The sequence below is a fragment of the Pseudomonas sp. UBT genome (assembly GCF_050915955.1).
Taxonomy (GTDB): Bacteria; Pseudomonadota; Gammaproteobacteria; order Pseudomonadales; family Pseudomonadaceae; genus Aquipseudomonas; species Aquipseudomonas antarctica_A.
On record NZ_CP168079.1, the window covers coordinates 2,839,752 to 2,897,422 of the forward strand.

The window sequence follows — 57,671 nt, forward strand, 5'->3', positions numbered from 1 at the left end:
GGCTCGGTATGCCCGCACTCCGGCTTGAATCCGTGGGCCGCCGCAATGGGCCATCCCTGGCCCAGTGCGGCTAACCCGGCGTCCTGCCGGGTTACCCACGGATTCAAGCCTGCGTTCGGCCATCGTGGTTAACGGGGCCTGTGAGATCAAGGTCAACAGCAGATCAAAAGCAGAGCACGGCGGCCTGAAAGCCGACCTGAGTGGTAGAAGCGAAAGCAGGGCAAAAACAGGGCTGCTTTTCTGTGGGAGCTGGCTTGCCTGCGATGGCATCAACTGTGTGTCACTGACAGACCGAGATGTCTGCATTGCAGGCAAGCCAGTCCCCACATTTGAATGCGTTCAGCGTCCAGGTTCAGGTCAGCTGCTAGTCCGCCGAACTCCGCTTTTGAGCTTTTTGATCTTAGGCGACCTACTTAGGAATGCCGGAGTACGGGCACACCGAGCCTGGGCGAGGTGCCGAGTGGTGGGGTACTTTTGGTCGAACCGGCATTTCGGGCCCTTTTCCAAAAGCGACCTGCCGTAAAGGCGGAACCCTAAGCTGCCGTCACCGCAGCAACGGCTATGTACATCAACCAAACAACCCCATCATTGACCATCCCCCACGCACTGCGTAGCCTTGCACCTTCGAGGTTCTTCGGCCCAGGTCGAAGCTAAGAAGGGAACGCGGTTCAAGCCGCGGCTGCCCCCGCAACTGTGAAGGGTTCATCTGACTGCCACGCCACTGCCAATACGGCGGGAAGGCGCAGCCAGCGCCGGTCGCAAGACCCGCATGCCCCAAGCCAGGAGACCTGCCTCGTCACCGATTTTCTACTTCAACCGGGCGGGGTGATCCGGTGACGAAATCAGCTTCTGCGCATTGCCGCAGGGCCTGTCGTCCCGTATGCCCGCCCCAAAGGGCATCCGATGAAAACACTGGCCAAACTCCCCGTCACCATCGTTACCGGCTTCCTCGGCTCGGGCAAAACCACCTTGCTGCGCCATATGCTCGACAACGCCCAGGGCCGTCGCATCGCCGTGATCGTCAACGAGTTCGGCGAGTTGGGCATCGACGGTGAAATCCTCAAGCAGTGCTCCATCGGTTGCACCGAGGAAGAAGCCAACGGCCGCGTGTACGAACTGGCCAACGGCTGCCTGTGCTGCACCGTGCAGGAAGAATTCTTCCCGGTGATGCGCGAATTGGTCGCCCGTCGCGGTGACCTCGACCATATCCTGATCGAAACCTCGGGCCTGGCCCTGCCAAAACCCTTGGTCCAGGCCTTCCAGTGGCCGGAAATCCGCAGCGCCTGCACGGTTGACGCGGTGATTACCGTGGTCGACAGCCCGGCTGTCGCCGCAGGCACCTTTGCCGCGTTCCCGGATCAGGTTGATGCCCAGCGCAAACTCGACCCGAACCTGGACCACGAATCGCCCCTGCACGAGCTGTTCGCCGACCAACTGGCCAGCGCCGACCTGGTGATCCTCAACAAAGCCGACCTGATCAGCCCTGAAGACCTGGCACGCGTGCGCCTTGAAGTCGCCGAAGAGCTGCCGCCGGCCGTGAAAATCATCGAGGCCAGCAGCGGTCGCGTGCCGCTGGACGTGTTGATTGGCCTGGGCGCCGGCTCCGAAGAACACATCGACGGTCGCCACAGCCACCACGATCATCACCACGAAGGTGAAGACGACCACGACCACGATGCGTTTGATTCCATCTCCATCGACTTGCCGCAAGCTGATGAAGCGCTGCTGCTCGACGCCCTGAATCAACTGGTGGTGCAACACGGCATCCTGCGTGTCAAAGGTTTCGCGGCGATCCCGAACAAGCCGATGCGCCTGCTGATCCAGGGTGTGGGCACGCGTTTCGACAAGCATTTCGACCGTGCCTGGGGTGCTGATGAAGCCCGCATCACGCGTCTGGTGCTGATCGGCCAGGAGCTGGACGCGGCGGGCCTCGAAGCGCAACTGCGCGCTGCGCTCAGCGTTTAACCCATGCACCTGCTCAGGACCCAGCCCGGCGGTTTCGTCTCGGAAGACAACATTGCCGACTTAGGCCAAACCCCCGCCGAGCTGGTGATTCTGTGCAGCGGCGATTCCAGCCTGGCACTGCTGGCCGAAGCGGCCCAGCAGTTGCCCGACGATTACCCCAGCTTTCGCCTGGCCAACCCGATGCAGGTGCAAAACCATGCCTCGGTCGACCTGTACGTCGATGAGGTGCTGCGCCACGCCAAGGTCATCCTGATTTCGCTGCACGGCGGCATCGGTTATTGGCGCTACGGCATTGAGCGCCTGGTGGAATTGGCCGAGCGCGGCGTGCAGCTGATCCTGGTGCCGGGTGATGATCGCCCGGACCCGGAACTCAGCGGCTTGAGCTCCGTAGGCGCAGAAGCGCGCGACCGCCTGTGGCACTTCCTGCGCCAGGGCGGCCTGGGCAACGCGCTGGATTTCTATCGCTGCCTGGCAAGCAGCTACCTGGGCCGCGACTATGCCTGGGCCGAACCGCAAAGCCTGCCGCGCACCGCGATTTATCACCCGCACAAAGCCAACCCGCGCTTGAATGACTGGCAGTCGGATTGGCAGGCAGATTGGCCGGTAGCCGCAGTGCTGTTCTATCGCTCGCATTTGCAGGCGGCCAATACCGGTTTTATCGACGTGTTCTGCCAACGCTTGCAGGCGGCGGGCCTTAATCCGTTGCCGATAGCGGTGGCCAGTTTGAAAGAGCCCGGCTGCCTCACGGTGGTCGAAGACTGGCTGGATGACGTGCAGGCGGCGGTGATTCTGAACACCACCGGCTTTGCCCAGTCCAGCCCGGAAGCCCCGCATTTACGCCCGTTTCGCCGCAATATTCCGGTGATCCAGGCGATTTGCGCCCAGGACAACCAGCCCGGCTGGGAGGCCAGCGAGCAAGGCCTCGGCCCGCGCGACCTGGCGATGCATATCGCCTTGCCGGAGCTGGATGGGCGCATTATCAGCCGTCCCATCAGCTTCAAAGACCTGGCCTGGCGCAGTGAGCGCAGCCAGTCCGACGTGGTGTGCTACCGCGCTGCGCCCGAGCGCATGGATTTCGTCGCCGAGCTGGCGCGGCGTTGGGTCGAACTGGCACGGGTGCCGAATGCACAAAAGCGCATCGCACTGATCCTCGCCAACTACCCGACCCGTGACGGCCGCATTGGCAATGGCGTGGGCCTGGACACCCCGGCGGCGGCGCTGAATATCCTGCGCGCGCTGCAAGCCGAAGGTTATCCCGTGCCCAGTGAGTTGCCGCACAGCGGCACGGCCCTGATTCATGATCTGCTCGGCGGCATCACCAACGATCTGGACAGCCTCGACCTGCGCCCGTGCCACCAAAGCCTGGGCCTGGACGACTACGAGGCGATGTTCAAGCGCCTGCCTGAAGCCAATCGCCAGGCGGTATTGGCGCGCTGGGGCGCACCGCATAACGATCCGATGTGCCGCGACGGCCGCATGATGATCGCCGGCCTGCGCCTGGGCCTGACTTTTGTCGGCATCCAGCCGGCGCGGGGTTATCAGGTTGACCACAGCGCGGTGTACCACGACCCGGACCTGGTGCCGCCCCACGGTTATTTGGCGTTTTACTTTTGGTTGCGCCATACCTACGGCGCCCATGGCGTGATCCATGTGGGCAAGCACGGCAACCTCGAATGGCTGCCGGGCAAGGGTGTGGGGCTGTCGGAGAACTGCTGGCCCGACGCGCTGCTGGGGCCGTTGCCGAATATCTACCCATTTATCGTCAATGACCCGGGCGAGGGTGCCCAGGCCAAGCGTCGCACTCAAGCGGTGATCATCGACCACCTCATGCCGCCGCTGACGCGTGCCGAGACCTACGGCCCGCTGCGTAACCTGGAGCTGTTGGCCGACGAGTATTACGAGGCGCAATTGCTGGACCCGCGCCGCGCCCTTGAATTGCAAAAAGACATTCTCAAGCTGGTGCGCGAAACCCATATCGATCAGGAGCTGGAGCTGGATAACGACGCCGACGCCACGGTCTGGTTGCCGCGCCTGGACACCTACCTGTGCGATTTGAAGGAGTCGCAGATCCGCGACGGCCTGCATATTTTTGGCGAGTCGCCCGAAGGCCGTTTGCGCATCGACACCCTGCTGGCCTTGCTGCGCATCCCGCGCGGCGATGGGCGTGGCCCGCAATCGAGCTTGCTGCGGGTGCTGGCCAAGGCGTTTGAGCTGGGCTTTGACCCACTCGATTGTGCCCTGGCCGAGCCCTGGACCGGGCGTCGCCCCGAGGTTTTGCAAAACATTGATCAGCAGCTCTGGCGCACCGCCGGTGATACCCGCGAGCGCCTGGAGTTATATGCCGCGCGTTTGATCGAGCAAGCGCTGGAAGGGCCGATTGAGCAGTTGGAGGAACCTGGCTGGGAGGATGTGAAGTCGGTCATCGAGAGCCTGCGCGTCGTCGTGGCACCGCGTCTGGACGCGTGCGGGCCTGCGGAAATGCAGGGTTTGCTGGAGGCGTTGAGTGGCCGCTTTGTACCCGCAGGCCCCAGCGGCGCACCCAGTCGTGGGCGCCTGGATGTACTGCCCACCGGGCGTAATTTCTTCACCGTGGATGTGCGCAACCTGCCCACCACCACGGCCTGGCGCATTGGCTTCCAATCCGCCAACCTGATTCTTGAGCGGCACCTGCAAGACCATGGCGACCACCTGCGCCAGCTCGGCCTGTCGGTCTGGGGCACCGCCACTATGCGTACCGGCGGTGATGATATTGCCCAGGCCATGGCGCTGATGGGCGTGCGCCCGGTATGGGCCACGGGCAGCCAGCGCGTGGATGACTTCGAGATTCTGCCGATCAGCCTGTTGGACCGCCCGCGCGTTGACGTAACGCTGCGCGTGTCCGGGTTCTTCCGTGATGCCTTTGCCAACCTGATCCGGCTGTTTGATGCAGCCGTGCAGGCAGTGGCGGCCCTGGATGAACCGGATGACATGAACCCGCTGGCGGCCAAGGTGCGCAGCGAACGCGAGGCGCTGCTCAGCGCGGGCCTGGATGAAGAAGCGGCCGCGAAACAGGCTGGCTGGCGCATCTTCGGCGCCAAGCCTGGCGCCTATGGCGCGGGCGTACAGGGTGCGATTGACGGTCGCCTGTGGCAGAGCCGCGAGGATTTGGCCGAGGTCTACCTGAACTGGGGCGGCTATGCGTATGGCGGTTCCGATGAGGGCACTGCCGCCCGCGAACAGTTCGCCCAGCGCCTGAGCCAGGTGCAGGCAGTGTTGCAGAACCAGGATAACCGCGAGCACGACCTGCTCGACTCCAACGACTACTACCAATTCCAGGGCGGCATGCTCGCGGCCGTGGAAACCCTGAGCGGCGATAAGGCCGCCAGCTATCATGGCGACCATAGCCAGCCGGACCTGCCCAAGGTCCGCACCCTGAAGGAAGAGCTGAACCGGGTCATCCGTTCCCGTGCCGCCAATCCCAAATGGATCGACGGCGTGAAGCGCCATGGCTATAAAGGCGCGTTCGAAATGGCCGCGACGGTAGACAACCTGTTCGCGTTCGACGCCACCACCGCGCTGATTGATGATCACCAATACGCCTTGCTCGCCGACGCTTACTTGCTCGACCCTGACACCCGGGCCTTTGTGCAGCAGCACAACCCTGATGCTTTGCGCGATATGACCGAGCGTATGCTCGAAGCCCAGCAGCGCGGCATGTGGCAAGAGCCCGGAGCGTATCGCGAGGCGTTGGAAAACCTGTTGCTGGATATAGAAGAAGACAGCTGATGACTGATATTCCGCATTTCCCGCTGTCCGCCGTGGTCGGCGCCGACGACTTGAAACTGGCCCTGTGCCTCACCGCCATCGACCCGAAAATCGGCGGTGTGCTGATCGAAGGCCCGCGCGGCATGGCCAAGTCCACGCTGGCACGAGGCCTGGCAGATTTGTTGGCCAGCGGTCAGTTTGTCACCTTGCCGTTGGGCGCTACCGAAGAGCGGCTGGTGGGCACGTTGGATCTGGACGCTGCGCTGGGCGAAGGCCGCGCGCAATTCTCCCCCGGTGTCCTGGCCAAGGCTGACGGCGGCGTGCTGTATGTCGATGAAGTCAACTTGCTGCCCGATCACCTGGTGGACCTGCTGCTGGATGTGGCCGCCAGCGGCACCAACCTGATCGAGCGCGACGGGATTTCCCATCGGCATTCGGCGCGCTTTGTATTGATCGGCACCATGAACCCGGAAGAGGGCGAATTGCGCCCGCAACTGCTCGACCGCTTTGGCTTCAATGTGGCATTGAGCGGGCAAACCCTGCCCACCGAGCGCGGGCAAATTATCCGCCGCCGCCTGGATTTCGACAGCGATCCGGCAGCGTTTTGCAGCCAATGGGCCACGCAGCAAGCCGCCTTGCGCGATCGCTGCACCCAGGCGCGGGCGCGGCTCGACAGCATTGCGTTGGATGATCAGGCGTTGGCGCAGATCACCGAGCGCTGTTTTGCCGCCGGTGTCGATGGCTTGCGCGCAGACCTCGTGTGGTTGCGCGGCGCGCGCGCCCATGCGGCCTGGCGTGGCGCTGGCGCCATCGCCGAGGAAGATATCGAAGCCGTGGCCGAATTCGCCTTGCGCCATCGCCGTCAGGCGCAAACCCCTCCGGCGAGCCCGCCCGATAAAGGCCAGGCGCCACAACCCTCGGACTCCTCGCCTGGCCAAGGCCAGTGGGGCGATATGCCCGCACCGGCCTTGCCCACGGGCGCACGCCGGGATGTGCCCACCTGGCCAAAAAAGCCCTAGGCATTCGCCCTCGACCTGACGCGGGGGCGGATGCCCGGCCCAAGGCGGGGCGACTGGAAAAAGGCAGGCACGGCAAAGCGCGTCGTGCAACGTTGGGTTCGATCAACTGGCCGGGCACCTTGCTCGGTGGTCGGCCGCAAACCCGTGAGGATGTGGTCTACCACCTGCGCAGCCGCTCAGCCCATGAGTTGTGGCTGGTGATTGTCGATGCCTCGGCGTCCACTCGGCGCCATGGCGCGTTGAGCGACGCCAAAGGCTTGCTGGCCCAGTTGTTTGATGACGCATATCGGCAGCGGGCGCGCATGGCGTTACTGACGGCCAGCGGGCAAGCGCCCAAATGGCAGGTGCAGGGGTTGAAGGCCGCCAAAGGCTTGGCCGGGTGGCTGGCTCAGCTCGGCGCCGGCGGCGGCACGCCGTTGCTGGCGGCGTTGTCCGAAGCCGCGCATTGGCTGCGCGCGCGGCGTAAGCGTTACCCGGCCGAGCAGCAGCGTTTGCTGGTGATTACCGATGGGCGGCTCAAAGACATCGCCGGATTAGCGGCGCTCGATTGCCCGGGGCTGCTGGTGGATATCGAGCGCGGCCCGATCCAGCTCGGGCGCGCCAAACAGCTGGCGCTTGAGCTGCAGCTGGACTATCGACATATCGACAGCGTGTCGCTGCAATAAAAGTGAACGTTCCCTGATTCCCGCTTGTCCCCGCTTCCCATGTCACCCCCTGCCTGCCAAATCCCTTAATTTTCCAAGCCTGCCGGAAGCCTCTCCAGGCCCCCGGCTGCGCCCGCGATTTTTTTCAGGGCGCCCAGCACACCCGATCCAAGCGGCAGCTGAAAACGGACTTTCTCCTCAACCGTGACTTATCAGGCAGGTTACCCCCATGCAGTTCAGCGAATTATTGGCAGCGATTTCCACCCATGCGATCCGTCTGCAACTGGAAGAGGGCGACCTGATCATCCTGGGCGACGACGAAGCGCTGGATGACGCGCTGTGGGACCAACTGATTGCCCACAAACCCCGCCTGCTTGAGTGGGTGGCCGAGCATGGCGGTGACTGGCTGAGCCCGGCCTACCGCATTACCCCGGACATGCTGCCCCTGGTCAGCCTCGACCAACCGGCCATCGACCGTATCGTCGCCGCCATCCCCGGCGGTGCGGCGAATGTGCAGGACATCTACCCCTTGGCGCCGCTCCAGGAGGGCATGCTTTATCACCATCTCTCGGCGGAGCAGGGCGATCCCTACGTGCTGCACGCGCAGTTTGTATTCGACAACCGCGCGCGTTTGGATGCGTTTGCGCAAGCGCTGCAATGGGTCATTGACCGCCACGATATCCTGCGCACGTCGATGGCCTGGGAGCGCCTCGACGAGCCGCTGCAAGTGGTGTGGCGCAAGGCAACCCTGGCCTGCGAAGAAGCGCACATGAACGGCGGTGATGCTTTGGCCCAGTTGCTGGCGCGCTACGATGCACGCACTTACCGCATGGACCTGGGCCAGGCGCCGTTGCTGCGCCTGGTGTTTGCCGACGACCCGGCCAACCAGCGTGTGGTGGCGATGCTGCTGTTTCACCACACCATCCTCGACCACACTGCGCTCGACGTGGTGCGCCATGAAATCCAGTTGTACCTGGCCGGTCAGCAAGCCCACGCCGCCGAGCCGGTGGCGTTTCGCAGCTACATCGCCCAAGTGCGCCACGGCGTCAGCGAGCAGGCGCATGAGGCGTTCTTCCGCGAGATGCTGGCGGATATCGATGCGCCGACCTTGCCGTTCGGGCTGCAGGATGTGCGGGGCGACGGGCAGGGTATTGATGAGGTGCGCCTTCTCGTCGACAGCGCCGTGAGCCGTCGCCTGCGCACCTTGGCGCGACCGCTTGGCGTGAGCGTGGCTAGCATGATGCACGTGGCCCTGGCGCGCGTATTGGGTGTGGTCTCAGGTCGCGAGTCGGTGGTGTTCGGCACGGTGATGCTCGGTCGCATGGGCGCGGGCGAGGGCGGTGAGCGGGCCTTGGGCATGTTCATCAACACCTTGCCACTGCGCGTGGATGTGGGCGCGCACGCTGTGCGCGCCGAGGTCAAGGCCACCCACGCGCGCCTCACCGCCTTGCTCAATCACGAACATGCCTCCCTGGCACTGGCCCAGCGTTGCAGTGGTGTGGCGGCTCCGACGCCGCTGTTCAGCGCAATGCTCAACTACCGCCACAGCGCCGCCACCGATATGGCCGCGGTGATCGAGGTTGCCGAAGGCATTCAGGTGCTGGGCGCCGAAGAGCGCACCAACTACCCGCTGACGGTCAACGTGGATGACCTGGGTGAAGATGTTGCGTTAACGGTAATGGTGGATGCGTCCATCGGTGCGCAACGCGTTGCCGGTTACCTGCATACCGCGCTGGAAAGCCTGGCCGATGCCCTGGAGCAGCGACCGGATCAACTGCTGAGCGGCCTGAATATCCTGCCCGATGCCGAGCGTCACCACCTGCTGCACAGCCTCAACCAAAGCCCCGCGCACTACACCGACACCGCGCTGATCCACCACCAGGTCGAAACCCACGCCGCCGCCCAGCCCGACGCCATTGCCTTGCGCTTCGAACACCTGCGCCTCACCTACCGCCAACTCAATGAACGCGCCAACCAGGTCGCCCACCGCCTGCTGGCCCAAGGCATTCGCCCGGATGGCCGTGTGGCGATCTGCGTGGAGCGCGGCCCGGAAATGATCATCGGCCTGCTGGGCATCCTCAAGGCGGGCGCCGGTTATGTCCCGATCGACCCGGCTTACCCGCTGGAGCGCATCGCCTACACCCTGGCTGACAGCGAACCCTTGGCGGTGCTGGTGCAAGCCAACACTCGCCATTTGGTCGGCGACCGGCTGTCGATTGACCTCGACAGCGTGCGCGGTGAGTCCATCGTCAACCCGCGGGTCAACCTCAGCCCGGCCAACCTGGCCTATGTGATCTACACCTCAGGTTCCACCGGTTTGCCCAAAGGCGTGATGATCGAGCACCGCCAGGTGGCGCGGTTGTTCACGGCCACCGAGCAGTGGTTCGGCTTCAACCCTAACGATGTGTGGGCGCTGTTCCATTCCTTCGCGTTCGACTTCTCCGTGTGGGAAATCTGGGGCGCGCTGATGCACGGCGGCCAGTTGCTGATTGTGCCGCAACTGGTCAGCCGCTCGCCGGATGAGTGCTACACGCTGCTCTGCGAAGCGGGCGTGAGCATCCTCAACCAGACGCCCAGCGCCTTCCGGCAACTGATCGCCGCGCAGGGCAACAGCCCGCAGTCGCATTCCTTTCGCCAGGTGATTTTCGGCGGCGAAGCGCTGGAACCTGGCATGCTCAAGCCGTGGTACAGCCGCTCGATCAACGCCGGAACGCAACTGGTCAACATGTACGGCATCACTGAAACCACCGTGCACGTCACTTATCGCGCGCTGGAGGCGGCGGATGCGCAGTTGGTCGGCGTGAGCCCGATTGGCGTGCGTATTCCCGACCTGCAGCTCTACGTGCTGGACGAGCATCGCGAGCCGCTGCCGTTTGGCGTGGTCGGCGAGTTGTACGTCGGCGGCGCTGGTGTGGCGCGCGGTTACCTCAACCGTGATGCGCTTAACGCCGAGCGCTTCCTGGCCGACCCGGCCACCGGCCTGCGCATGTACAAGACCGGCGACCTCGGCCGCCTGTTGGCCGATGGCAGCGTCGACTACCTGGGCCGTAACGATGACCAGGTAAAGATCCGCGGTTTCCGTATCGAACTGGGTGAAATCGAAGCACGCCTGGCCACCGCCAACGGCGTGCGTGACGCTGTGGTGATCGCCCGTGAGGACGAGCCGGGTAACAAGCGCCTGGTAGCCTATGTGATTGCCGAGCACGAAGTCAGCGCCGCCGAACTGCGCGACCACCTGCTGCTGAGCCTGGCCGAATACATGGTGCCCAGCGCCTTCGTGCTGCTGGATAAGTTCCCGCTGACCACCAACGGCAAGCTCGACCGCAAGGCCTTGCCCGCACCGGATGCCGATGCATTGGCGCGGCGTGACTATGCCGCCCCGCAAGGTGCGATTGAAACCGCCATCGCCGGTATCTGGCAGGAGCTGTTGAAGCTCGACAAGGTGGGCCGCGACGACAACTTCTTTGAGCTCGGCGGCCACTCGCTGCTGGCGGTCAAGTTGATCGAGCGCATGCGCCAGATGGACTTGAGCGCTGATGTGCGCGTGCTGTTCGGTCAACCCACGCTGTCTGCACTGGCGGGCGCGGTGGGCGGGCAGCGGGACGTACAGGTGCCGGTCAATCTGATCGCGCCAACGAGCGCACACATCACCCCTGACATGCTGCCGTTAGTGGCGCTGGACCAGGCCGCTATCGACCATATCCTGCGCACCGTGCCCGGTGGCATCGCCAACGTGCAGGACATCTACGGCCTGGCGCCGTTGCAGGCCGGTATTCTTTATCACCACCTGGCAACCACCGAGGGCGACCCCTACGTGTTGCAGGTGCAATTCAGCTTTGCCGACCAAACAGCGCTGGATGCGTTTGTCCGTGCGTTGCACAGCGTCATAGAACGCAACGACATCCTGCGCACCGGCATTCTCTGGGAAGGCCTGGATGAACCGGTACAAGTGGTCTTGCGCCAGGCGCCGCTGGCGGTTGAGCGCATCGACGTACAGGGTGTTGATGCCCTGGCGCAGCTGCAACAGCGCTTCGACCCACGCCACTATCGCCTCGACCTGTCCCGCGCCTCGCTGATGCATTTTGGTTACGCCCAGCAGCAGGATGGCTTCGTCGGCATTCTGCTGCTGCACCATATCCTGATCGATCACACCGCCTTGCACGTGCTGGTGGAAGAAATGAGCGCAAGCCTGGCCGGTCGCAGCGCGCAACTGCCGGACGCGGTGCAGTACCGTAACTACGTGGCCCAGGCGCGACTGGGTACTACGCAGGCGCAACATGAAGCCTTCTTCAGCGACATGCTCGGCGATATCGACGAGCCGACGCTGGCGTTCGGTTTGCAGGATGTCAATGGCGATGGCAGCGGTATCGTCGACGCTCACCTGCCGCTGGACCCGGCCCTCAGCCAAGGCCTGCGCGAACAGGCGCGGCAACTGGGCGTCAGTACCGCCAGCCTGGTGCACCTGGCCTGGGCCCAGGTGTTGGCGCAAGTTTCCGGCCAGCAAGACGTGGTGTTCGGCACCGTGCTGCTCGGCCGTATGCAAGGCGGCGAGGGCGCCGACCGTGCGCTGGGAATGTTCATCAACACCTTGCCGCTGCGGGTCAGCCTCGGCGCGACCAGTGTACAAGCCGGCGTACGCGCCACCCACGCACGTCTGGCGCAGTTGCTGGGGCATGAGCACGCCTCGCTGTCACTGGCCCAGCGTTGCAGTGGCGTGCCGGGTTCATTGCCGTTGTTCAGCACGCTGCTCAACTACCGCCACAGCGCGGCCGGGGACGCGCCGGGAGAGAGCCCGTTCGCCACCTCCGGTATCGAAATTCTCAGTTCCGAAGAACGCAGCAATTACCCGCTGGTGCTGAACGTCGATGACCTCGGCACAGGGTTTGCGCTCACCGTACAAGGCGTGGCCACACTGGATGTGCAGCGCGTGGGCGACTATATGCTCACCGCGTTGGCCCACCTGGTGACCGCGCTGCAACAAGCGCCGACCACGCCATTGCAGGCGGTGTCGATTTTACCCGCAGCCGAACGCCACCAAGTGCTGGTGGGTTTCAATGCCACCGCCCGCGAATACCCGTCGCAGCTCACCGTGCACCAACTGTTCGAAGCCCAGGCGCTGGCCCGTCCCGAAGCCGTGGCGGCGGTGCATGGTGCGTTGTCGTTGAGTTATCGCGACCTCAACCGCCGGGCCAATCGCCTGGCCCATCACCTGATCAACCAAGGCGTGCAACCGGGCGAAAGTGTCGCGATTGCGCTGCCACGCTCCCTGGATTTGCTGGTGTGCCAACTGGCGGTCCTCAAGTGCGCGGCGGTGTATGTGCCGCTGGATGTCAACGCCCCGGTCGAGCGCCAGGCCTTCATAGTGCAGGACAGCGGTGCGCGCCACGTGCTGAATGCCCTGGCCGACCTGAACCTGGATGCGCTGTCACCGCGCAATCCCGACCTGGTCCAGTCGTCGCACAGCGTGGCGTACATCATGTACACCTCCGGCTCCACCGGCGCACCGAAAGGCGTGCAAGTGCCACACTGCGCGGTCTCGCGCCTGGTGCTCAACAACGGCTACGCCGATTTCAACGAGCGCGACCGCGTGGCCTTCGCTTCCAACCCGGCCTTCGACGCCAGCACCCTCGACGTGTGGGCGCCGTTGCTCAATGGCGGTTGCGTGGTGGTGGTCGAGCATGCGGTGCTGTTGTCCCAAGCGGCGTTTGCCTCGCTGTTGCAGGAACAAGCGGTCAGCGTGCTGTGGATGACCGCGGGCCTGTTCCATCAATACGCTGATGCGTTGTTGCCGGTGTTCCGTCAGTTGCGTTACTTGATTGTCGGCGGCGACGTGCTTGACCCGCTGGTGATCGGCCGTGTGCTCAAACACGGCAAACCCCAACACCTGTTGAACGGCTATGGGCCGACCGAAGCCACCACGTTCTCCACCACGTTTGAAATCAGTGCGGCGGGCGCGGGCGGCGTCCCGATTGGACGGCCGATTGCGAATGCTCAGGCCTACGTGCTGGATGCGCGCCAGCAACCGCTGCCGCTGGGCGTGGTCGGCGAGCTGTATATCGGCGGTGCGGGCGTGGCCAAGGGGTACTTGAACCAGCCGCAACTGACCGCCGAAAAATTCATTCCGAACCCCTTCGGTGAAGGCCAGCTTTACCGCACCGGCGACCTGGCCTGCTGGCAGGCCGACGGTAACTTGCTGTACCAGGGGCGCAATGACCTGCAAGTGAAGATCCGCGGTTTCCGTATCGAACCCGGTGAAATCGAGACCTGCCTGGCCGCCATCCCTGGCGTCAAGGATGCGGTGGTAATGGCCCGCGAAGACGAGCCTGGCGATAAACGCCTGGTGGCCTACTACACCGCCCAGGCACCGTTGGAAATCGAAGCGCTGCGCGCCCACGTGCAAGGCCGGATGCCGGACTACATGGTGCCGTCGGCCTATGTCTGGCTGGAACTGTTGCCGCTGACCGCCAACGGCAAACTCGACCGCAAGGGCCTGCCGGTGCCGGGTCAGAGTGCGTTGCTCAGCCGTGGCTATGAGGCGCCGGAAGGCGCGGTGGAAACCCTGCTGGCGCAGATCTGGCAGGACGTGCTCAAGCTGGAGCGCGTCGGGCGCCATGATCATTTCTTCGAACTGGGTGGGCATTCGTTGCTCGCGGTCAGCCTGATCGAACGCATGCGCCAGGTCGGCCTGAGTGCCGATGTGCGCGTGCTGTTCAGCCAACCCAGCCTCGCGGCCTTGGCGGCGGCGGTTGGCAGCGGGCGCGAGATCGTGGTGCCGGCCAATGGCATTCCATCGGGCTGCACGCGGATCACCCCGGTGATGTTGACGCTGCTGGACATTGACCAAAGCGCTATCGAGCGTATCGTCGCCACTGTTCCTGGCGGCGCGGCCAATGTGCAGGATATCTACCCGCTGGCGCCGTTGCAGGAAGGCATTCTGTATCACCACATCAGCGCCGAGCAGGGCGACCCGTACCTGCTGCAATCGCGCATGGCGTTTGACAGCCTTGAGCGCCTGCACGGCTTTATGGGCGCGCTGCAACAGGTCGTGGCGCGTCACGACATCCTGCGCACCGGCGTGGTCTGGGAAGGCCTGGACAGCCCGGTGCAAGTGGTCTGGCGCGAAGCACAGTTGACGGTTCAGGAAGTCGCCCTGGACCCGGCCGACGGCGGCATCATTGAACAACTGCATGCGCGCTTTGACGCCCGTCATTACCGTCTGGACATCACCCAGGCGCCGCTGCTGCGCATGGTCTACGCCCACGACCCGGCGAATAATCGGGTCGCCGCCATCCTGTTGTTCCACCACCTGGCGCTCGACCATACCGCCATGGAAGTGGTTGGCCAGGAGATGCGTGCGTTTCTGTTCAATCAGGCGGATGCCTTGCCGGTGGCGGCGCCGTTCCGCAATTACGTAGCCCAGGCGCGCCTGGGGGTCAGCGTGGCTGAGCATGAGCAGTTCTTCCGCGACATGCTCGCCGATGTCGATGAGCCGACCCTGCCGTTTGGCGTGCAGGATGTGCAGGGTGACGGCCGCGATATCGAAGAGGCCGAGCAGCCCCTGGACGCGGGGTTGGCGTTGCGGGTGCGTGAGCAGGCGCGTGTGTCGGGCGTCAGTGCGGCCAGCCTGATGCACCTTGCCTGGGCTCAAGTGTTGGGGTGGGTGTCGGGGCGCGACGACGTGGTGTTCGGCACCGTATTGATGGGCCGCCTGCAGGCCGGCGATGGCGCGGACCGCGCGTTGGGTATGTTTATCAACACCTTGCCGCTGCGTGTTGATGTGGCGGGCGGCGCCGCGAGTGCGCTCAAGGCAACTCATTCACGCTTGAGCGCTTTGCTGGGGCACGAACATGCGTCCCTGGCGCTGGCTCAGCGTTGCAGCGGCGTCCCGGCCGCCGTGCCGCTGTTCAGCACCTTGCTCAACTACCGGCATAGCACCCCCGACGAAATGGCCCGCGACGGCCACGGTATTTGGGAAGGCGTGCAACTGCTGGGCGGCGAAGAGCGCAGCAACTACCCGCTGACCCTCAGCGTCGATGACCTCGGTGCAGGCTTTGGCTTGACCGTACTGGCGTTGCCGCAGATCGGCGCCCAGCGCCTGTGTGGTTACATGCATAGCGCCGTGGAGCAGTTGGTCGCGGCACTGGAGCAGGCACCGAACACCGCACTGAATCAGTTGCAGATGCTGCCGCCGGCAGAACGCGACACCCTGCTGCGTGAGTTCAACGCCACCGCCGCCGATTTCCCTAGCGGTCAGACCATCCAGGGTGCCTTCGAAGCCCAGGTCGAACGTCAGCCCCACGCGATTGCCGTGCAGCAAGACGGCGAATCCCTGACCTATCAGCAACTCAACCAACGCGCGAACCAGTTGGCCCATCACCTGCTGGCGCTGGGCGTACAGCCGGATGATCGGGTAGCGATCTGCTGCCGTCGTGGCCCGCAGATGTTGGTCGGGCTGCTGGGCATTCTTAAAGCCGGTGCCGGTTATGTGCCCATCGACCCGGCGTATCCCGCCGAGCGTATCGCTTACCTGTTGCAGGACAGTGCGCCGGTGGCGGTGCTGGCCGAAGCCAGCACCCGCGACCTGTTAGGCGCAGTCGCCAGCCTGGACCTGTTTGACGACAGTCGGCAACACCTTGCCGTGAGCAATCCTCAGCTCGCCGGCCTGACTGCGGCCCATTTGGCCTACGTGATCTACACCTCGGGCTCCACCGGCCAACCCAAAGGCGTGATGGTCGAACACCGCACCGTGGAAAACCTGGTGCACTGGCACTGCGAAGCCTTCGGCCTGGATGCGCGCAGCCACACCAGCAGCGTCGCCGGTGCAGGGTTCGACGCCATGGCCTGGGAGGTCTGGCCCGCGCTGTGTTCAGGTGCAACGCTGCACTTGCCGCCGGCCAATGTCGGGAATGAAAACATCGACGAATTGCTCGCCTGGTGGCTGGCGCAGCCGCTGGACGTGAGCTTTCTGCCGACGCCGGTGGCCGAATACGCGTTCAGCCAGAACCTGCTACACCCGACCCTGCGCATCCTGCTGATCGGCGGCGACCGCCTGCGCCAGTTCACTCAAGAGCGGCGCTTTGCCGTGATCAACAACTACGGGCCGACCGAAGCCACGGTGGTCGCCACCTCTGGGCGTGTGCGCGCCGGGCAGGCGCTGCATATCGGCCGGCCGGTCGCCAATGCCAGCGCGTACTTGCTCGATGCACAACGGCGCCTGGTGCCGGTGGGCGTGGCCGGCGAGTTGTATGTGGGCGGCAGCGGCGTGGCGCGGGGTTATTTGAACCGCCCGGACTTGACCGCCGAACGCTTCCTGCAAGACCCATTCAACCCAGGGCGCATGTACCGCACCGGCGACCTGGCGCGCTGGTTGCCCGATGGCAATATCGAGTACCTGGGCCGTAATGATGACCAGGTCAAAGTACGTGGCGTGCGTGTCGAACTGGGCGAAATCGAAAGCCGCCTGGCTGCACTGGACGGCATTGGCGAAGCCGTGGTGTTGGTGCGCGAGGGCCGTCTGATCGCCTGGTTCACCGAACAGTACCCGCTGGCGATTGACACCCTGCGCGCGCACCTGCGCGATCAGCTCCCCGACGCGCTGGTGCCGGCAGCCTACGTCAAGCTCGACGCGCTGCCCCTGACCGCCAACGGCAAACTGGACCGCAAGGCCCTGCCGCAACCCGATCAAGCGGCGTTGCTGAGCCGCGACTATGAGGCACCTCAAGGTGAGGTGGAAACCACCCTCGCGCGTATCTGGGCCGAGGTGTTGCAGGTCGAGCAAGTCGGCCGTCACGACCACTTCTTCGAACTGGGTGGCCATTCGCTGCTGGCCGTCAGCCTGATCGAGCGCATGCGCCAGGTCGGCCTCAGCGCTGATGTGCGCGTGCTGTTCAGCCAGCCAACGCTCGCTGCCCTGGCCGCCGCCGTGGGCAGTGGTCGCGAAGTGCAGGTACCGGCTAACCGCATCGCCGCCGACTGCCAACGCATCACCCCGGACATGCTCGCGCTGGTGACACTCGACCAATCGACGATTGATCAGGTGGTCGCCTGCGTCCCCGGTGGCGCCGCCAATGTGCAAGACATCTACCCGCTGGCGCCGTTGCAGGAAGGCATTCTTTATCACTACATCACCGCCGAGCAGGGTGACCCGTACCTGCTGCAATCGCACCTGGCTTTCGACAGTGTGGAGCGCTTGAATGCCTTTGCCCAGGCGCTGCAAAAGGTCATCGACCGCCATGACATCCTGCGCACCGGTGTGGTGTGGGAGGGCTTGGCGCAACCGCTGCAAGTGGTGTGGCGCAAGGCCGAGCTGAGTGTGCAGGCGCTGCACTTGCAAGGCGATGTACTGGCCGGTCTGCACGAGCGTTTCGATGCGCGGCGCTACCGCCTGGATATCAGCCAGGCGCCACTGATCCGCCTGATGTATGCCGATGACCCGGCCAACGCGCGTGTCGTGGTGGTGCTGCTCTATCACCATATCGCCCTCGACCACACCGCATTCGACGTGGTGCTGCGCGAAATGCAGGGCTATCTGCTCGGTCACCCGGCCCCCACGGCGGCGCCGATGCCGTACCGCAACTATGTGGCCCAGGCGCGTTTGGGCGTCAGCGAACAGGAACACGAACGCTTCTTTCGCGAGATGCTCGGTGATGTGGACGAACCCACCTTGCCGTTCGGCTTGCAGGATGTGCGCGGCGACGGCAGCGAAATCGAAGAACACTGCCTGCGCCTGGACAGCGACCTCAACCGCCGCCTGCGCGCCCAGGCCCGTTTGCTCGGCGTGAGCACGGCGAGCCTGTTCCATCTGGCCTGGGGCCAAGTGCTGGCGGCCACGTCAGGGCGTCACAGCGTGGTGTTCGGCACGGTGTTGGTTGGCCGCATGCAAGGCGGCGAGGGCGCTGACCGGGCGCTGGGGGTCTTTATCAATACCTTGCCGCTGCGCCTGGAAATCGACGCGCAAGGTGCCCGCGTTGCGGTGCGTGCGACCCACGCCCGACTCACCGCGTTGCTGGGGCATGAGCATGCATCGCTGGCGCTGGCGCAGCGTTGCAGTGGGGTGGCGGCACCGGCGCCGCTGTTCAGCTCGATGCTCAACTACCGCCATCGCGGCGCCGCGACTCAATCGGCAGATGCGCAACAGGCCTGGGAAGGCATGCAAACCCTGGTCAACGACGGGCGCACCAACTACCCGCTGACCTTGAACGTGGATGACCTGGGCGATGGCTACGAGGTCACCGCCCTGGCGCAAATCGACGCGCAACGGGTGTGTGGCTATATGCAAATAGCCTTGGCCGGGCTGGTCGAAGCCCTGGAGCAGGCGCCGCATCAGCCGCTCAATCGCTTGCCGATTCTAGGCCATGACGAGCGGCAAAAACTGCTGGTCGAATTCAACTCAACGGAGGTGAACTACAACCTCGAGCAGACCCTGCACGGCCTGTTCGAAGCCCAGGTCGAGCGCACGCCGGACGCCATCGCGGTCAAAGCCGGTGACCTGCACCTGACCTATCAGGCGCTCAACGCACGCGCCAACAGCCTCGCCCATCACCTGCGCGAGCGGGGCGTGCAGCCGGATTCGCGCGTGGGTATCTGCGTCGAGCGGAGCCTGGACATGGTCATCGGCCTGTTTGCCATCCTCAAGGCCGGTGGCGGTTATGTACCACTCGACCCGGCGTACCCAGCGGAGCGTATTGCCTACATGCTGCAAGACAGCGCGCCCGTCGTGGTGCTGGCGCAGGGCGCAACCGTTGAGTTGCTCGGCGACGTGCCGGTACTCGACCTGGACCAGGACACCTGGCAACACCAGCCCGCAGCCAACCCCCACGTGCCGGGCCTCACCGCCCAGCATCAGGCCTACGTGATCTATACCTCCGGTTCCACCGGCCAACCCAAGGGCGTGATCAACGAGCATGCTGGCGTGGTCAACCGCCTGCTGTGGATGCAGGACGCGTACGGCCTCAAAGCCCATGACGCAGTGCTGCAGAAAACCCCCTTCAGTTTCGACGTGTCGGTGTGGGAGTTCTTCTGGCCGCTGTTTACCGGCGCACGCCTGGTGATGGCGCGTCCGGGTGGCCACAAGGAACCGGCGTACCTGTGCGAAGTGATCGCAGCGGAGCACATCACCACGCTGCACTTTGTGCCGTCGATGCTCGATGTGTTCCTGGCCCACGGCGATGTGAGCCAGGCCGCCGGGCTGGTGCGCGTGATGTGCAGCGGTGAAGCCTTGCCGGGCAGCCTGGTGCGGCGCTTCAAGCAACAACTGCCGGGGATCGGCCTGTACAACCTGTATGGCCCGACCGAAGCGGCCGTTGATGTGACGGCCTGGAACTGTGCACGCCCCGACGTGCCGGACAACACGCCCATCGGCAAGCCGATTGCCAACACGCGCATGTACCTGCTGGATGCACAGTTGCAACCGGTGCCGTTGGGGGTGGTCGGCGAGCTGTTTATCGGTGGCGTGCAAGTGGCGCGCGGCTACTTGAATCGGCCTGAGCTGACCGCCGAGCGCTTCCTCAAAGACCCCTTCACGGGCGGCCGTATGTACCGCACCGGTGACGTCGGCCGCTACTTGCCCGACGGCAATATCGAGTACCTGGGCCGCAACGATGACCAGGTGAAGATCCGCGGTTTGCGCATCGAACTGGGCGAAATCCAGGCGCGACTGCTGGAGCATCCGCAGGTCAAGGAAGCTGCGGTAGTGGCCCGCGAAGATCGCCTGGTGGCTTACTACACCGGTGTGCCGGCCGACATCGAACACCTGCGCGCCCACCTGTTGCTTCAGTTGCCGGACTTTATGGTGCCCGCGCTGTTCGTGCACCTTGACGCGTTGCCCCTGAGCCCCAACGGCAAGCTCGACCGCAAGGCCTTGCCCGCGCCAGGCATGGAGGCGCTGATCGTGCGTGAGTACGCGGCGCCGCAAGGTGACACCGAGATCCTCCTCGCGCAGCTGTGGGCGGAACTGCTCAAGGTGGAGCGGGTAGGGCGCCATGACAACTTCTTTGAACTGGGCGGGCATTCGCTGCTCGCCGTGAGCTTGATCGGACGCCTGCGCCAGGAAGGCATGGAAGCCGATGTGCGGGCGTTGTTTGAACAGCCGACCCTGGCCGGCTACGCCGCCATAACCGAACGAATGGAGATCGTCCTGTGAGTATTCTTGAGCTGTTGGCGACGCTGAAAACCAAGGACATCCAACTGGCGCTCAAGGGCGAGCAGTTGTCGGTGCAAGGCAATAAACAAGCGCTGAGCGACCCGGCGATCCTTGCCGCGTTGCGTGAACACAAACCCGCGCTGATCGCGTTGATCCAGGCCGGGGAGTATTCGGCGAGCAAGGCCGGTGAAGTCGAAGTGCCGACCAATGCTATCCCGGCGGGTGCCGAGCGTATCACACCCGCCATGCTGACCTTGTCGACGCTGAGCCAGGACGAGATCGACCGTATCGTCTCGACCGTCGACGGTGGCGTGGCGAATATCCAGGATATCTACCCGCTCGCGCCCTTGCAGGAAGGCATTCTGTTCCACCACGTCAGCGCCGAACAGGGTGACCCGTATGTGATGCAATCGCAGTTTGCGTTCGACAACCTGGCGCGCTTTGAGGCATTTGCCCACGCCCTGCAAACCGTGATGGACCGCCACGACATCCTGCGTACCGGCGTGGTCTGGGACGGCTTGCAGGAACCCTCGCAAGTGGTGTGGCGCCAGGCGCGCCTGCCGGTGCAGGCCCTTCAACTGAACCCTGCCGACGGCGACATCGCCGCGCAACTGCACGCGCTGTTCGACGCCCGCCACAATCGACTCGACGTCACGCAGGCGCCGCTGCTGCGCCTGGTTCGTGCCGAAGACCCGCTGAATCAGCGCATCGTTGCCACCTTGCTGTTCCACCATATGGCCCTCGACCACAGCGCCCTCGAAGTGGTGTGCCACGAACTGCAGGCGTGCTTGCTGGGGCAGGGCGCAGCGCTGGGCCAGGCCGTGCCGTTTCGCAACTATGTGGCCCAGGCGCGACTGGGCATCAGCGAGCAGGAACACGAAGGTTTCTTCCGCCAGATGCTCGGCGATATCAGCGAGCCGACCTTACCGTTTGGTTTACAGGATGTGCAGGGCGATGCCCGGGGCATTGCCGAAGTCAGCCTGCCATTGGCGCCGGCGTTGGGGCAGCGCTTGCGCGCGCAAGCCCGGCAACTCGGGGTGAGTGCCGCCAGCCTGTTCCACATGGGCTGGGCTCAGGTGTTGGGGGTACTGGCCGGCAAAGAACAGGTGGTGTTCGGCACCGTCCTGATGGGCCGCATGCAAGGCAGCCATGACACTGATCGGGCGCTGGGGATTTTCATCAACACGCTGCCGTTTCGCGTGGACGTGGATGGCCAGGACGTGCGCACCGGGGTCAAGGCCACCCACGCACGGCTGACCACCTTGCTGCGCCATGAGCACGCCGCTTTGGCGCTGGCCCAGCGTTGCAGCGGGGTGGTGGCGCCGACGCCGCTTTTCAGCGCCCTGCTCAATTACCGTCACAGTGCGCCGGCGGCCGGTAACGCGGCGGTATCGGCCTGGCAAGGGATCGTCGCGCTCAGCGCCGAAGAACGCACCAACTACCCGCTGACGTTGAGTGTGGATGACCTCGGCGACGGCTTCGGCTTGAGCCTGCTCGCCAGCACCTTAGTCGACCCGCAGCGCGTCTGCGCCTACCTGCAAACCGCCCTGGAAAACCTGGTGGCCGCGCTGGAGCAAGCGCCGCATACGGCGCTTAACCTCGTGTCGGTGGTGCCTGCCGCCGAGCAACAACAACTGCTGGAGCAGTTCAACGCCACTCAGGCCCACTTCCCGCAGGGCACCACATTGCACGGGCGTATCGAAGCCCAGGCCGCCCGCACGCCCGAGGCCATCGCAGCGGTGCACCAGGGCCGCCAACTGACCTACGCCGAGCTGAATCAGCAAGCCAACCTGCTGGCCCATCACCTGCTTGCGCTGGGCGTCAAACCGGACGATCGCGTGGCCATCGTCGCCCGTCGTGGCCTGGACACCCTGGCCGGGTTGCTGGCGATCCTCAAGGCCGGAGCCTGCTATGTGCCGGTCGACCCGTCACACCCGGCCGAGCGTTTGAATTACCTGTTGACCGACAGCGCCCCGGTGGCGGTGTTGACCCAGCACGCACTGCTGGAACGCCTGCCCGCCCTTGAAGTGCCGGTGATCAACCTGGACCGCTTCACCTGGCAGCACCATTCGGCCGGCAACCCCAAGGCCGCCGTGACCCCGTCGAACCTCGCCTATGTGATCTATACCTCCGGCTCCACCGGCCTGCCCAAAGGCGTGATGGTCGAACACCACACGGTGGCCAATCTGGTGGACTGGCACTGCCGTGCCTTTGACCTGTGTGCCGGGCGCCATACTGCCAGCGTCGCCGGTTTCGGCTTTGATGCGATGGCCTGGGAAGTGTGGCCGGCGCTGTGTGTCGGCGCGACCTTGCACCTGCCGCCCGCCAATGACGGGGCGCAAGACATCGACGCCTTGCTGGCCTGGTGGTGCGCGCAGCCGCTGGACGTGTGCTTCCTGCCCACGCCGGTGGCCGAGTACGCGTTCAGCCAACAGATCGAACATCCCACGCTGCGCACCTTGCTGATTGGCGGCGATCGCCTGCGTCAGTTCGCGCGTGCCCAGCGTTTCGAGTTGATCAACAACTACGGGCCCACCGAGGCCACGGTGGTTGCCACTTCCGGCAAGGTCGAGGTTGGCCAGCCGTTGCATATCGGCAAACCTGTCGCGAATGCCACGGTGTACCTGCTGGACGAACAACAACGGCCGGTGCCGTTGGGGGTAGCCGGTGAGCTGTATGTGGGCGGCAAGGGCGTGGCGCGCGGTTATTTGAATCGCCCGGAACTGACGGCCGAACGTTTCCTGCAAGACCCGTTCAATGCGGGCCGCATGTACCGTACCGGCGACCTGGCGCGCTGGTTGCCGGACGGCACTATTGAGTACCTGGGGCGCAATGATGATCAGGTGAAAATCCGTGGCGTGCGCATCGAGCTGGGCGAGATCGAAACCCAGCTCAACCAGTTGCCCGGGATTCAGGAGGCCGTGGTGCTGGTCCGTGAGGATCGACTGGTGGCTTACTTCACTGAAAATGCTCAGCTCGACCCGCTGGCCATCGATGATATCCGCGCCCATCTGGTGGCGCACCTGCCGGACTACATGGTGCCGGTTGCCTATGTGAAGCTTGACGCGCTGCCCCTGACCGCCAACGGCAAACTCGACCGCAAAGCCCTGCCGGCGCCCGATAGGGCGGCCGTGTTTACCCGCGAATACGAGTCGCCCGAGGGCGAGATCGAAAGCGTGCTCGCCCAGATCTGGGCAGATGTGCTGCACGTAGCCCGTGTCGGGCGCCGCGATCACTTTTTTGAGCTGGGCGGGCACTCGCTGCTGGCGATGCGCATGGTGTCGCAAGTGCGCCAGCGCCTGGGGGTTGAGCTGAACCTCGGCGACTTGTTTGCCAATGCCGAACTGGCGGCGGTCGCCGAGGTGCTGGCCCGCTTGGGTCGCAGCACGTTGCCGGACATCCTCCCGGCCAACCGTGATGAAGCTGTGCCGCTGTCCTTCGCCCAGCAGCGCCTGTGGTTTCTGGCGCTGATGGAAGGTGCCAACACGGCCTACAACATTCCTATCGGCTTGCGTCTGCGTGGGCAGTTGCATGTCGAGGCCTTGCAACGGGCGCTGGCGCGTATCGTCGCGCGCCACGAAACCCTGCGCAGTCGTTTTGCCCAGCACGGCGACGACGCCCATGTGCTGATCGTGCCCGCCGAAGACGTGCTGCCCTTGCAAGTGCAGGACCTGCGCCGTCACCCGCAACCCCAACAGGCGCTGGATGCGTTGATCCACGGCGAGGCCTCGGCGCCGTTTGACCTGGAGCGCGGCCCGTTGCTGCGCGGGCGACTGGTGGTGATGGCGGACGAGCACCATGTGCTGTTGCTGACCTTGCACCATATCGTCTCCGATGGCTGGTCGATGGGCGTGCTGACCCGCGAACTGATGGCGCTGTATCAAGCCTTCAGCCACGGCCGGCCCGACCCGTTGCCGCCGTTGCCGATTCAGTACGGCGACTTTGCCGTGTGGCAGCGCTTGTGGCTCAGTGGTGAAGTGCTGCAGCGCCAAAGCAGTTATTGGCAGCAAGCCCTGGCCGGTGCGCCGGCCTTGCTCACGCTGCCCACCGACCGCCCGCGCCCGGCGCAGCAGGACTATGCCGGCAGCAGCGTCGAAGTGCGCCTGGATGAACGCCTCACCGCCGGGCTCAAGGCCTTGAGCCAACGCCACGGCACCACGCTGTACATGACCTTGATGACCGCCTGGGCCTCGCTGTTGGCGCGGCTGTCCGGGCAACACGATCTGGTGATCGGCTCGCCGGTTGCCAACCGCAACCGCAGCGAAATCGAAGGGTTGATCGGCCTGTTCGTCAACACCCTGGCGGTGCGCATCGACACGTCGGGCGAGTTGAGCACCGAGGCGTTGCTGGCGCGGGTCAAGGCGCTCACGCTGCAAGCCCAGGCCCATCAGGACTTGCCGTTCGAACAGGTGGTGGAAATCACCCGGCCGGTGCGCAGCCTGGCCCATAGCCCGGTGTTCCAGACGCTGCTGACCTGGCAGGACAGCAGCGCGCCGATCCTCGCGCTGGGTGATCTGGCCCTGGAAGGTATCGTCGAGAACAGCCACTTTGCCAAGTTCGACCTGTCGCTGAACCTCGGCGAAGTGCAGGGCAGCATTCTCGGTGCGCTGGAGTATGCGGTGGCACTGTTTGATGAATCGACCGTGCAGCGTTATGTCGGCTACTTCACCCGCGTGCTGCAGGCCATGGTCGATAACGACCAGGCGGTGCTGGAGCATGTGCCGCTGGTGGGTGAACGTGAGCGGCAGCATTTACTGTTCGATTTCAACGCCACCGCCGTCAGTTACAACCTTGAGCAGACCTTGCACGGGATGTTCGAAGCGCAGGTGGCGCGCACGCCGGACGCGATGGCGATCAAGGCGGGCCAGCAGCACCTGACCTATGCCGAGCTGAACGCGCAGGCCAATCAGTTGGCCCATCACCTGCGGGCGCTGGGCGTGCAGCCGGATTCGCGCGTGGCGATCTGCATCGAGCGGGGCCTGGAGATGGTCATCGGCTTGTATGCGATTCTCAAGGCTGGCGCGGCGTATGTGCCGCTGGACCCGGCCTATCCACACGAACGCATTACCTACATGTTGCAGGACAGCGCACCGGCAGTGGTCCTGGCCCAAGGCGCTACGCGTGGGTTGCTGGGCGAGGTGGCGGTGGTCGACCTGGACCAGCCGACCTGGCAGCATCAACCGGTCGACAACCTCGGCGTTCAGGGCGTGAGCGCCTATGTGATTTACACCTCCGGCTCCACCGGCCAGCCCAAAGGCGTGATCAACGACCATGCCGGTGTGGTCAACCGCCTGCTGTGGATGCAGGACGCCTATGGGCTCACGGCGCAGGACACGGTGCTGCAGAAAACCCCCTTCAGTTTTGACGTGTCGGTGTGGGAATTCTTCTGGCCGCTGTTTACCGGCGCACGGTTGGTGATGGCGCGCCCGGGCGGGCATAAAGACCCGGTTTACCTGTGCGAAGTGATTGCGGCCGAACACATCACCACCTTGCATTTCGTCCCCTCAATGCTCGATGTGTTCCTCGCCCACGGCGATGTGACTCAGGCCGCCGGGCTGGTACGCGTGATGTGCAGCGGTGAAGCCTTGCCGGGCAGCCTGGTGCGACGGTTTAAACAACAGCTTCCAGGCAGCGCGCTGCATAACCTGTATGGCCCGACCGAAGCCGCTGTGGATGTGACGGCGTGGGACTGCGCAGGCGCGGTGACGCCGGACAATACGCCCATCGGTAAACCCATCGCCAATACACGCATGTATGTGCTCGATAGCCAGTTGCAGCCGGTGCCGTTGGGCGTGGTGGGCGAGTTGTTCATTGGTGGCGTGCAAGTGGCGCGGGGCTATCTGAACCGGCCGGAGTTGACCGCCGAGCGTTTCCTTGACGACCCGTTTACCCACGGCCGGATGTACCGCACCGGCGACGTCGGCCGCTACCTGGCCGACGGCACTATCGAGTACCTGGGGCGCAATGATGACCAGGTGAAGATCCGTGGTTTGCGTATTGAACTGGGCGAAATCCAGGCGCGGCTGCTGGAGCATCCTCAGGTCAACGAAGCCGCCGTGGTGGCCCGCGAAGAGCGGCTGGTCGCCTATTACACCGGCACTCACAGCGACATCGACGATTTGCGCAGCCATCTGCTGCAGCACTTGCCTGAGTTCATGGTGCCGGCGATTTTCGTGCACATGGATGGGCTGCCGTTGAGCCCCAACGGCAAGCTCGACCGCAAGGCCCTGCCGGCGCCGGGCCTGGATTCGGTGGTGGTGCGCGAGTACGAAGCGCCGCAAGGCGATACGGAAATCAGCCTGGCCAGCCTGTGGGCCGAGTTGCTCAATGTGGAACGCGTGGGCCGTCACGACAATTTCTTTGAACTGGGCGGGCACTCATTGCTGGCGGTCAGCCTGATGGGCCGGATGCGCCGCCTCGGGTTGTCGGCGGATGTGAAAGTGCTGTTTGGTCAGCCGACACTGGCCGCCTTGGCTGCGGCGCTGGGTGGCGGTCGCGAAGTCGCGGTGCCGGCCAATCGCATTGCCGCTGATTGCGCCCATATCACGCCGGACATGCTCGCGCTGATCGCGTTGGACCAGGCCGCCATCGAGCGCATTGTCGCCGGCATCCCCGGCGGTGCGGCGAATGTGCAGGACATCTACCCGCTGGCACCGTTGCAGGCGGGCATTCTTTATCACCATCGCGCCGTGCTCGACGGTGATGCTTATCTGCTGCAGGCGCAGTTTGCCTTTGACAGTCCGCTGCGCCTGCAAGCCTTTGCCCGGGCGTTGCAGGCGGTGATCCAGCGACATGACATCCTGCGTTCGTCCTTCCATTGGGACGGTCTGGAAGAGCCGGTGCAGGTGGTTTGGCGTGAGGCCTCGTTAAGCGTCGAAACAGGCCCGTTGCCGCAGCGCCTGGACCTGGCCCAAGCCCCCTTGATGCGCCTGGTGTATACACAGGAGTCGCAACGAGTGGTCGCCACGTTGCTTTTCCATCACTTGGTGATGGACCACATTGCGCTGGAAATCCTGCAGCATGAAATGCAGGCGTTTCTGTTGGGGCAAGAGAAAGAACTGGGCGCGGCGGTGCCGTATCGCAACTATGTGGCCCAGACTCGCTTGGGGCTTGATGATCACGAGGCCTTCTTTCGCGAGATGCTGGGTGAGATCGACGAGCCAACCGAGGTCGCAAACCTGGGCGCCGATGAAAAGGTTCAGCGGGCAATTGAGCCTCAATTGAGCCAGCGCCTGCGTGCCCAGGCGCGCCAATCGGGTGTCAGCGCCGCCAGCCTGATGCATATGGCCTGGGCCCATGTAATGGGCAAAGTCAGCGGCCGCGAACAGGTAGTGTTTGGCACGGTGATGCTCGGTCGCCTGCAAGGGGGCGAAGGCGCCGAACGGGCCATGGGCGTGTTTATCAACACCTTGCCGTTGCGGGTCGACCTGGGCCAACACTCAGTGCGTACGGCGCTGCGTGCAACCCATGCACGGCTGACCCAACTGCTCAGCCATGAACATGCGCCGCTGGCGCTGGCCCAACGTTGCAGTAAGGTGCCGGTGGCGACGCCGTTGTTCAGCGTGCTGTTCAACTACCGTCACAGCGCGCCGCAAGCCGGTGGCGTGGCGGCGGCATGGCAGGGCATTCAGTTGCTCAAGGCCGAGGAACATACCAGTTACGGGCTGTCGGTGAGCGTGGATGACCTGGGCGATGGCTTCCGCTTTGAAGCCATGGGGCCGGGCGCCCGACGTTTGTGTGACTACCTGCACACTGCACTTGAACAGGTGGTGGAGGCGCTGGAGCACAATCGCGAAATCGCCATCGGCTGCCTGCCAATCCTGCCGGCCGCTGAGCGCCAACAGCTGGCGGACTTCAACGCTACCGCCCGGGCGTTCCCCCGCGAACACACGGTGCAGCGCCTGTTCGAAGCCCAGGCCCAGGCACGACCGGATGCCTTGGCGGCGTTGCACGGCGAGCAAGTGCTCGGTTACGGCGAACTGAACACTCGCGCCAACCGCCTGGCTCATCACTTATTGAGCCTGGGCGTGCGTCCTGCCGATAACGTGGCGATCCTGCTACCGCGCTCGTTGGACCTGCTGGTCAGCCAACTGGCGATCCTCAAGTGCGCCGCTGCCTATGTGCCGCTGGACATCAACGCGCCCGCCGAACGCCAGGGCTTTATGGTGCAGGACAGCGGCGCGACCTGGGTCATTACCCGCAGCGATGCCGCCATCGAGTACCCGGCCCGGCGCCTCGACCTGGACACCCTGGCGCTTGACCCTCAACCGAGCCACAACCCGGACCTGTCGCAGGCCTCGGACAGCGTGGCGTACATCATGTACACCTCCGGTTCCACCGGTACGCCGAAGGGGGTGTTGGTGCCCCATCGCGGCATCACGCGCCTGGTGCTTAACAACGGCTACGCCGACTTCAATGCCGCCGACCGCGTGGCGTTTGCCTCCAACCCGGCGTTCGACGCCAGCACCATGGACGTGTGGGGCCCGCTGCTGAACGGCGGCCAGGTGCAGGTGATCGACCACGCGACGTTGCTCGAGCCGGCGGCTTTCGGCCGGGCGTTGAGCGGGGCGACGGTGCTCTTCGTCACCACGGCGCTGTTCAACCAGTACGTGCAGATGATTCCCGAGGCGCTGGCCGGCTTGCGCGTGCTGTTGTGCGGTGGCGAACGTGCCGACCCGGCGGCGTTCCGCACCCTGCTGGCCCGCGCGCCCGCCTTGCGCCTGGTGCATTGCTATGGGCCGACGGAGACCACCACCTACGCCTGCACTTATGAAGTGCGCGCTGTCGCGGATGACGCTGAAAGCGTGCCGGTGGGGCGGCCGATTTCCAACACGCAAATCCATGTGCTGGATGCGCAATTGCAGGCGGTGCCGCTGGGTGTGACCGGTGAGATTTGCATCGGTGGTGACGGTGTGGCCAAGGGGTATTTGAACCGGCCGGAGCTGACGGCGGAAAAGTTTGTCGATGACCCGTTCAACGCAGGCGCCTTGATGTACCGCACCGGCGACCTTGGCCGCTGGACGGCGGATGGCCTGCTGGAATGTATCGGGCGCAATGACGACCAAGTGAAAATCCGCGGCTTTCGCATCGAACTGGGTGAAATCGAAGCACGCCTGGCGAGCTTTGCGAGCATCCAGGACGTGGTGGTGCTGGCGCGTGAGGACGTGCCGGGTGACAAGCGCCTGGTGGCGTATTTCACCTGGGCGGCCGCGCCTGTTGGCATCGACAACGTGCGTGCGCACCTGCATGGCCAGTTGCCGGACTACATGCTGCCGTCGGCCTATGTGCCGCTGGCGCATTTGCCGCTGACAGCCAATGGCAAGGTCGATCGCAAAGCCTTGCCTTTGCCGGCCTTGGACGCCTTTACCCACCGCGATTTTGAAGCGCCTGCCGATGCGTTGGAAGACACCCTCGCACAGCTCTGGGCCGGTGTCTTGAAGCTGGAACAGGTCGGGCGACACGACAGTTTCTTTGAACTGGGCGGGCATTCATTGCTGGCGATTCGACTGGTCAACCTGATGGATGAAGCCGGCCTGCAGGTGTCTCTGGCCGAGTTGTTCCAGCACACCAGCGTCGCCAGCGTGGCCGCAATGCTGCGCCAGCGCACGGATGAACCGGTGGTGCGTGACAGTGCATTGATAACGGTGCGCAGCAGCGGCTCGCAGCCGCCGCTGTTCCTGATCCACGAATTCAGCGGCATGGACGTGTACTTCCCGGCACTGGGCCAACACTTGCCCGGTGATTATCCGATCTATGGCCTGGCGGGCCTGGCACTCGGTGAGGCGCACCTGAACACCATGGAAGGCCTGGCGGCCCGCCTGGTCGGCCTGATACGCAGCGTTCAGCCCCATGGGCCTTACCGTGTGGCGGGCTGGTCGTTCGGCGGCGTGCTGGCGTATGAAGTGGCGATGCAATTGCTGGGGCTGGATGAAGCGGTTGAGTTCCTCGGTTTGATCGACAGCTACGTGCCGCGCATGACCGACCAGGGCAAGGCGCGCTGGAGCGGGCCGGATGCCCTGAAGCGGCATTTGTTGTTGCAGTGCACAGCGTATTGGAAAGCACAGGGAGGTGTGGATGAGCTGGCGAGCCTTGAACAGTTGGAGGCGGGCATTGGACAGCTGGACTTTGCGGCTCTGCTGCAACGCTGTCGCGATGAAGGTTTGCTATACGCGCAAATGGCAGCGGCTACGGACGCGGACCTCTTGAGCTTTATCGAGCGGGAAGTGGGGCATGGGCATGCGCTGGCGCATTACAGCGTGTTTGCGTTGCCGGTTCCGGTGCAGCTCTTCAGCGCCATGGAGCGGCCCACCGAGTTGTCGCGGCGCAGTGTTTCGCTGGGCTGGGAGGATGCGTTGGCACCTGGGCAATTGCGCCGGATAGACGTGCCAGGGGACCACCAGAGCATGATGCAGGCGCCGCACATTCAGGCGTTGGGCCGTGCGATGAGCGAGGCGCTGGCGACAGGTTCGGCGGTGAAGGAAGGGGTGCATCAGCCGCTGTTGCGCATTCAGAGCGGGCGGGCGGGGTATGCGCCAGTGTTCTGCGTACCTGGGGCGGGGGACAGCGTCACCGGGTTTGTCGGATTGAGTGAAGCGCTGGGGCGCGACTGGCCGCTGTTCGGGTTGCAGCCACGAGGCTTGGATGGCGAGGCGGTGCCCCATAGCCAGGTGGAAGCGGCAGCCCAGTGTTATCTGACGGCGCTGGAGCAGGAGTGCCCGCGCGGGCCGGTGCATCTGGTCGGGCATTCGTTCGGCGGCTGGGTCGCGCTGGAGATGGCCGTGCAGTTGCAGGCGATGGGCCGAGAGGTGGCGTCGTTGACGGTGATCGACAGTGAGTCGCCGGGCGGCAATGGCGTGGTAGCGCGGCCGTATACGTCGACGGCGGCATTGTTGCGGTTGATCGAAGCCATGCAGTTGTCCGCCGGAAAGTCCCTGGACATCGACCCTGTGGTGTTTGCCGGGCGCGATGAAGTGGCGCAGCGCCAGTGGCTTCACGCCGGGATGGTCGCGGTTGGTTTGTTGCCGGCGCGTGCCAGTGTGGACGCGATGGCGGGGCCCGCACGCACGTATGCCGCAGCCTTGCGCACGGTGTATCGACCGACTCAGCGCTACCACGGGGTTGTGCGATTGGTATTGGCGCAGGACCCGGCGCTGGATGCGGCGGGCAATCAACGGGAGCAGGGGTTAATGATCGACGGTTGGCGGCGTCAGGGCAGTGGCCTGGAGGTTTGGTATGGCGGCGGGAATCACTTCACGTTGCTCAAGGCCCCGAATATTCACGGGCTTGCGCAGTGGTGGCTGGAAGGTGTGGTGATTGGGGAGGTGGTTTCGTGAAATTTCGTAAAACAGGCGTGTTCCTGGCAGTCGCCATCGCGGCCGGTCTGGTCGTCTACACGGTGCAAGCACCCGCCGATGCCCCGCAATACCTGACCGCTACGGTCGAACGGGGTGACATCGAAAACGCTGTATTGGCCACGGGGGTGCTGGAAGGCGTCAAGCAAGTGGATGTCGGATCCCAGGTTTCCGGCCAATTGAAATCCCTCAAAGTCAAAGTCGGCGACAAGGTGAAAAAGGGCCAATGGCTTGCCGAAATCGACCCATTGATCCTGCAGAATACCCTGCGCAAAGCCCAGGTTGACGAGGAAAACCTGCAGGCCCAGCGCCGTGCCACGGCCGCTCAACTCAAACAGGCCAAGTCGGTTTACGAGCGCTATAAAGGCTTGCAGGTTGACGAGTCGGTCTCGCGCCAGGATTTCGAAGACGCCGAGTCAACGTTCCAGGTGCAGCAGGCAAACCTGTTGTCCCTGGATGCGCAGATAAAAAGCGCGCATATCCAGATCGACACCGCCAAGGTCAACCTGGACTACACCCGTATCGTCGCGCCTATCGACGGCGATGTGGTGGGCATCGTCACCCAGGAAGGCCAGACCGTGATCGCCAGCCAACTGGCACCGGTGCTGCTCAAGCTGGCGGACCTGGACACCATGACCGTCAAGGCTCAAGTGTCCGAAGCGGATGTGATCCATATCAGCCCCGGCCAGCAGGTGTATTTCACTATCCTGGGTGAGGCCGACAAGCGCTACTACGCCAAGCTGCGCGGCACTGAGCCGGCGCCGCAGAACTTCCTCGAAACCCAGACGGCTGGCACACCCAAGCAAAACACCGCGGTGTTCTACAACGCACTGTTCGACGTGCCCAACCCCGAACACCGCCTGCGCATCGCGATGACTGCGCAGGTACGCATCGTGCTCGACACCGCCCAGGCCGCATTGATGGTGCCGGTGGCGGCGCTCGGTGCGCGCGACGCCGATGGCAGTTACCCGCTGCGCGTGTTGGATGCCAAGGGCAAGGCCGTGTCGCGAAACGTGAAGACCGGGATCAATAACAACGTCAAAGTGCAGATTCTGGAGGGCCTGGCCGAGGGCGACAAAGTCGTGATCGGCGACGCAACGCCCGCTGTGGCGGGGAGCTGACGCATGACCCAACCACTGTTGGAACTCAAGGGCATCACCCGCACTTTCATGGCCGGCGAGCGTGAGTTCATTGCGCTCAAAGGTATCGACCTGACCATTCATGCCGGGGAAATGGTGGCGATCATCGGCGCCTCGGGCTCGGGCAAGTCGACCCTGATGAACATCCTCGGCGGCCTCGATTACGCCACCGCCGGCAGCTACAAGATCAATGGTATCGAAACCCGCTCGCTGGGCGATGAGCAGTTGGCGGAACTGCGCCGCGACTACTTCGGCTTTATCTTCCAGCGCTACCATTTGCTCGCGCACCTGAGTGCGTTGCATAACGTCGAAATGCCGGCGATCTACGCTGGCACACCGGAGACCCAACGCCACAGCCGGGCGCGGGAATTGCTCACGCGCCTGGGCCTGGCCGGGCACACCACCCACCGGCCCAGCCAGCTTTCGGGCGGGCAGCAGCAACGGGTGAGTATCGCGCGGGCGTTGATGAACGGCGGCGAGGTGATTCTCGCCGACGAACCCACCGGCGCACTCGATACCCACAGCGGCAAGGAGGTGATGCGTATCCTTGCTGAACTGCACGCCGCCGGGCACACGGTGATTATCGTCACCCACGACCCGAAGGTGGCGGCGAATGCCCAGCGCATTGTCGAGGTGTGCGACGGTGAAATTGTCAGCGACAAGGCCAATGACAGTGTCGGCCTGGAGCTGCCCAGCGAGGCCCCGATCGAGTCCAAGCGCAGCGGCGCCCGGCGTTTGGTGGCGAGCCTGGGGTTGTTCAAGGAAGCCTTCAACATGGCCTGGGTGGCGCTGATTTCCCACCGCATGCGCACCTTGCTGACCATGCTCGGCATCGTCATCGGCATCACCTCGGTGGTGTCGATTTCGGCCATTGGCGAAGGCGCCAAGCGCTATGTGCTCAAGGACATCCAGGCCATCGGCAGCAACACCATCGACATCTTTTCCGGCACCAGTTTCGGTGACAGTCGCGCCTCGGCCATCGAGACACTGATGCCGTCGGATGTGGAGGCGTTGAACCAACTGTACTACGTCGACAGCGCCACGCCGGTGGTCGGCCGCAACCTGTTGTTGCGTTTCGGCAATATCGACGTGGATGCGCAGGTGAATGGGGTCAGCGACCGTTACTTCACCGTGAAGGGGCTGAAACTGGAAGCCGGGATTGCCTTCAGTGAAAGCGACGCGCGGCGCCAGGCCCAGGTGGTGGTGATCGACCACAACACCCGTCACCGTCTCTTCGGGCCAAACGTTGACCCGCTGGGCCAGGTGATTCTGGTAGGCAACCTGCCGTGCACGGTGATTGGCGTGACGGCTGACAACAAAAACATGTTCGCCGCCAGCAAGGCGCTGAACGTGTGGGTCCCGTATGAGACGGCGGCGGGGCGGTTGTTGGGGCAGCGCCATCTGGACAGCATCACCGTGCGCATCAAGGACGGCCAGCCGAGCAAGGTGGTGGAAGACAACGTCAATAAACTCATGCTGCAACGCCATGGCACCAAGGATTTTTTCACCAATAACCTCGACAGCATTATGCAGACCGTACAGAAAACCAGCCGCTCCCTGGCGCTGCTGTTGTCGCTGATCGCGGTCATTTCGTTGCTGGTAGGTGGTATCGGGGTGATGAACATCATGCTGGTGTCGGTCACCGAGCGCACCCGTGAAATCGGTATACGCATGGCCGTGGGCGCGCGGCAGTCGGACATCCGCCAACAGTTCCTGGTGGAGGCGGTGATGGTCTGCCTGATCGGCGGGATGATTGGTATCTCGCTGTCGTTTGCGATCGGCTATCTGTTTTCGTTGTTTGTGAAGGAGTGGGAAATGGTGTTTTCCCTGGGGTCTATCGTCACCGCATTTGCCTGTTCGACGATGATCGGGATTGTGTTTGGCTTTGTGCCCGCAAGGAACGCGGCGCGGTTGGACCCGATTGAGGCGCTTGCAAGGGACTGATTTCGCTCAAGCAACCGTTATCAGGTGTGGGAGCTGGATTGGCTGCGATGCAGGCACCGCGGATGGTCATTAAGACTCAATCGATGCCATCGCCGCCAAGCCAGCTCCCACCGGGTTTTGCGCTGAGTTAAAGCGGCGTGGCTATCCCTTCCTCAGTCGCGTACATCCACCGCAACAACGAGTGCCGCCCGCTGATCCCCAGCTTGATCGCCGCGCGCTTGAGGTAGCTCTCGATGGTGTTGACCTTCAACGTCAATTGCTCGGCCAACTCCGGTGCAGTGCGCCCGGCCAGCAGGCCTACGCACACCTCAAGTTCACGGTTGGACAGGCGCAGCCCCGATTGCACCAGGCGTTCTTCGATGCGTCGGCGCAGGGTTTCGATGCCTTGTTTTTCCGGCTCCGCTGCGTCGTTGCTCTGACGGCCGGGCTGAATGGCGGTGATGTGCTTCTCGACCATGGGCAGCAACAGCGTGGAGAAGTCCTGCAGCATGTTGCGTTCCTGCGCCGAAAAGCTCTCGGACTGATGCGAGCGATACACCGACAGCACGTAGCGCACATCGTCCTTGCGGCGCGTCAGGTGCAGTTGTGCGGCGGGTTGCTCTGCGCCCAAAGCCGCCACCGAGTCGGTGTAGACCGGGCTGATCCGGCGTCGGGTGTGCCCCTCGGCACTCACCCGCAATTGGGTGATATGGGTGGCGTCCACTGCCAGTTGAGTAAGGATCAGGTCATGCAGCATGCGCGGGAAATGGCGACTGCCGGTGCTGGCGATGACCTTGCCTATATGGGGGAACAGGTGTGAGTTCATCAGTTCGTCCATGAGTTTTAAATGTCGGTATTCAGCCTTATAACGACGGGGTCCAAGAAGGTAACCAAGGTGAATAACCTACAGTGATAATGCTCCCGCCGAGAACCTATGCTAGTACAGCCTGGCAAAAGCATGGGGATCCAATCTGGAAAAAATCAGATTAAAAACGCATAACGGCGGTCGGACCAGTCCGACCACCGTTTGTGGGAAATGATTACATCAAACACAGGCCTTACTTCATGGCGTGCGTATCGATCAAGGCCCGACGCGGCGCAGTGCGGCTGCATTTGGCCAGCGCCTGATGGATGTCTGCCAGCAGGTCGGCGACATCCTCAAGCCCGACCGACAACCGCACCAGGCCCTCGCTGATACCGTGTTGCGCACGTTCTTCGGGGGTGTAGGTGGAATGGGTCATGCTGGCCGGGTGCTGGGCCAGCGACTCGGCATCGCCCAGGCTGACTGCGCGGGTGAATAACCCGAGGGCATTCATGAAGCGCCGACCGGTCTCGATGCCGCCTTTGAGTTCAAACGCAATCATGCCGCCGGACAGTTTCATCTGGCGTGCCGCCAATTCGTATTGTGGGAAAGAGCGCAGCCCGGGGTAGGTCACCCACTGCACGGCCGGGTGCGCCTGCAAGGCTTCGGCCACCGCCTGGGCGTTGCTGCAATGGCGGTCCATGCGCAGGGCCAGCGTCTTGAGGCCGCGCATCAACAGTGAGGCGTCCTGGGGCGACATCACCGCGCCGGTCAAGTCTTTGAGCCCTTGCAGGCGGATGCGTTGCGCCAGGGCCTGATTGCTCACGGCGATACCGGCAGTGATGTCACCATGGCCGCTGAGGTATTTGGTGGCCGAGTGCACCACCACGTCGGCCCCCAGCTCCAGGGGGCGTTGCAGATAAGGCGTGCAGTAAGTGTTGTCGACCACCACGGTGACGTTGGGCTGCTGATGTGCGAGGTCGGCCACGGCGGCAATATCCACCAATCGCAGGTTGGGGTTGGCCGGGGTCTCACAGTAGATCATGCGGGTGGCGGGGGTGAGTGCAGCGCGCAGGGCGGCCAGGTCGGTGAGGTCGACATGACGCACCTTGATACCGAATTCACCGATGCCGTGGTGCAGCAGGGCGAAGGTGCAACCGTAGAGGGTCTGGCTGACGATCACTTCATCGCCCGGGCGCAGCAGGGTCCAGAACGTCGCGGCAATCGCGCCCATGCCGGAACTGAAGGCAACGGCCGCCTCACCGTTTTCCAGGGTCGCCATGCGCGATTCGAGCAGCGCCAGGGTCGGGTTGGAAATACGCGTATAAAAATGGCCGCTGGCTTCACCGGCAAAGCAGGCAGCGCCGTATTCAACCGTGGGAAAAGCGAACGTGGCGGACAGGTAGATAGGCGGCACGAGCGCGCCGTGATGGTCCTTGGGGTCATAACCGTGGTGGATAGCGCGGGTGGAAAAGCCGAATGTGTTGTGTTTATTGTTCATGTCGGGCGCTCCTTATTTCCTACAATGCTATGCTCATAACCACAGATGAACGTTGCAACATTGGCAGGAAAATCCCGGATTAAGGGACGAAATATCCATAAAAATAATGAATAGAGGCAAGTTATGCCCGTTAGCCTGGATCGCACCGACAAAGCGCTTTTAAACGCATTGCAAGGCAATGCCCGCCTGACCGTGGCCGAGTTGGCCGACCGTGTTGCCCTGACCACTTCGCCGTGCTGGCGACGGGTGCGCAACCTGGAGGAGAGCGGGGTGATCAGCGGCTATCAGGCGATCCTCTCGCCCAAGGCGCTGGGGTATGGCGTGACGGCATTTGTCAGCATCATGATGGAGAGCCACACCCAGGAAATCGCTCGCGCGTTTGAGCAACGATTGCTGGACATTCCCGAGATCGTGGCGTGCCATAACGTGTCGGGGCGCTATGACTTTTTACTTGAGGTAGTGGCCAAGGATCTGGAGTCGTTTGGCGAGTTTGCGCGGGAGGTGTTGCAGACCTTGCCTTGCGTGAAAGAGATCTATTCGAGCTTTTCCTACAAGTCGGTACGGCGGTTGCGGGTGATACCTTTGCCTGGGTGACCGAGTACCTATCCCCGGTCTGCCAGCCCCCGCGCCGCCGACAAAGACTGCATCGCGCCAGCCGCCTGAAGTAGCCGTTCAGTTTGTCTTCAAGTACCCGCGTGGCGTGGTGCCGGTCATGCGTTTGAAGAAGGCGATCAACGCGCTGTCACTGGCAAAGCCCAGTTCGAAGGCGCAGTAGCCCACGTTACGTCCCGTGGCGAGCAATTCGATGACTCGCATCAAGCGCCACTGCTGGCGCCATTGCTGATAGCCCAGGCCGGTTTCCCGCAGGAAAATCCGGCCGATGGTCTTGGTGCTGGCGCCAATTTGCTTTTCCAGGTCTTGCAGTGTGGGTGGCAATGTTTCGAGGTCGGCCAGCAAGGGAGCCAGGCGTTTGTCCTGCGGCAATGGCAGGAGCATCGGCTGCTCGGCGGCAGCCTGGATTTCGTCCAGGCACAAGGCCAACAGATGGGCATATCGGCCACTGTGCCAATCGGTCTCGTAGGGGGCCATCGCCATCGGTTCCAGCACCGCGTGCAGCAAGGTGCTGACTTCAATGACCCGTACCTGGTTTGGCAATTGCTCGGCCAATGCCGGGCTCACGTACAACGAACGGTAATCCACGGTTTTATGCATCACCGCGCGATGGGGCACGCCGCAGGGTATCCACGCCGCACGGGAGGGCGGCAGCAGGCACAGTTGGTTGTCCAGGGTGATACGGGTGCAACCTTGTCGAGTGAATAATAGTTGCCCGCGCTGGTGCCGATGCAGGCCGGAGTCATGGTCGCCGAGCAGCGCGGCGATGCCAACAACGGGCGCCGCCAGGCAGTCGGGATCGAAGGATTCATCGGCGGCAAGCCAAGCCATAGGTTGTCCGATTTAATGGATAAGTTGTCGAAGTCAGGATAATAGCCCCGCCGCTCGTCTTTAAACTTCTTGTGTTGTTTTATGCGAGTGAGTTGTTGATGAACCTAAAAAAAATAGGGGTGTTGGCGGTGGTGTTGCTGATGTTTCCGCAACTGGCCCAAACGCTTTACAGCCCGGCCCTGGGTGATATCGGTCGGGCTTTTGCGGTTGTGCCTGAACGGGCAGGGCAGACCCTTTCGGTGTATTTCCTGGCGTTCGCGTTCGGGGTGGTGGTGTGGGGCCGGTTGTGCGATCGCTGGGGGCGGCGACCGGTGATGTTGGCCGGGCTGGGCTTATATATTGGCGCCACAGCGCTGGCCTTGGGTGTAAGCACGTTCAATGCTTTGTTACTGGCCCAGGCCCTGGCCGCGTTTGGCGCGGCAGTAGGCTCGGTGGCGACGCAGACGATCTTGCGCGACCGTTTCCACGGTGCGCAATTGGCCCAGGTGTTTTCCATAATGGGCGTTGCCCTTGCTGCCAGCCCGGCGCTTGGTTTGTTCAGCGGCGCGACCCTGGTGCAGCACTTTGGTTATCGCGGCATGCTCACGGGCTTGTTGCTGCTGGCATTGGCATTATGGGGCTGGTGCGTCTGGGCCTTGCCTGAAACACGTCCAGTGTCATTGCCGACGGCATCGCTGCTCGAGACTCTGAACCTGATGCTCAGGGACGCAGCGATTTGGCGCTCGGTCGGGTTGGTGGCGGCGTTCAATATTGCGTTGTTCGGCTATTACAGCGTGGGCCCGTTTATCTTTTCACAACTGGGGTTGTCCGCCGCTGAGTTCGGTTACAGCGGTGTGCTGCTGGCGCTGGGGTCTGGGCTCGGGGCCTGGCTGAACAAGCGGTTGCTCAACCGTGGCATGAACGGTGATCAGTTGGTACTGACCGCCGCCGGATTAGCGGTGTTGGGTGGCTTGCTGGTCTTGCTGCTGCAAGACAGCTGGTTGTTCGTAGGGCCGATGTTGCTTGTGGTGCTGGCATTCGGCATGGCGATTCCTAATGTGCTCGGGGCTGCGCTTGTACGTTATTCCGACCGCCTTGGCAGCGCCGCCGCGGTATTCGGCTTGCTGTATTACCTGGCCATCGGCGCGGGACTTACCCTGGTGGCCTGGGCCCAGAACCTTGGCTGGAGTCTTTTGATCTGTGGCGTGGCGGCGCTGTGGATGGCAACGCCGCGAGTGTTCAGAAGTTGACCGAAGCACTCAGGCGCGCCGTCAACGGTGCGCCCTGGAACAGATAGTCATCGCCCATGTACTCGCCCGCATCGCGCCAATAGCGCTTGTCGAACAGGTTGTCGACGCTCAGGCGAAATACCGTTTCATAACCGTCGATTTTAGTGGTGTAACGGCTGCCGACATTGACCACTGCGTAATCGCCCACCTCCACATTGCCGGTGCGGTTGGCGTATTTCCTGGCGCTGTATTGCACGCCGCCGAGCAGCGCTAAACCATTCATCCATGGTAACGCGTAGTCGGCGTACACACTGGCGCGCAGTGTGGGCACATTGATCGCCTGGTGGCCTTCATAATCTGGCGTGCCACTGTTGTTCACCCGCGCGCGAATCGCCGCCACGCTGGTTGCGATTTGCAGGCGGTCGGTGGCCCAGCCGTTGGCGGACAGTTCCAGGCCAGTGTTTTTTTGTTCGCCTTGTTGCACGTAGGTGAAGGTGTCGCCTGCGGGGCTGGCGTACTGATAAGCCTGGCGCGTCTGGAATACGGCGGCGGCGAAGCTGATGCGGCGCCAGTCATATTTAACGCCGGCTTCGATTTGTCGCGAGACAGTAGGTGCCAAGGTGTCCCCGCTGTTACTGGCGAACCACGGCGCAGTGCCGCCCAGCGAAAGCCCCTTGCTGTAGCTGGTGTACAGCGAGATATTTTCCACGGGTTTGTAGATTAACGAGGCTTGAGGCAGGAACACGTATTGCTGGGTGTGGCGTGACTCGTTGCCATTCTCATCGAAAGCTTTTTCATCCAGGCGCACTTCGCGACCGCCGAGGATGGTCTGCCATTGCTCGTTGAAACGAATACGGTCTGTGACGAACAGTCCGTATTGGCGGCTGTCGAGGTTGCGGTGGCTGTCGTGCAACGGTTCGTTGGTGGGTGGGAAGGTGGGCGCATTATCGTTAATATTGCTGCTGCCGATTCGAACATAGACCGCTTCGCGCTTGTCGACAACTCGGCGAAACGCACTGGTGCCGAAGGTCAACTCATGGCCCAGGCCTGCTGTTTCGAATAGCCCTGTCATGGCGGCCTGGACTTCATCGTCGCGGCGGGTGTCGTCGGGGCTGCGGTAGTCGTAGATGTCGTAGTTGCCTTCGGGGGTGAAGTAATTGCCGACGCCCTGAGTGTCTCCACCCCACGCAAACGAACTGTAGTCATCAATCACTACCTGGCTGCGCGCCGCGCTCACGCTGCCTTTCCACTGATCGCTGAAGCGGTATTCAAACTTGCCGTTGAGGTTCAACGAGTCGATACCGACCTGATGGGAACCACTCTGGTGGCCCAACAGTTTCTTTGGCGAAGCGTCATGCGGCACTTGCGTGCCGCCCAATAGTTGATAACCCGGCACCGAGCGCTGTTGCTTGTTCTGGTATTCCGCATCCAGTTGCAGCAGCGCGTCGGGGCTGATGTTCCAGTCGAAGGCCAGGGACACAAAGTCGCGCTGGCCATTGGCATGTTCCACATAGGCATTGAGGTCTTCGTGGGCGACGTTGGCGCGCAGGCCAAACTGCTGTTCGCTGCCAAACCAGCCGCCGACATCGGTGGCGATATAGCCACTGCCACGGTCATCGGTGGACACCGTCACCGAGCGTACATCCTCCGGGCGTTTGGTCACGTAGTTGATCACGCCGCCGGGCTCGGAAATCCCGCTTTGCAAACCGGCCAGGCCCTTGAGCACTTCCACCTGCTGCTTGTTTTCCAGGGCGACGTTCTGTTCGCCGGTTATCGTACGCCCGTTGATCTTGTAGCTGCTCGCGGCGTTCAGCGAGAAGCCGCGCACCACGAAGTTTTCGTAGTAGCCGATGGGCGCATAGCTGTCGCCCACCGAGGCATCGTTGCGCAGCACTTCACTGAGCAGGCGCGCTTGTTGGTCCTTGATCAGTGCGGCGTTGATCACCGTGATTGACGCCGGGGTGTCCAGCAAGGGGGCTTCACTGAAGCCGCCGACCGAAGCGGTGTCCGTGCGGTAGCCCGATTCCTCCTGGCCCTGGACCTGTACCGCCGGCAGTTCTATGTCAGCCGCTGTACTGCTACCGATACCGCCACTGAGCAGCAAGCCAAGGGCAAAACGTGAAGTGACGACGGGACGAAAACGCAACACCATGGGGGCAGGGCCTTAAAGCGCAGGGCAGGGGGGCGCATAAACTAGGGGTATGTGTGAGGTTTTACAAGATGCAAAGCGCGGACTCGGCCACCGGTTGACGGTGGTTCAACCGTGGCGCTTGAGGGTCTCGCTGGGCAGTTCCTTGAACAACGCCCGATAGCTGTTGGAAAACCGCCCCAAATGCCAGAACGACCAGTTCATCGCCACTTGGGCCACGGTGGTGTTGGTGGCGTTGAGCAGTTCGCGTCGCGCCCCGTTCAAACGCCGCAGGCGCAACCACTGTGCCGGGCTCATCCCGGTGTAGGTCTTGAACCCTTGCTGCAATTGACGCAGCGGCACGCCGGCAATCTGCGCCAGCTCCAACAGGTTGACGGTTTCGTCCGGCGCATCCGCTGCCCACTCGCCGATGCGCGCCATCAACTGGCGTTCTGCACTGCGGCGCTGTAACGAACTACGGTCCAGGCACACGCAAGCGTTGTCGAGAATGAACAGGCAATCGTCGAGTAACTGTTGGGTGAGGGTGTCGCGGCTGATCGGGTCGAGCGTGGCGGACAACCGTGTGAGGGTGCCGCTGAGCCAGCGCGTGAACAGCGCGTTCTGCTGGCACGTCAGCGGTGCCATGAACAACCCTTCCAGTTTCGCCACGTCCAGCCCATGGCGCTGGACGAACTGCGGGCCGAACACGACGGCCACTTCACGGTAATTCTCCGGAGTGATCCAGGTGTTGCGGCTTTCGCCATTGAGCATGTAGAGCGCGTTGTCGCTGCCGTCGAAACAGAACGCCAACGCGCCCGGCGGGGCATTGAAGTGCTGTTCCACGCGCGTGTTCATGCACTCTTCGTACACTTGTACCCCTTGCAGGTCGAGGTAGCGGATCTGCCCGGCAAAATGCCCCGGGGACATCTGCTGGTACTGCTGCACCCAACCGGGTGTCGCACTGCATTGAGCGGCCACATCACCGGTGGTGAAGGCCTGTACGCGCAAAGCTGTTGCCTGTGTCATGGGTAACCTGGGCGCACTCTATTGGTGCGTTATGGTTCGTGCAAAGTGGATAGATGCCGACGTGCGGCGGCATCAAGATAGACCTCAATGCGCCGAGAGTACAAGCCGACGCCGCATCCAACCCATGACGAGGTCCTTATGAACGCCCCCTTCGATCAGCTGTCCGCCTGGCTGAAAGAACACAAGATTACCGAAGTCGAATGCGTGATCAGTGATTTGACTGGCATCGCACGCGGCAAGATTGCGCCCACCAACAAGTTCCTGCATGAGCGAGGCATGCGCCTGCCGGAAAGTGTGTTGCTGCAAACGGTGACCGGGGACTTTGTCGACGACGATATCTACTACGACCTGCTCGACCCGGCCGACATCGACATGATCTGCCGCCCGGTGTCCAACGCCACGTACGTGGTGCCGTGGGCCATCGAGCCTACGGCCATCGTGATCCACGACACCTTCGACAAGCAGGGCAACCCCATCGAATTGTCGCCGCGCAACGTGCTGAAAAAAGTCCTGCAGCTCTATACCGACCAGGGCTGGCAGCCGATTGTCGCGCCGGAAATGGAGTTCTACCTGACCCAGCGCTGCGAAGACCCGGACCTGCCGCTGAAAACCCCTGTAGGCCGTTCCGGCCGGGCTGAAACCGGGCGCCAGTCGTTTTCCATCGACGCCGCCAACGAATTCGACCCGCTGTTCGAAGACGTCTACGACTGGTGCGAACTCCAGGGCCTGGACCTCGACACGCTGATCCACGAGGACGGCCCGGCGCAGATGGAAATCAACTTCCGTCACGGCGACGCCCTTGACCTGGCCGACCAGATCACCGTGTTCAAACGCACCCTGCGCGAAGCCGCGCTCAAGCACAACGTGGCGGCCACCTTCATGGCCAAGCCAGTTGCTGACGAACCGGGCAGCGCGATGCATTTGCACCAGAGCGTGGTGGACATTGCCACGGGCAAGCCGGTATTCGTCGACGCCGACGGCAAGATGAGCCAACTGTTTTTGCACCACATCGGTGGCCTGCAAAAGTACATCCCCAAGCTGCTGCCGATGTTCGCTCCCAATGTGAACTCATTTCGCCGCTTCCTGCCGGACACCTCGGCGCCGGTCAATGTCGAGTGGGGCGAAGAAAACCGCACCGTCGGCTTGCGCGTGCCGACCTCCAGCCCCGACGCGATGCGCGTGGAAAACCGCCTGCCGGGCGCAGATGCCAACCCCTACCTGGCGATTGCCGCCAGCTTGCTGTGTGGCTACCTGGGCATGATCGAACAGATCGAACCGAGCGCACCGGTGGAAGGCCGTGCCTATGAACGCCGCAACCTGCGCCTGCCGTTCACCCTCGAAGATGCGCTGGCACGGATGGAGGACTGCGACACGGTCAAGCAGTACCTGGGCGACAAGTTCGTGCGCGGCTACGTCGCGGTCAAACGCGCCGAGCATGAGAATTTCAAGCGGGTGATCAGTTCCTGGGAGCGTGAGTTCCTGCTGTTGAGCGTCTAAAAAAACTAAAAGGGGTGTCGATATGCGTCTTGTGAAAAAGCTTCTCCCGCTGGCTCTGGTGGCGGCGTTCAGCAGTGCAAGCCAGGCCGCGCCGACGGTCAGCGTCTACAACTGGACCGATTATATCGGTGATACCACCCTGGCCGATTTCCAGGCCAAGACCGGTATAAAAGTGGTCTACGACGTGTTCGACTCCAACGAAACCCTGGAAGGCAAGCTTCTTGCGGGGCGCACGGGTTATGACGTGGTGGTGCCGTCCAACCACTTTCTGGCGCGCCAGGTGAAAGCCGGCGCGTTCCTCAAGCTGGACCGCTCGCAGTTGCCGAACTTCAAGAACCTCGACCCCAAGTTGCTCAAGCTGCTGGAGCAAAACGATCCGGGCAACGCCCACTCGGTGCCGTACCTGTGGGGCACCAACGGCATCGGCTATAACGTCGACAAGGTCAAGCAGGTGCTGGGCGTCGACCATATCGATTCGTGGGCGGTGCTGTTCGAACCCGAGAACATCAAAAAACTGCACGAGTGCGGCGTGGCCTTCCTCGATTCGGCGGACGAGCTGTTCCCGGCGATCCTCAACTACATGGGCAAAGACCCGCGCAGCGAGAACCCCGAGGACTACAAACAGGCTGAGGCCAAGCTGTTGACGCTGCGGCCGTACATCACTTATTTCCACTCCTCCAAGTATATTTCGGACTTGGCCAACGGTGATATCTGCGTGGCCTTCGGTTATTCCGGCGACGTATTCCAGGCCGCCAACCGCGCCAAGGAAGCCAAGAACGACGTGAATATCGCGTACGCGATTCCCAAGGAAGGCTCCAACCTGTGGTTCGACCTGCTGGCCATTCCCGCCGACGCCACCAACCCGAAAGAAGCCCACGCCTTTATCAACTACCTGCTCGACCCTGAGGTGATCGCCAAGGTCAGTGCCTCGGTCGGTTATGCCAACGCCAACCCGGCGGCCAAGCCCTTTATGGCGCCGGAACTGGTGAATAACCCTGAGGTGTACCCGTCTCAGGAAGTGCTCGACAAACTCTATATTTCCACCACGCCGACCCCGGCGACCATGCGCCTGATGACCCGCGCCTGGAGCAAAGTGAAGACCAACAAATGAAGCACGCCAGCGACCACGCCCAGTCCTATTACCTGGCTTCGGCCAATACCATGCCTGAGCGTCCGTCGCTGGGCACCGACCTGAGCGCCGATGTGTGCGTGATCGGCGGTGGTTTCACCGGGGTCAACACCGCCATTGAACTGGCTCAGCGCGGGCTTTCGGTGATCCTGCTGGAGGCCCGGCGCATTGGCTGGGGCGCCAGCGGGCGCAACGGCGGGCAGTTGATCCGCGGTATTGGCCACGATGTGTCGGGGTTTGCCAAGTATGTAGGCGAGGAGGGCGTTCGCTACCTGGAGCGGGCCGGAATTGATTCAGTCGCGCTGGTGGGCCAGCGGATCCGCGAACACGCCATCGATTGCGACCTGCGTTGGGGCTTTTGCGAATTGGCGAATACCCCGGCGCAGTTCGCCGCGTTCAAAGGCGAGCAGGACAGCCTGGCGGCGATGGGGTATGCCCATCAAACCCGTCTGGTCGGCCCGCAGGATATGCCACAGGTCGTCGGCTCGGTGGCCTATGCCGGTGGCCTGGTCGATATGGGCTCCGGGCACTTGCACCCGCTGAACCTGGTGCTGGGCGAGGCGCAGGTGGCCGAGTCCCTCGGGGTGCGGATTTTCGAGCACACCCAGGTGCTTGAACTGATCCACGGCGACACGGTGCAGGTGCGTTGCGCCGGCGGCACCGTGCGTGCCGCCAGCCTGGTGTTGGCGTGCAATGCACATTTGGACGAGTTGGAGCCGCGCTTAAGCGGCAAAGTCCTGCCGGCCGGCAGTTACATCATCGCCACCGAGCCATTATCCGAGACGCTGGCCAAGCAATTGATCCCGCAAAACTTCGCGCTGTGCGACCAGAAAGTCGGCCTGGATTACTACCGGCTTTCCGCTGATCGACGCCTGTTGTTCGGCGGTGCCTGCCATTATTCGGGGCGTGACCCGGCGGACATCGCCGCGTATATGCAACCGAAGCTGCTCAAGGTGTTTCCGCAGTTGGCAAACACGGCCATCGAGTTTCAGTGGGGCGGCAAAATTGGCATCACCGCCAACCGTTTTCCTCAGGTCGGGCGACTCAAGCAATACCCGAATGTGTTCTACGCCCAGGGCTACTCCGGGCATGGGCTCAACGTGACGCATTGGTGCGCAAAGCTTTTAGCCGAAGCCATTCATGCCGGCCACAGCCAGGGCCTGGATATTTTCAGCCAGGTGCCGCACATGACTTTTCCGGGCGGCAAGGCCTTGCGCTCGCCGCTGTTGGCGTTGGGGATGTTGTGGTTTCGGCTGCGCGAGTGGGTTAGCTGATGCGCCGCGGTCTGAGTGTGGGAGCGGGCTTGCTCGCGAAAGCAGGGTGTCAGGCGATGCATTCGGTGACTGATTCACCGCCTTCGCGAGCAAGCCCGCTCCCACATTTAATGCATCGTCAGCCTTCAGGTTCGGTGAGCACCTTACGGAAGGTTTCGACCAAGGGTCGCAGGTTGATCCGATGCCACGCGGCCCACAGCGGGGTGGTGTAAGTCAGCCATGGTAATTCGCGCAACACCACGCCGGGTGGGGCATTGCGGCTCAGGCCTTTTTGCACCATTGCCACGCCCAATCCCGAGGCCACCAGGCCGAGTGCGGTAAACGGCTCGCTGGCTTCCATGGGGATTTGCGGCGTGAAACCGGCGCGAATGCAGGCGGCGACGAAGTCATCGGCCGGGTTGGCGCCGGGTTTGCGCTGGACGCCGATCCACTCCTGATCGGCCATATGTTCGGGTAACAGCTCGCTTTGGCGGGCCAAGGGATGATGCTCCGGCAGGGCCAGCAGCATCGGGTCGTCCAGCACTTGCAGGGCGATCAGGTCCGGGTCATCAGCGGCCGGTGGTTCGCTGACCAGGGCAATATCGAGGCTGCGTTGGCGCAGGCCCTCGAGCTGCTCCAGGGAGGGCAAGTTGTACAGCTTGATATGCACGGTCGGCCGGTCGCCCCGCAATACACGCAAGGCATTGGGCAGCACGCCGGCATGCATGGCGTTTTCGATATAGCCGATGCACAGGCCGCCTTCTTCGCCGCGACCCAGGCGCTTGCCCAACGATTCCAGGCGATTGGCATGGGTCAGCAGCGCCTTGGTTTCGGCAAGAAAGGTCTGGCCATCGCGGGTCAGTCGGATGCGTTGCTGGCTGCGTTCGAACAGGGTCAGGCCCAGGCGTTCTTCGAGCTGGGCGATCTGCCGGCTCAGGGGTGACTGGGATATGTGCAGGCGTTCGGCAGCGCGGCCCACGTGTTCTTCTTCTGCGACCACTTCGAAGTAGCGCAGTTGGCGGAGATCAATCATGTTAGACCTGCAAGGACTCAAGTTGGTCGCAGTATGTCTTGGACGGTCTTATCTGCGCAATCTAGGATCTGCTCAACGGTCACAGCGACCCTGAACCCGATTAAGGATCCACCATGAGCTTGAAAGACAAATTGCCCGGCCCATTGGGCTTCGGCACCGCCCCGTTGGGCAATATGTTCCGCGCCATTCCTGAAGACGAAGCCCAGGCCACTGTCGCAGCCGCATGGAATGCGGGCGTGCGCTACTTCGATACCGCGCCGTTCTACGGCTCGGGCCTTGCGGAAATTCGATTGGGCCAGGCCCTGTCGCAGTACAACCGCGATGATTTCGTGCTCAGCACCAAAGTCGGACGAGTGATTCTCGATGAAGTCGAACACAGCACCCGCGACCTGGGCGAAAAAAGCGGCGTGTTTGAACACGGTCGACCGAACAAGATGCTCAACGACTACAGCGCCGACGCTACCTTGCGTTCCATCGAAGACAGCCTTGAACGCCTGCAAACCGATCGCCTGGACATCGTCTGGATTCACGACATCGCCCAGGACTTCTACGGCGACCAGTGGCTGGACTACTTCAACCAGGCGCGCACCGGCGCCTTCAAGGTATTGACCCGCTTGCGCGAAGAAGGCGTGATCAAGGCCTGGGGCTTGGGCGTGAACCGCGTTGAGCCCTGCGAGCTGACCCTGGACCTCAGCGAGGCCCAGCCCGATGGCTTCCTGCTGGCCGGCCGCTACACGTTGCTCGACCATGAGCGTGCGCTGCAACGTTTGATGGACGCAGCCCTGGCGCAGAACGTCGAGATTGTCGTTGGCGGCCCTTACAGTTCGGGCATCCTGGCCGGCGGCGCGCACTTTGAATACCAGCCCGCCAGCCCTGCGATCATCCACAAGGTCGAGCAGATCAAGGCTATTGCCCAGGCGTTTGGCGTCAGCGTGAAAGCGGCCGCCCTGCAATTTTCCCTGGCCCACCCGGCGGTGGCCGCAGTGATTCCGGGTGCCAGTCGTCCGGGGCGGATTGCCGAAGACGTCGCAGCGTTGTCAGAGAATATTCCGGCGGCCTTCTGGCAGGCGCTGCGCGATGCCGGCCTGGTCTCGACCCGTGCGCCGTTGCCGCTTTAATTTCAGGAGTCTGATATGAACATCGATGTAAGCGGCAAAGTAGCCATCGTCAGCGGCAGCACCGCAGGCATTGGCCTGGGCATCAGCCAGGCGCTGGCAGAGTCCGGTGCGACCGTGGTGGTGATCGGGCGTGAAGCAGGGAAGGTCGATGACGCCCTGACGAGCATTCGCCAGGCGGTACCGGGCGCTGATCTGCGTGGCTGGGTGGCGGATCTCGGTACGGCTGAGGGCGCAGCGACACTGTTCGCCGCCGAACCGCGCGCCGACATCCTGGTCAACAACCTGGGCATCTTCAACGACGTGGATTTCTTTGAAGCGCCAGACAGTGAGTGGACGCGCTTCTACGAGGTCAATGTGATCGCTGGCGTGCGCCTGGCGCGGCATTATGTGCCGGGTATGGTCGAGCAGGGCTGGGGGCGGGTGATCTTCCTGTCGTCGGAGTCCGGCGTGGCGACACCGGCGGACATGATCAACTACGGCGTGACCAAAAGCGCCAATTTGGCCGTGTCCCACGGCCTGGCCAAGCGTCTGGCCGGTACGGGCGTGACCGTCAACGCGGTGCTGCCGGGGCCAACCTTTACCGACGGCCTGGAGCATATGCTCAAGGACGCCACGGCGAAGTCCGGGCGCAGTGCGCGGGACGAGGCGGATGTATTTGTGCGTAATGCGCGGCCTACTTCGATCATCCAGCGTGCGGCAAATGTGGATGAAGTGGCCAACCTGGTGGCGTACATTGCTTCACCCCTGTCTTCTGCAACCACAGGTGCCGCGTTGCGGGTCGACGGCGGCGTTGTTGACAGCATGGCGATCTGAAGTCTTATTTTTTCTGGAGTATTTATTGTGGCGACAGCTTCTTCTGTTATTGAAATTCCGGTCTCGGCCGATCAGGTTTGGCAATTGGTCGGTGGCTTCAACGCGCTGCCGGATTGGCTGCCCCTGATCGTCAAGAGTGAGGCGAGTGAAGGCGGGCGTGTGCGTCACCTGGAAACCGCAGATGGCGGCGTGGTGGTCGAGCGTATGCAGAGCTTTGATAACGTGGCGCGCACCTACAGCTACACCATTGAGCAGTCGCCGTTTCCAGTGAGTGCTTACCTGGCGACCTTGCAGGTTGAAGCGTTGACCGAGGCGTCGGCGAAAGTGACCTGGTCCGGCGTATTTACCCCGGCCGCCGGGACCACCGATGCGGAGGTGGAGGCCTTGTTTGCTGGTGTTTACAGCGGCGGGCTTGAGGCGCTGCGCGCTAACTTCTAACAGGCAAAGCAGGCCTGATGTGGGAGCGGGCTTGCTCGCGAAAGCGGTGAGTCAGTCGATATTTTAAGTGGCTGATACTCCGCATTCGCGAGCAAGCCCGCTCCCACATTTTTTACCGCTGTGATGTTCAGGCTTCGGGCATCAGTTGCTGCCGACACTCCAACACCAACCGCGCACCGCCACTCTGGCTGCTGCCGACGTCCAGCTTGAACCCGTGCAAGTTGATGATCGCCGCGACAATCGACAAGCCCAGGCCGAACCCGCCTTGCTGGTCGCTTTCATCCACGCGATAGAAGCGCTGGAATACCGCATCGCGTTCCGCCGCCGGAATGCCCGGGCCGGAATCGTGTACTTCGATGCGCGTGCTGCCGCTGTCGTTGACCCCGCGCAATATCACTTCACCGCCCGGTGGCGAGAACTTGATCGAGTTGCTCAACAGGTTGGCCAAGGCCTCGAACAACAATGCGCGGTCGCCGGTAATCCACGGCAGTGACTCCGGCACTTCGAGCCGCAGCTGCAATTCGCCTTCTTCGGCCAGCGGTAGATAGAAGTCATGCAACTCGCGCAGCAGTGGTAATGGGTCCATTACCAGGAAGCCTGAGCGGCGCTGGTGGTCTTCCAGCTCCGAGATCCGCAGCAGCCCACGAAAGCGCGCCATCAGGGTGTCGGTTTCGGCAATCGCGTCGTCCAGTTTCACCGCGTAGCCCGAATCTTGCTCTGCCTCTTGTTTGATGCGGTAGAGCTGCGCACGCAAGCGTGTCAGTGGGGTGCGCAGGTCATGGGCGATGTTGTCGCACACGCCCTTGACCTCGTTCATCAGCTTCTCGATACGGTCGAGCATGGCATTGACGATGGCGGCAAGCATGTCCAGTTCGTCACGCCGGTTCGACAGCGGCAAACGGTGGGTCAGGTCACCGGCGACGATAGCTTCGGCGCTGGCCTGGATCCCGCGAATGCGTCGTAGCGGGCGCCGGCGCAACAAATGCCAGCCGGCTGCGCCGGGAATAATCGTCAGCGACAGCGCCCACAGCAGTGCATGCCAGATGATCCGTGTAACGCCGAACAGCGAACCGTTGGCGCGTACCAGCACCAGCCAGCGACCGTCTTCGGTGTGGGTGGCCACGGCGTCGCAGCTGTCCTTGGGGAGTTTTGGGTCGTCGGAGTCGACGCAATTGGCCAGGGCGTGGATCTTGCCGTCCAGCGGCAGGTCCGGTGGCACGGCGCGGATCGGGCCGCTCAAGGGGCGAAATTGCTCATCGAACAGGCCGTAGGCGTCCACGCCCTTCATGTCGAAGGTCATGCTGGTGGTCAGGGCTTCCACCAGTTCTTCGCCGTCGAAACGCTGGAACAAATGCTGACGCTGCATCAGGGAGTGGCGCGACAAGTCGCCGAGGTACCCTGACACCTCGTAGTACAGCACCCCCATGAGGATGCAACTCCAGGCCACAAACAGCGAACTGTAAAGCGCCAGCAAGCGGCTGCTGGAGGAGCGCCAGCCCTTAGAGGGGTTCAGCAATGACATAACCGGAACCTCGTACCGTGCGGATCAACGGCGTGAGGCCCGGTGGATCGATTTTTTTGCGCAGGCGACCGATGTGCACGTCGATCAGGTTGGTGCCCGGGTCGAAGTGATAGCCCCAGACTTCCTCGAAAATCATCATCCGCGACAAAATCTGCCCGGTGTTGCGCATCAGGAATTCGAGCAGTTTGTATTCGGTCGGCAGCAGGCTCAGCGGTTGTTCGGCGCGGCTGGCTTCGCGGCTGATCAGGTTCAGTTCAAGGTCGGCCACGCGCAGGGCGGTTTCGAATTCCTTGACCGTGCTCTTGCGGCGCAGCAGCACTTCGACGCGGGCGGCCATTTCGTCAGAAGCGAACGGTTTGGTCAGGTAGTCGTCACCGCCGGCACGCAAGCCACGCACACGCTCGTCGACATCGGAGAGGGCGCTGATCATCAGGATCGGCGTCGACACCCCGATGGTGCGCAGGGTCGTGACAATGGCCAGGCCATCCAGCTCCGGCAGCATACGGTCGAGGGTGATCAGATCGTAATCACCACTCACAGCGCGGACCAGGCCTTCGCGGCCGTTGTCCACCCAATCCACGTCCAGTCCATGGCTACTCAGCTCGGCGACGATCTCGCGGGCCGTTACGGCGTCATCCTCGATGGTCAAAATACGGGTCATAGGATTACCTGGTGAGCGATTCACACTAGAAGTGGGGCCATTTTGCCAAGAACCAGCTGAATGTTTCCTAAATTAAACTTCATGTTGGCAAAACCACCACAAATTTAATCACTGAGCCGGTCCGGTATGGGCGATGGGTTGCCGGCGATGGCAGTGTACCGGCAACCGTTTTGTCATTGGTACACCGCTATCGCAGGCAAGCCAGCTCCCACAGGCACCGCGTTTGTGGGGGGATTGCAGAACGCCCGCCCCGAACAGGCATTTCTTGCAACTTGCATGGTTTAACGAAGTTCAATTTAGTTAACGTATTGAAATATAAGGATTTTAAATTTTGCGCCGACTGGCACGCTGCCTGCACTGTCCCTTTTGAGACTTGTAACACTATTTTTCCTGCCGGGAGCAAAACAACAATGATCACATCCTCATCCACGCTGCAAGAGTCGAGTTCGCGCTCCGGGGTTTCCTGGGGCGCAATTTTTGCCGGGGCCGCTGCGGCGGCTGCACTGTCCCTAATCCTCGTGTTGTTGGGCTTCGGCCTGGGCTTTTCGGCAGTGTCGCCGTGGGCCGACAGCGGCATTAGCGCCAAGGGGCTCGGCATTTCCACGATTGTCTGGCTGGCATTTACCCAGATCGTTGCCTCGGGCCTGGGCGGTTATATCGCCGGTCGGTTGCGCGTGAAGTGGGCCAATATGCACGGCGATGAAGTGTACTTTCGCGACACGGCCCATGGTTTCCTCGCTTGGGCGGTTGCGACGCTGGTCACTGCGGTGCTGGTAGTCGGTTCGGTCAGCAGCGTGGTCAGCGGTGGCGTTAAAGCCGGTGCCAGTGTTGCAGCGGGTGCCGCCAGCGGCATGAGCCAGGCAGCCGGCAGCGCAGCCAAAGGCGCCAACAGCGGCGACTTCGACTATTACGTCGATAGCCTGTTCCGCGATGACCGCCCAGCTGCCGTCAGCGACGACGCCGTACACGGCGTGGTAGCACGCATCCTCACCCGCACACTGAGCAACGACGGCCAACTGGCGCCGGAAGACCGTACCTACCTCGCCCAGTTGATCAGCCAGCGCACCAACCTCAGCCAGGCCGACGCCGAAGCGCGGATCGACAAGGTCTACGGCGAAGCCCGTAAAGCCATCGAAGACGCCAAGCTCAAGGCCAAGCAAGCTGCCGATACCGCTGCGAAAGTCGCTGCCTACACGTCGCTGTGGACCTTTGTTGCGCTGTTGATCGGTGCCTTCTTCGCCAGCTTCGCCGCTACCTTCGGCGGCCGTCGTCGGGATGCCGTGGTGTATGTCGAAACCGAACACTTTGTCCGTTAATTCAAGGAGAACATCATGCGCTCATTACTTCTGTGGTTCCTCGGCGTGCCTATCCCGGTCATTATTCTGATCGCGATCTTCATGCACTAAACCTGAGCCTGGCTCGGTCCCCTGTGGGAGCGGCGGTGCGACGATTCGACTTGCTTGCGAAGCGGTCTTTCAGCGACTCATGAGCTGACGGATACACCGCTTTCGTGAGCAAGCCCGTTCCCACTTTTGGTTTGGCGCAGGGTCAGCCAGCCTGTGACCAGCAATGCACTGGCGACCAGGGTCATGATCACCAACGGTTCTGAAGTACCGTCCGACAGCAGCCCGGTCGCCCAACTGCTGACCGCCGTGAGGAACATCTGGGTAAAAAAGAACAACCCCGATGCCGTCCCCGCAATCGCGCCGTAAGGCTGCAATACCGAGAGCTGGCAGGCCGGAATCACCATCCCCACCGACACCATGATCACCACCATCGGCAGCACAATTGCCAGCCAATCACCCGGCAGCAGGGCCGTAGCCCCCGCGAGCATCAGGCTACCCAGCACGTTCAGGCCGATTGCGGCGCTGATCAAAGCGTCGGGTTCGAAACGCAGCACCAGGCGCCGGAACAGGTTTGCCCCGAGCATATAACCGCTGATGGTTGCAGCAAACACCAGCGCGTAGGCCGTGGCGGACAGGTGGAAGCCCCGTTGCAACAAGGCCGAAGATTCGCTGATAAACGGGAAATAGGTGCTGTACACGCAGCCGATGGCGATGGAGTAACGCAGGAAGTAGCGGTCGCGCAGGAGCTGGCCGTAGAGGCGCAGCAGGTTGCCTGGCGGCGCCGCGGCGACTTCCGGCGGGCGGGTTTCTGGCAAGCGGCGATACACCACCAGGTACAGCCCCGCGCCGATGACGCCGAGCACCACAAACAGGCCACGCCAGTTGATAAAGGGCAGCATCAGGCTGCCCAGCACCGGCGCGGCCATCGGCGAGATCGCCATGGCCATGGAGATCAGGCCGAGCAGGCGCGCCTGTTCATGACGGTCGAAGTAATCACGCACGATTACCCGACCGATCACCGTGGTGCAGCAACCGCCCAGGGCCTGGAACAGGCGGGCGACGATCAGCACCTCAAGGCTGTTGGCCAGCGCACAGGCCACGGTCGCGAGCACATACAGAAACAGCCCGGCCAACAAAATCGGGCGACGCCCGAAGCGGTCCGTCAGTGGGCCGCTGACTAGCAGGGAAATCGCCGAACCCAAGGTGTACAGCGTGAGGGTCAGTTGCAGTTGGCTGTCGCTGGTGTGGAAGTAATCGGCCATGGCGGGCAGGGCCGGCAGGTGCATGTCCAGGGTGATACGTGGCAGGCCGATCAGTACGGTCAGCAGTACCAGCCAGAAGCAGGAGGAGAGGGCGCGTTGAGTCATGGGAAGCTTCTTCGCAATGCATTGAACCCGAACTCTAACGGCTTTGTGGTTTAATCCTCAGGGCCACTTATGCATAGAGTGATTGGACCACTATGAGCCGAGGAAAAGCCGCATCCGCCCTGGACCTGCCGCGCCCCGATACATTGGAGGCCGGCAAGCAGCAGGGCGCCTACGAGGCCTTGCGTGCGGCGATCTTGAACCGCCAATTGCCGGCCGGCAGCCGATTGCCGTCCACCCGCAGCCTGGCCGAACGCTGGCTGCTGTCGCGCGGTACGCTTGAAGCGGCGTTCGAGCGATTGCACAGCGAAGGCTACGTGCAGCGCGTGGCGGGCTCCGGCACGCGGGTGTGCGCGGTGATCCCCGAGCAATTTATTGCGGCCCCGGCGCCCACCGAAAGCCCACGCCGTATGGCCGTGCCCGATCGGCCTGATGCGGGCGTGCAAAGTCACGTGCCCTTCGTTGCGCGGCGCCCGGATGCCGGCCTGTTCGATCTGAAAGCCTGGGCACGCTGCATCTCCCGCGGGCTACTGTCGGCAGGGCCGGGTGCGCTGGAAGCTTCCCACCCGGCCGGGTTGCCGGCGTTGCGCGCGCAAATTGCCGATTACTTGCGCAGCTATCGCGGCATGCACTGCGAGGCGGACGAGGTGATCGTCACCACCGGCATTCGCCATGGCCTCGACCTGATTGCCCGCACCTTGCTTAAACCGGGCGACACGGCGTGTGTCGAAGACCCCGGCTATACACCGGCGCGTCGCCTGTTCACGCTGGCAGGCGCGCAGGTTGTGCCGATCCCGGTCACGGCCGAAGGCCTCGACACCGCGCAACTCCCGGGTGCTGCACGCTTGGCGTATGTCACGCCTGCACACCAGGCGCCGTTGGGCATAACCCTGTCGGTCTCGCACCGCCTGGCGCTGTTGGACTGGGCGGCGCGCGCGGATGCCTGGGTGGTCGAAGACGATTACGACAGCGAATACAACTACAACAGTGCGCCCCTGGCGGCGCTCAAATCCCTGGATTCCGGCGATCGGGTGATTTACTGCGGCAGCTTCAACAAGAACCTGTTCCCCGGCTTGCGCGTGGGCTTCATGGTCGTGCCCAGGACGCTGCGACCCGCGTTGTTGCGTACCTTGCAACTGACCGGGCATTCAGTGGGCGCCACGGATCAAGTGGGGTTGGTGGAGTTCCTGGGCAGCGGGGCCTTTGTGCGCCATCTGCGCGCCTCGCGTCAGGCGTATCAGGCCCGGCGCGATGCCTTGCTGGCCTGTCTCCCGCAAGGCTGCACGGTCAGCGGCCAGCAGGCCGGGTTGCACTTTGTGCTGTGGTTGCCGGCCGGCGGCGATGAGGCGGATTTCTGCACGCGTGCCGCCGCTGTGGGGCTGACGTTGCAGCCGTTGGGCAAGTTCTGCGTCGAAGCGAGCTTGGCGCCGGCAGTGATCATTGGCTACACCGCGTTGACCCTGGCGCAGATCCGTTTTCACGGGCGAGTGCTCACGAAATTGTTAATGGCGACTTAACGCCCGCTTGGCTAGACTCGCGCCCCATGAGCCGCCTCCTGCGTTTAATCCTGGTCATGCTGTTAAGCCTCACGCTTCCCCTGACCGGGATGGCGGGTGTGCCGTCGAGCACCGAGCCTTGCCCGATGCAGATGTCGGACATGCAAATGATGACGGACATGCCCCCCGATTGCTGCCAGGACGGCGTCGACCATGGCAAGGCCTGCAAGCCCGGCCAGGAGTGCAAGAGCGGTGGCTTGCTGCAACTGTCGATGCCGGTGCTCAAGGCCCCACTGACCCTGGCACACCCTTTAACCGCCAGCCTCTCCTCGGACTTCATCCCCGACCGCACGCCGCCCGGCGTCTGGCGCCCGCCCCGTCGCTGATTCCTGTTGCACCTGAAGACCCATCCCGACCCGGGATGACCTTGCTGTGGGCCGCTTAAAGCGCGACGCAGCGGAACAGATCAGGAATCTTCAACATGAATTCCCTCTACATGCGCGCCCTGGTGGTGGGCGTGCTGGTGTGGCCGGCGCTGGCCTCTGCGCTGACCCTGGATGACGCCCTGCGCCTGGCGCAAAACAACGCGCCCTCACTGACCGCAGAGTCGGCCAAGCTGCAAGCCGCCTCACAGGTGGCAATTGCGGCCGGTGAATTGCCCGACCCGAAACTGGTGGTAGGCCTGCAAAACTTCCCCATCGGCGGGCCCAATCGCGGCACATTGTATGGCGATGACATGACCGACCAGATGATCGGAATCCAGCAACAGGTGCCCAGCCGCGACAAGCGCAAGGCCCGCGTGGAGCTGGCGGATGCAACGATAGAACGCACGGCGGCTGAAGGCCGGATCGAGCGGCTGAGCGTGCGCCAGTCCACGGCACAGGCGTGGATTCGCGCCTACGCCGTGGAGCGCAAAGAGGCCTTGTTCAAAGACTTTTATCAGCAGAATCGCCTGCTGCAAGACAGC

29 protein-coding genes and 1 riboswitch (1 of these 30 only partly in view) are annotated in these 57,671 nt (G+C 63.0%); of the genes, 20 read left to right on the forward strand and 9 right to left on the reverse strand.

Translation table 11 applies throughout. The features are described 5' to 3' along the window. The first annotated feature begins 610 nt into the window (after window positions 1-610). Window positions 611-810: riboswitch (cobalamin riboswitch) on the forward strand. Between the two features lie 93 nt (window positions 811-903). The 8 genes from cobW (at window position 904) to ACDZ94_RS13115 (ending at window position 34,947) form a co-directional block, all read left to right on the forward strand. Further along, entirely contained in the window at window positions 904-1,965 is a 1,062-nt protein-coding gene (gene cobW / locus ACDZ94_RS13080) for a cobalamin biosynthesis protein CobW (protein WP_221294508.1), read from the forward strand. Between the two features lie 3 nt (window positions 1,966-1,968). Continuing rightward, window positions 1,969-5,730, forward strand: a complete 3,762-nt coding sequence (cobN, locus tag ACDZ94_RS13085; RefSeq protein WP_432750246.1) for a cobaltochelatase subunit CobN — start codon at window positions 1,969-1,971, stop codon at window positions 5,728-5,730. Then, entirely contained in the window at window positions 5,730-6,728 is a 999-nt protein-coding gene (locus ACDZ94_RS13090) for an ATP-binding protein (protein WP_432750247.1), read from the forward strand. The genes cobN and ACDZ94_RS13090 overlap by 1 nt, the downstream gene beginning before the upstream one ends. Before the next feature lie 53 nt (window positions 6,729-6,781). After that, the gene (locus ACDZ94_RS13095; protein ID WP_064454915.1) at window positions 6,782-7,393 is read left to right on the forward strand and encodes a vWA domain-containing protein; all 612 of its coding nucleotides are present in this window, start codon (window positions 6,782-6,784) and stop codon (window positions 7,391-7,393) included. Between the two features lie 208 nt (window positions 7,394-7,601). Continuing rightward, window positions 7,602-20,513, forward strand: a complete 12,912-nt coding sequence (locus ACDZ94_RS13100) for an amino acid adenylation domain-containing protein (protein WP_432750248.1) — start codon at window positions 7,602-7,604, stop codon at window positions 20,511-20,513. Next, the gene (locus ACDZ94_RS13105; RefSeq protein ID WP_432750249.1) at window positions 20,510-31,846 is read left to right on the forward strand and encodes an amino acid adenylation domain-containing protein; all 11,337 of its coding nucleotides are present in this window, start codon (window positions 20,510-20,512) and stop codon (window positions 31,844-31,846) included. The genes ACDZ94_RS13100 and ACDZ94_RS13105 overlap by 4 nt, the downstream gene beginning before the upstream one ends. Further along, window positions 31,843-32,985 (forward strand): macrolide transporter subunit MacA, encoded by a 1,143-nt coding sequence (macA, locus tag ACDZ94_RS13110; RefSeq protein WP_432750250.1) that lies wholly within the window; start codon window positions 31,843-31,845, stop codon window positions 32,983-32,985. Before ACDZ94_RS13105 ends, macA begins: the two co-directional genes overlap by 4 nt. A 3-nt stretch (window positions 32,986-32,988) precedes the next feature. Beyond that, complete coding sequence (locus ACDZ94_RS13115; protein ID WP_064452017.1) at window positions 32,989-34,947, forward strand: MacB family efflux pump subunit; 1,959 nt, start codon at window positions 32,989-32,991, stop codon at window positions 34,945-34,947. 127 nt (window positions 34,948-35,074) lie between these two features. Here ACDZ94_RS13115 and ACDZ94_RS13120 read toward each other — a convergent pair whose 3' ends face one another. Together ACDZ94_RS13120 and ACDZ94_RS13125 are read right to left on the reverse strand one after the other, a co-directional pair. Then, window positions 35,075-35,752: a LuxR C-terminal-related transcriptional regulator gene (locus ACDZ94_RS13120; protein ID WP_432750251.1), complete on the reverse strand. Its 678-nt coding sequence runs from the start codon at window positions 35,750-35,752 to the stop codon at window positions 35,075-35,077. Between the two features lie 232 nt (window positions 35,753-35,984). Next, on the reverse strand, window positions 35,985-37,229 hold the full coding sequence (locus tag ACDZ94_RS13125; protein WP_432750252.1) for a methionine gamma-lyase: 1,245 nt from the start codon (window positions 37,227-37,229) through the stop codon (window positions 35,985-35,987). A gap of 123 nt (window positions 37,230-37,352) precedes the next feature. Between ACDZ94_RS13125 and ACDZ94_RS13130 the strand changes: the two genes are divergently transcribed. Next, on the forward strand, window positions 37,353-37,823 hold the full coding sequence (locus tag ACDZ94_RS13130) for an Lrp/AsnC family transcriptional regulator (protein ID WP_064452020.1): 471 nt from the start codon (window positions 37,353-37,355) through the stop codon (window positions 37,821-37,823). A 78-nt stretch (window positions 37,824-37,901) separates the two neighbouring features. Here ACDZ94_RS13130 and ACDZ94_RS13135 read toward each other — a convergent pair whose 3' ends face one another. Next, window positions 37,902-38,672, reverse strand: coding sequence for an AraC family transcriptional regulator (locus ACDZ94_RS13135; protein WP_407017626.1), 771 nt, complete (start codon window positions 38,670-38,672; stop codon window positions 37,902-37,904). Between the two features lie 98 nt (window positions 38,673-38,770). On the opposite strand from ACDZ94_RS13135, the gene ACDZ94_RS13140 reads away from it, so the two are divergent. Next, window positions 38,771-39,901 carry an MFS transporter gene (locus ACDZ94_RS13140; RefSeq protein WP_407017627.1) on the forward strand — a complete coding sequence of 377 codons (1,131 nt, stop codon included), beginning with the start codon at window positions 38,771-38,773 and terminating at the stop codon, window positions 39,899-39,901. Here the strand turns inward: ACDZ94_RS13140 and ACDZ94_RS13145 are convergent. Both ACDZ94_RS13145 and ACDZ94_RS13150 read right to left on the reverse strand, forming a co-directional pair. Then, window positions 39,891-42,032 carry a TonB-dependent siderophore receptor gene (locus ACDZ94_RS13145; RefSeq protein ID WP_432750253.1) on the reverse strand — a complete coding sequence of 714 codons (2,142 nt, stop codon included), beginning with the start codon at window positions 42,030-42,032 and terminating at the stop codon, window positions 39,891-39,893. The two genes, ACDZ94_RS13140 and ACDZ94_RS13145, sit on opposite strands and share 11 nt — an antisense overlap. Window positions 42,033-42,137: 105 nt before the next feature. Next, window positions 42,138-43,034, reverse strand: a complete 897-nt coding sequence (locus tag ACDZ94_RS13150; RefSeq protein ID WP_432750254.1) for a helix-turn-helix domain-containing protein — start codon at window positions 43,032-43,034, stop codon at window positions 42,138-42,140. Between the two features lie 138 nt (window positions 43,035-43,172). On the opposite strand from ACDZ94_RS13150, the gene ACDZ94_RS13155 reads away from it, so the two are divergent. Genes ACDZ94_RS13155 through ACDZ94_RS13165 form a run of 3 tightly spaced genes read left to right on the forward strand, consistent with a single transcriptional unit; the run spans window position 43,173 to window position 46,934 of the window. Continuing rightward, a complete protein-coding gene (locus ACDZ94_RS13155; protein WP_053256479.1) occupies window positions 43,173-44,531 on the forward strand; it encodes a glutamine synthetase family protein in 1,359 nt (452 codons plus the stop codon). Window positions 44,532-44,553: 22 nt separating this feature from the next. After that, window positions 44,554-45,642, forward strand: coding sequence for a polyamine ABC transporter substrate-binding protein (locus ACDZ94_RS13160; protein ID WP_432750255.1), 1,089 nt, complete (start codon window positions 44,554-44,556; stop codon window positions 45,640-45,642). Beyond that, window positions 45,639-46,934, forward strand: a complete 1,296-nt coding sequence (locus ACDZ94_RS13165; RefSeq protein ID WP_432750256.1) for an NAD(P)/FAD-dependent oxidoreductase — start codon at window positions 45,639-45,641, stop codon at window positions 46,932-46,934. The genes ACDZ94_RS13160 and ACDZ94_RS13165 overlap by 4 nt, the downstream gene beginning before the upstream one ends. Window positions 46,935-47,052: 118 nt before the next feature. Here the strand turns inward: ACDZ94_RS13165 and ACDZ94_RS13170 are convergent, their stop codons facing one another. Further along, window positions 47,053-47,946: a LysR substrate-binding domain-containing protein gene (locus ACDZ94_RS13170; RefSeq protein ID WP_064452027.1), complete on the reverse strand. Its 894-nt coding sequence runs from the start codon at window positions 47,944-47,946 to the stop codon at window positions 47,053-47,055. A 113-nt stretch (window positions 47,947-48,059) separates the two neighbouring features. On the opposite strand from ACDZ94_RS13170, the gene ACDZ94_RS13175 reads away from it, so the two are divergent. Genes ACDZ94_RS13175 through ACDZ94_RS13185 form a run of 3 tightly spaced genes read left to right on the forward strand, consistent with a single transcriptional unit; the run spans window position 48,060 to window position 50,315 of the window. Then, the gene (locus ACDZ94_RS13175) at window positions 48,060-49,064 is read left to right on the forward strand and encodes an aldo/keto reductase (RefSeq protein ID WP_064452028.1); all 1,005 of its coding nucleotides are present in this window, start codon (window positions 48,060-48,062) and stop codon (window positions 49,062-49,064) included. A gap of 15 nt (window positions 49,065-49,079) precedes the next feature. Next, on the forward strand, window positions 49,080-49,877 hold the full coding sequence (locus ACDZ94_RS13180) for an SDR family NAD(P)-dependent oxidoreductase (RefSeq protein WP_432750257.1): 798 nt from the start codon (window positions 49,080-49,082) through the stop codon (window positions 49,875-49,877). Window positions 49,878-49,904: 27 nt separating this feature from the next. Next, the gene (locus tag ACDZ94_RS13185; RefSeq protein WP_064452030.1) at window positions 49,905-50,315 is read left to right on the forward strand and encodes an SRPBCC family protein; all 411 of its coding nucleotides are present in this window, start codon (window positions 49,905-49,907) and stop codon (window positions 50,313-50,315) included. 127 nt (window positions 50,316-50,442) lie between these two features. On the opposite strand, the gene ACDZ94_RS13190 is transcribed toward ACDZ94_RS13185, so the two are convergent. Both ACDZ94_RS13190 and ACDZ94_RS13195 read right to left on the reverse strand, forming a co-directional pair. Further along, the gene (locus ACDZ94_RS13190; RefSeq protein ID WP_407017632.1) at window positions 50,443-51,837 is read right to left on the reverse strand and encodes a sensor histidine kinase; all 1,395 of its coding nucleotides are present in this window, start codon (window positions 51,835-51,837) and stop codon (window positions 50,443-50,445) included. Then, a complete protein-coding gene (locus tag ACDZ94_RS13195) occupies window positions 51,815-52,498 on the reverse strand; it encodes a response regulator transcription factor (RefSeq protein ID WP_003219726.1) in 684 nt (227 codons plus the stop codon). Before ACDZ94_RS13195 ends, ACDZ94_RS13190 begins: the two co-directional genes overlap by 23 nt. A gap of 410 nt (window positions 52,499-52,908) precedes the next feature. On the opposite strand from ACDZ94_RS13195, the gene ACDZ94_RS13200 reads away from it, so the two are divergent. Next, complete coding sequence (locus tag ACDZ94_RS13200) at window positions 52,909-53,814, forward strand: hypothetical protein (protein ID WP_064452032.1); 906 nt, start codon at window positions 52,909-52,911, stop codon at window positions 53,812-53,814. Window positions 53,815-53,981: 167 nt separating this feature from the next. On the opposite strand, the gene ACDZ94_RS13205 is transcribed toward ACDZ94_RS13200, so the two are convergent. After that, on the reverse strand, window positions 53,982-55,211 hold the full coding sequence (locus ACDZ94_RS13205; RefSeq protein ID WP_064452033.1) for a multidrug effflux MFS transporter: 1,230 nt from the start codon (window positions 55,209-55,211) through the stop codon (window positions 53,982-53,984). Window positions 55,212-55,303: 92 nt separating this feature from the next. On the opposite strand from ACDZ94_RS13205, the gene ACDZ94_RS13210 reads away from it, so the two are divergent. The 3 genes from ACDZ94_RS13210 to ACDZ94_RS13220 all read left to right on the forward strand — a co-directional run. Beyond that, window positions 55,304-56,725 carry a PLP-dependent aminotransferase family protein gene (locus ACDZ94_RS13210; RefSeq protein WP_432750258.1) on the forward strand — a complete coding sequence of 474 codons (1,422 nt, stop codon included), beginning with the start codon at window positions 55,304-55,306 and terminating at the stop codon, window positions 56,723-56,725. A gap of 26 nt (window positions 56,726-56,751) precedes the next feature. After that, window positions 56,752-57,090 (forward strand): hypothetical protein, encoded by a 339-nt coding sequence (locus ACDZ94_RS13215; protein WP_064452035.1) that lies wholly within the window; start codon window positions 56,752-56,754, stop codon window positions 57,088-57,090. 95 nt (window positions 57,091-57,185) lie between these two features. Beyond that, a protein-coding gene (locus tag ACDZ94_RS13220; protein ID WP_432750259.1) for a TolC family protein crosses the window boundary here: on the forward strand, window positions 57,186-57,671 show its beginning. The gene runs 753 nt beyond the window's last position; 486 of the gene's 1,239 nt are visible here — the first part of the coding sequence; the start codon lies at window positions 57,186-57,188; the stop codon falls past the right edge of the window.

Bases quoted from the DNA above. Each gene is read 5' to 3' on its own strand.
- ACDZ94_RS13210 (WP_432750258.1), top strand. From the start codon at position 55,304: ATGAGCCGAGGAAAAGCCGCATCCGCCCTGGACCTGCCGCGCCCCGAT.
- ACDZ94_RS13200 (WP_064452032.1), top strand. From the start codon at position 52,909: ATGATCACATCCTCATCCACGCTGCAAGAGTCGAGTTCGCGCTCCGGG.
- ACDZ94_RS13175 (WP_064452028.1), top strand. From the start codon at position 48,060: ATGAGCTTGAAAGACAAATTGCCCGGCCCATTGGGCTTCGGCACCGCC.
- ACDZ94_RS13215 (WP_064452035.1), top strand. From the start codon at position 56,752: ATGAGCCGCCTCCTGCGTTTAATCCTGGTCATGCTGTTAAGCCTCACG.
- cobW (WP_221294508.1), top strand. From the start codon at position 904: ATGAAAACACTGGCCAAACTCCCCGTCACCATCGTTACCGGCTTCCTC.
- ACDZ94_RS13165 (WP_432750256.1), top strand. From the start codon at position 45,639: ATGAAGCACGCCAGCGACCACGCCCAGTCCTATTACCTGGCTTCGGCC.
- ACDZ94_RS13115 (WP_064452017.1), top strand. From the start codon at position 32,989: ATGACCCAACCACTGTTGGAACTCAAGGGCATCACCCGCACTTTCATG.
- ACDZ94_RS13130 (WP_064452020.1), top strand. From the start codon at position 37,353: ATGCCCGTTAGCCTGGATCGCACCGACAAAGCGCTTTTAAACGCATTG.
- ACDZ94_RS13150 (WP_432750254.1), bottom strand. From the start codon at position 43,034: ATGACACAGGCAACAGCTTTGCGCGTACAGGCCTTCACCACCGGTGAT.
- ACDZ94_RS13140 (WP_407017627.1), top strand. From the start codon at position 38,771: ATGAACCTAAAAAAAATAGGGGTGTTGGCGGTGGTGTTGCTGATGTTT.
- ACDZ94_RS13135 (WP_407017626.1), bottom strand. From the start codon at position 38,672: ATGGCTTGGCTTGCCGCCGATGAATCCTTCGATCCCGACTGCCTGGCG.
- ACDZ94_RS13205 (WP_064452033.1), bottom strand. From the start codon at position 55,211: ATGACTCAACGCGCCCTCTCCTCCTGCTTCTGGCTGGTACTGCTGACC.
- ACDZ94_RS13155 (WP_053256479.1), top strand. From the start codon at position 43,173: ATGAACGCCCCCTTCGATCAGCTGTCCGCCTGGCTGAAAGAACACAAG.
- ACDZ94_RS13160 (WP_432750255.1), top strand. From the start codon at position 44,554: ATGCGTCTTGTGAAAAAGCTTCTCCCGCTGGCTCTGGTGGCGGCGTTC.
- ACDZ94_RS13180 (WP_432750257.1), top strand. From the start codon at position 49,080: ATGAACATCGATGTAAGCGGCAAAGTAGCCATCGTCAGCGGCAGCACC.
- ACDZ94_RS13120 (WP_432750251.1), bottom strand. From the start codon at position 35,752: ATGAACTCACACCTGTTCCCCCATATAGGCAAGGTCATCGCCAGCACC.
- ACDZ94_RS13100 (WP_432750248.1), top strand. From the start codon at position 7,602: ATGCAGTTCAGCGAATTATTGGCAGCGATTTCCACCCATGCGATCCGT.
- ACDZ94_RS13090 (WP_432750247.1), top strand. From the start codon at position 5,730: ATGACTGATATTCCGCATTTCCCGCTGTCCGCCGTGGTCGGCGCCGAC.
- ACDZ94_RS13170 (WP_064452027.1), bottom strand. From the start codon at position 47,946: ATGATTGATCTCCGCCAACTGCGCTACTTCGAAGTGGTCGCAGAAGAA.
- ACDZ94_RS13145 (WP_432750253.1), bottom strand. From the start codon at position 42,032: ATGGTGTTGCGTTTTCGTCCCGTCGTCACTTCACGTTTTGCCCTTGGC.
- cobN (WP_432750246.1), top strand. From the start codon at position 1,969: ATGCACCTGCTCAGGACCCAGCCCGGCGGTTTCGTCTCGGAAGACAAC.
- ACDZ94_RS13125 (WP_432750252.1), bottom strand. From the start codon at position 37,229: ATGAACAATAAACACAACACATTCGGCTTTTCCACCCGCGCTATCCAC.
- ACDZ94_RS13190 (WP_407017632.1), bottom strand. From the start codon at position 51,837: ATGTCATTGCTGAACCCCTCTAAGGGCTGGCGCTCCTCCAGCAGCCGC.
- ACDZ94_RS13195 (WP_003219726.1), bottom strand. From the start codon at position 52,498: ATGACCCGTATTTTGACCATCGAGGATGACGCCGTAACGGCCCGCGAG.